This window comes from Microbulbifer sp. MLAF003, from assembly GCF_030012965.1.
GTDB lineage: Bacteria > Pseudomonadota > Gammaproteobacteria > Pseudomonadales > Cellvibrionaceae > Microbulbifer > Microbulbifer variabilis.
The window spans coordinates 2468259-2525929 of sequence record NZ_CP120232.1 but is presented as its reverse complement, the minus strand read 5'-3'; the positions used below and the strand labels follow the sequence as shown (position 1 = coordinate 2525929).

The 57671-nt window shown below is 45.1% G+C and carries 52 protein-coding genes and 2 pseudogenes (1 of these 54 only partly in view); 36 read left to right on the top strand and 18 right to left on the bottom strand.

What is annotated here, in order from left to right:
- The first annotated feature begins 461 nt into the window (after positions 1 to 461).
- The 5 genes from P3339_RS12140 to P3339_RS12120 all read left to right on the top strand — a co-directional run bounded on the left by P3339_RS12140 (position 462) and on the right by P3339_RS12120 (position 4000).
- Positions 462 to 1328, top strand: coding sequence for a S1 family peptidase (locus P3339_RS12140; protein ID WP_282950628.1), 867 nt, complete (start codon positions 462 to 464; stop codon positions 1326 to 1328).
- 64 nt (positions 1329 to 1392) lie between these two features.
- Positions 1393 to 1695 (top strand): DUF1330 domain-containing protein, encoded by a 303-nt coding sequence (locus P3339_RS12135; protein ID WP_282950627.1) that lies wholly within the window; start codon positions 1393 to 1395, stop codon positions 1693 to 1695.
- A 239-nt stretch (positions 1696 to 1934) separates the two neighbouring features.
- Complete coding sequence (locus tag P3339_RS12130; RefSeq protein WP_282950626.1) at positions 1935 to 2360, top strand: MAPEG family protein; 426 nt, start codon at positions 1935 to 1937, stop codon at positions 2358 to 2360.
- A gap of 224 nt (positions 2361 to 2584) precedes the next feature.
- Positions 2585 to 2902, top strand: coding sequence for a GFA family protein (locus P3339_RS12125; protein WP_282950625.1), 318 nt, complete (start codon positions 2585 to 2587; stop codon positions 2900 to 2902).
- A 243-nt stretch (positions 2903 to 3145) separates the two neighbouring features.
- On the top strand, positions 3146 to 4000 hold the full coding sequence (locus P3339_RS12120) for an amidohydrolase family protein (RefSeq protein ID WP_282950624.1): 855 nt from the start codon (positions 3146 to 3148) through the stop codon (positions 3998 to 4000).
- Between the two features lie 93 nt (positions 4001 to 4093).
- Here P3339_RS12120 and hmpA read toward each other — a convergent pair whose 3' ends face one another.
- Positions 4094 to 5278 (bottom strand): NO-inducible flavohemoprotein, encoded by a 1185-nt coding sequence (hmpA, locus tag P3339_RS12115; RefSeq protein WP_282950623.1) that lies wholly within the window; start codon positions 5276 to 5278, stop codon positions 4094 to 4096.
- A 550-nt stretch (positions 5279 to 5828) separates the two neighbouring features.
- On the opposite strand from hmpA, the gene P3339_RS12110 reads away from it, so the two are divergent.
- The 7 genes and pseudogenes from P3339_RS12110 to P3339_RS12085 all read left to right on the top strand — a co-directional run bounded on the left by P3339_RS12110 (position 5829) and on the right by P3339_RS12085 (position 12738).
- Entirely contained in the window at positions 5829 to 6038 is a 210-nt protein-coding gene (locus P3339_RS12110) for a hypothetical protein (RefSeq protein ID WP_282950622.1), read from the top strand.
- On the top strand, positions 5990 to 7399 hold the full coding sequence (gene norR / locus P3339_RS12105; RefSeq protein ID WP_282953586.1) for a nitric oxide reductase transcriptional regulator NorR: 1410 nt from the start codon (positions 5990 to 5992) through the stop codon (positions 7397 to 7399). The genes P3339_RS12110 and norR overlap by 49 nt, the downstream gene beginning before the upstream one ends.
- A gap of 51 nt (positions 7400 to 7450) precedes the next feature.
- Complete coding sequence (locus P3339_RS12100) at positions 7451 to 7717, top strand: hypothetical protein (RefSeq protein ID WP_282950621.1); 267 nt, start codon at positions 7451 to 7453, stop codon at positions 7715 to 7717.
- Positions 7718 to 8382: 665 nt separating this feature from the next.
- Positions 8383 to 8490 (top strand): annotated as a pseudogene (locus P3339_RS23470) (IS66 family transposase); the annotation flags it as partial.
- 477 nt (positions 8491 to 8967) lie between these two features.
- Positions 8968 to 10251, top strand: a complete 1284-nt coding sequence (locus tag P3339_RS12095; RefSeq protein WP_282950620.1) for a hypothetical protein — start codon at positions 8968 to 8970, stop codon at positions 10249 to 10251.
- The gene (locus tag P3339_RS12090) at positions 10248 to 11033 is read left to right on the top strand and encodes a transglutaminase-like domain-containing protein (protein WP_282950619.1); all 786 of its coding nucleotides are present in this window, start codon (positions 10248 to 10250) and stop codon (positions 11031 to 11033) included. The genes P3339_RS12095 and P3339_RS12090 overlap by 4 nt, the downstream gene beginning before the upstream one ends.
- 880 nt (positions 11034 to 11913) lie before the next feature.
- Positions 11914 to 12738: a hypothetical protein gene (locus P3339_RS12085; RefSeq protein WP_282950618.1), complete on the top strand. Its 825-nt coding sequence runs from the start codon at positions 11914 to 11916 to the stop codon at positions 12736 to 12738.
- A 104-nt stretch (positions 12739 to 12842) separates the two neighbouring features.
- On the opposite strand, the gene P3339_RS12080 is transcribed toward P3339_RS12085, so the two are convergent.
- Positions 12843 to 15020, bottom strand: a complete 2178-nt coding sequence (locus P3339_RS12080; protein ID WP_282950617.1) for a heavy metal translocating P-type ATPase — start codon at positions 15018 to 15020, stop codon at positions 12843 to 12845.
- A gap of 219 nt (positions 15021 to 15239) precedes the next feature.
- On the opposite strand from P3339_RS12080, the gene P3339_RS23465 reads away from it, so the two are divergent.
- A complete protein-coding gene (locus tag P3339_RS23465) occupies positions 15240 to 15368 on the top strand; it encodes a MerR family transcriptional regulator (RefSeq protein WP_353056927.1) in 129 nt (42 codons plus the stop codon).
- Positions 15369 to 15921: 553 nt separating this feature from the next.
- On the opposite strand, the gene P3339_RS12075 is transcribed toward P3339_RS23465, so the two are convergent.
- Complete coding sequence (locus P3339_RS12075) at positions 15922 to 16503, bottom strand: TetR/AcrR family transcriptional regulator (protein ID WP_020415389.1); 582 nt, start codon at positions 16501 to 16503, stop codon at positions 15922 to 15924.
- 113 nt (positions 16504 to 16616) lie between these two features.
- Here P3339_RS12075 and P3339_RS12070 point away from each other — a divergent pair, with 113 nt between their 5' ends.
- The 5 genes from P3339_RS12070 (at position 16617) to P3339_RS12055 (ending at position 19940) form a co-directional block, all read left to right on the top strand.
- Entirely contained in the window at positions 16617 to 17759 is a 1143-nt protein-coding gene (locus tag P3339_RS12070) for an aromatic ring-hydroxylating oxygenase subunit alpha (RefSeq protein ID WP_020415390.1), read from the top strand.
- Positions 17760 to 17933: 174 nt separating this feature from the next.
- On the top strand, positions 17934 to 18080 hold the full coding sequence (locus P3339_RS23460) for a TetR family transcriptional regulator (protein ID WP_083922857.1): 147 nt from the start codon (positions 17934 to 17936) through the stop codon (positions 18078 to 18080).
- Positions 18081 to 18143: 63 nt separating this feature from the next.
- On the top strand, positions 18144 to 18395 hold the full coding sequence (locus tag P3339_RS12065) for a hypothetical protein (protein ID WP_020415391.1): 252 nt from the start codon (positions 18144 to 18146) through the stop codon (positions 18393 to 18395).
- 173 nt (positions 18396 to 18568) lie between these two features.
- A complete protein-coding gene (locus P3339_RS12060; RefSeq protein ID WP_282950616.1) occupies positions 18569 to 19405 on the top strand; it encodes a metallophosphoesterase in 837 nt (278 codons plus the stop codon).
- A gap of 115 nt (positions 19406 to 19520) precedes the next feature.
- A complete protein-coding gene (locus P3339_RS12055) occupies positions 19521 to 19940 on the top strand; it encodes an acyl-CoA thioesterase (RefSeq protein ID WP_040629508.1) in 420 nt (139 codons plus the stop codon).
- Between the two features lie 44 nt (positions 19941 to 19984).
- On the opposite strand, the gene P3339_RS12050 is transcribed toward P3339_RS12055, so the two are convergent.
- Positions 19985 to 20875, bottom strand: a complete 891-nt coding sequence (locus P3339_RS12050) for a LysR family transcriptional regulator (RefSeq protein WP_169337149.1) — start codon at positions 20873 to 20875, stop codon at positions 19985 to 19987.
- Positions 20876 to 20990: 115 nt separating this feature from the next.
- Between P3339_RS12050 and P3339_RS12045 the strand changes: the two genes are divergently transcribed.
- Positions 20991 to 21728: an SDR family oxidoreductase gene (locus P3339_RS12045; RefSeq protein WP_020415395.1), complete on the top strand. Its 738-nt coding sequence runs from the start codon at positions 20991 to 20993 to the stop codon at positions 21726 to 21728.
- Positions 21729 to 21820: 92 nt separating this feature from the next.
- On the opposite strand, the gene P3339_RS12040 is transcribed toward P3339_RS12045, so the two are convergent.
- The 3 genes and pseudogenes from P3339_RS12040 to P3339_RS12030 all read right to left on the bottom strand — a co-directional run bounded on the left by P3339_RS12040 (position 21821) and on the right by P3339_RS12030 (position 25437).
- On the bottom strand, positions 21821 to 23143 hold the full coding sequence (locus P3339_RS12040) for a phenylacetate--CoA ligase family protein (RefSeq protein ID WP_282950615.1): 1323 nt from the start codon (positions 23141 to 23143) through the stop codon (positions 21821 to 21823).
- 19 nt (positions 23144 to 23162) lie between these two features.
- Positions 23163 to 23956 (bottom strand): annotated as a pseudogene (locus tag P3339_RS12035) (TauD/TfdA dioxygenase family protein).
- A 59-nt stretch (positions 23957 to 24015) separates the two neighbouring features.
- On the bottom strand, positions 24016 to 25437 hold the full coding sequence (locus tag P3339_RS12030) for an aromatic amino acid ammonia-lyase (RefSeq protein ID WP_169337150.1): 1422 nt from the start codon (positions 25435 to 25437) through the stop codon (positions 24016 to 24018).
- A 177-nt stretch (positions 25438 to 25614) separates the two neighbouring features.
- On the opposite strand from P3339_RS12030, the gene P3339_RS12025 reads away from it, so the two are divergent.
- Complete coding sequence (locus tag P3339_RS12025) at positions 25615 to 26487, top strand: LysR family transcriptional regulator (protein ID WP_282950614.1); 873 nt, start codon at positions 25615 to 25617, stop codon at positions 26485 to 26487.
- Positions 26488 to 26620: 133 nt separating this feature from the next.
- On the opposite strand, the gene P3339_RS12020 is transcribed toward P3339_RS12025, so the two are convergent.
- The 3 genes from P3339_RS12020 to P3339_RS12010 all read right to left on the bottom strand — a co-directional run bounded on the left by P3339_RS12020 (position 26621) and on the right by P3339_RS12010 (position 29460).
- Entirely contained in the window at positions 26621 to 27757 is a 1137-nt protein-coding gene (locus P3339_RS12020) for a DUF294 nucleotidyltransferase-like domain-containing protein (protein ID WP_282950613.1), read from the bottom strand.
- Between the two features lie 297 nt (positions 27758 to 28054).
- Positions 28055 to 28213 (bottom strand): cupin domain-containing protein, encoded by a 159-nt coding sequence (locus P3339_RS12015; protein WP_282950612.1) that lies wholly within the window; start codon positions 28211 to 28213, stop codon positions 28055 to 28057.
- 71 nt (positions 28214 to 28284) lie between these two features.
- Entirely contained in the window at positions 28285 to 29460 is a 1176-nt protein-coding gene (locus P3339_RS12010; RefSeq protein ID WP_282950611.1) for a thiolase family protein, read from the bottom strand.
- 1232 nt (positions 29461 to 30692) lie between these two features.
- Here P3339_RS12010 and P3339_RS12005 point away from each other — a divergent pair.
- From P3339_RS12005 to P3339_RS11985, 5 genes are all read left to right on the top strand, one after another.
- Positions 30693 to 33179 (top strand): SpvB/TcaC N-terminal domain-containing protein, encoded by a 2487-nt coding sequence (locus P3339_RS12005; RefSeq protein ID WP_282950610.1) that lies wholly within the window; start codon positions 30693 to 30695, stop codon positions 33177 to 33179.
- Entirely contained in the window at positions 33119 to 37252 is a 4134-nt protein-coding gene (locus tag P3339_RS12000; RefSeq protein ID WP_282950609.1) for an RHS repeat domain-containing protein, read from the top strand. The genes P3339_RS12005 and P3339_RS12000 overlap by 61 nt, the downstream gene beginning before the upstream one ends.
- Positions 37252 to 37791: a hypothetical protein gene (locus P3339_RS11995; RefSeq protein ID WP_282950608.1), complete on the top strand. Its 540-nt coding sequence runs from the start codon at positions 37252 to 37254 to the stop codon at positions 37789 to 37791. Before P3339_RS12000 ends, P3339_RS11995 begins: the two co-directional genes overlap by 1 nt.
- An 86-nt stretch (positions 37792 to 37877) precedes the next feature.
- Positions 37878 to 38192, top strand: coding sequence for a hypothetical protein (locus tag P3339_RS11990; protein WP_282950607.1), 315 nt, complete (start codon positions 37878 to 37880; stop codon positions 38190 to 38192).
- Complete coding sequence (locus P3339_RS11985; RefSeq protein ID WP_020415405.1) at positions 38185 to 38511, top strand: hypothetical protein; 327 nt, start codon at positions 38185 to 38187, stop codon at positions 38509 to 38511. Before P3339_RS11990 ends, P3339_RS11985 begins: the two co-directional genes overlap by 8 nt.
- A gap of 367 nt (positions 38512 to 38878) precedes the next feature.
- Here P3339_RS11985 and P3339_RS11980 read toward each other — a convergent pair whose 3' ends face one another.
- Complete coding sequence (locus P3339_RS11980) at positions 38879 to 39292, bottom strand: hypothetical protein (RefSeq protein WP_282950606.1); 414 nt, start codon at positions 39290 to 39292, stop codon at positions 38879 to 38881.
- A 25-nt stretch (positions 39293 to 39317) separates the two neighbouring features.
- Here P3339_RS11980 and P3339_RS11975 point away from each other — a divergent pair, with 25 nt between their 5' ends.
- The 5 genes from P3339_RS11975 to P3339_RS11955 all read left to right on the top strand — a co-directional run bounded on the left by P3339_RS11975 (position 39318) and on the right by P3339_RS11955 (position 42146).
- The gene (locus P3339_RS11975; RefSeq protein ID WP_282950605.1) at positions 39318 to 39608 is read left to right on the top strand and encodes a hypothetical protein; all 291 of its coding nucleotides are present in this window, start codon (positions 39318 to 39320) and stop codon (positions 39606 to 39608) included.
- Positions 39527 to 39826, top strand: a complete 300-nt coding sequence (locus P3339_RS11970; RefSeq protein ID WP_282950604.1) for a hypothetical protein — start codon at positions 39527 to 39529, stop codon at positions 39824 to 39826. The genes P3339_RS11975 and P3339_RS11970 overlap by 82 nt, the downstream gene beginning before the upstream one ends.
- A 565-nt stretch (positions 39827 to 40391) precedes the next feature.
- Positions 40392 to 40598, top strand: a complete 207-nt coding sequence (locus P3339_RS11965) for a hypothetical protein (RefSeq protein ID WP_282950603.1) — start codon at positions 40392 to 40394, stop codon at positions 40596 to 40598.
- Positions 40599 to 41177: 579 nt separating this feature from the next.
- Positions 41178 to 41576 carry a hypothetical protein gene (locus P3339_RS11960; RefSeq protein WP_282950602.1) on the top strand — a complete coding sequence of 133 codons (399 nt, stop codon included), beginning with the start codon at positions 41178 to 41180 and terminating at the stop codon, positions 41574 to 41576.
- A gap of 375 nt (positions 41577 to 41951) precedes the next feature.
- Complete coding sequence (locus P3339_RS11955; RefSeq protein WP_282950601.1) at positions 41952 to 42146, top strand: hypothetical protein; 195 nt, start codon at positions 41952 to 41954, stop codon at positions 42144 to 42146.
- A 601-nt stretch (positions 42147 to 42747) separates the two neighbouring features.
- Here P3339_RS11955 and P3339_RS11950 read toward each other — a convergent pair.
- Together P3339_RS11950 and csrA are read right to left on the bottom strand one after the other, a co-directional pair.
- A complete protein-coding gene (locus P3339_RS11950; RefSeq protein WP_282950600.1) occupies positions 42748 to 43041 on the bottom strand; it encodes a hypothetical protein in 294 nt (97 codons plus the stop codon).
- A 2-nt stretch (positions 43042 to 43043) separates the two neighbouring features.
- The gene (csrA, locus tag P3339_RS11945) at positions 43044 to 43223 is read right to left on the bottom strand and encodes a carbon storage regulator CsrA (RefSeq protein WP_282950599.1); all 180 of its coding nucleotides are present in this window, start codon (positions 43221 to 43223) and stop codon (positions 43044 to 43046) included.
- A gap of 1052 nt (positions 43224 to 44275) precedes the next feature.
- Here csrA and P3339_RS11940 point away from each other — a divergent pair.
- The 3 genes from P3339_RS11940 to P3339_RS11930 all read left to right on the top strand — a co-directional run bounded on the left by P3339_RS11940 (position 44276) and on the right by P3339_RS11930 (position 49223).
- Complete coding sequence (locus tag P3339_RS11940; protein ID WP_282950598.1) at positions 44276 to 45985, top strand: alkaline phosphatase D family protein; 1710 nt, start codon at positions 44276 to 44278, stop codon at positions 45983 to 45985.
- 248 nt (positions 45986 to 46233) lie between these two features.
- Positions 46234 to 47661, top strand: a complete 1428-nt coding sequence (locus P3339_RS11935) for an aldehyde dehydrogenase family protein (RefSeq protein ID WP_282950597.1) — start codon at positions 46234 to 46236, stop codon at positions 47659 to 47661.
- Positions 47662 to 47993: 332 nt separating this feature from the next.
- Positions 47994 to 49223, top strand: coding sequence for a serine hydrolase domain-containing protein (locus P3339_RS11930; RefSeq protein ID WP_282950596.1), 1230 nt, complete (start codon positions 47994 to 47996; stop codon positions 49221 to 49223).
- A 401-nt stretch (positions 49224 to 49624) separates the two neighbouring features.
- Here the strand turns inward: P3339_RS11930 and P3339_RS11925 are convergent, their stop codons facing one another.
- Complete coding sequence (locus P3339_RS11925; RefSeq protein WP_282950595.1) at positions 49625 to 50632, bottom strand: aldo/keto reductase; 1008 nt, start codon at positions 50630 to 50632, stop codon at positions 49625 to 49627.
- A gap of 237 nt (positions 50633 to 50869) precedes the next feature.
- Here P3339_RS11925 and P3339_RS11920 point away from each other — a divergent pair, with 237 nt between their 5' ends.
- Entirely contained in the window at positions 50870 to 51775 is a 906-nt protein-coding gene (locus P3339_RS11920; RefSeq protein ID WP_282950594.1) for a LysR family transcriptional regulator, read from the top strand.
- A gap of 205 nt (positions 51776 to 51980) precedes the next feature.
- Here P3339_RS11920 and P3339_RS11915 read toward each other — a convergent pair whose 3' ends face one another.
- Positions 51981 to 52283, bottom strand: a complete 303-nt coding sequence (locus P3339_RS11915) for a hypothetical protein (protein ID WP_282950593.1) — start codon at positions 52281 to 52283, stop codon at positions 51981 to 51983.
- Between the two features lie 106 nt (positions 52284 to 52389).
- Between P3339_RS11915 and P3339_RS11910 the strand changes: the two genes are divergently transcribed.
- Both P3339_RS11910 and P3339_RS11905 read left to right on the top strand, forming a co-directional pair.
- Positions 52390 to 52920, top strand: coding sequence for a LysR family transcriptional regulator (locus P3339_RS11910; RefSeq protein ID WP_282950592.1), 531 nt, complete (start codon positions 52390 to 52392; stop codon positions 52918 to 52920).
- Positions 52899 to 53294: a LysR substrate-binding domain-containing protein gene (locus P3339_RS11905; protein WP_282950591.1), complete on the top strand. Its 396-nt coding sequence runs from the start codon at positions 52899 to 52901 to the stop codon at positions 53292 to 53294. Before P3339_RS11910 ends, P3339_RS11905 begins: the two co-directional genes overlap by 22 nt.
- A gap of 54 nt (positions 53295 to 53348) precedes the next feature.
- Here the strand turns inward: P3339_RS11905 and P3339_RS11900 are convergent, their stop codons facing one another.
- The 3 genes from P3339_RS11900 to P3339_RS11890 form a co-directional block, all read right to left on the bottom strand.
- The gene (locus P3339_RS11900) at positions 53349 to 54560 is read right to left on the bottom strand and encodes a DUF3179 domain-containing (seleno)protein (RefSeq protein WP_282950590.1); all 1212 of its coding nucleotides are present in this window, start codon (positions 54558 to 54560) and stop codon (positions 53349 to 53351) included.
- Positions 54561 to 54955: 395 nt separating this feature from the next.
- Positions 54956 to 56344 carry an ATP-dependent RNA helicase DbpA gene (gene dbpA, locus P3339_RS11895; RefSeq protein WP_282950589.1) on the bottom strand — a complete coding sequence of 463 codons (1389 nt, stop codon included), beginning with the start codon at positions 56342 to 56344 and terminating at the stop codon, positions 54956 to 54958.
- A gap of 252 nt (positions 56345 to 56596) precedes the next feature.
- Positions 56597 to 57671: the final stretch of an efflux RND transporter permease subunit gene (locus tag P3339_RS11890; protein ID WP_282950588.1), read on the bottom strand. The gene runs 2066 nt beyond the window's last position; 1075 of the gene's 3141 nt are visible here — the last part of the coding sequence; its start codon lies off the right edge, out of view; it ends in the stop codon at positions 56597 to 56599.

Here is a 57671-nt window from a genome sequence, read left to right as displayed (position 1 = left end):
TACGAGATGCGTAAACAATGATGTCAAGGAGCTTAGTCTGTTCGCGCATTGTTCACCTGCAGCAACTCCTTCCTAAGAAGCGTTTAAGCTTAGAGGGTTTAACTATAACCTGACCTGGATGGTACTTGTGCACCGTATGAAAATTCAATCTGGAGTCAGCCAGGCAATATGTATCGATAAATAAATATTTAATTTTTAACTTAGAAGCCAATATTATTCGTGGGTAGGTTATTCATCTGTAGAAGAAAATATTCTTCGAGTATAAAAATTCGAAGTTCCCAAGGCTATGAATAGCTTAGAAGATACTAAATAGATAGTTATTTTTATATATCAACTTGTGAACAATTTGTACTAAGTATGGTGGGTTCCCAGTCAAGTGGAGTTGGTTATAAAAATTTAGGGAAAAGAGTGAGTCTTCGAGTAAGCTTAATAGCCGCCTTGATAGAGACGAAGTAGAAAATATGGATGTGAAAAAAATGAAGTACGTACAGGAATACATTTTCTTAGTTTTGTTTTCCCTGTCATCCACTGTCAGTGCCATTGTTATCCGTGATGATATTGAAGATGAGAATTACCAAGTACCCACCTCAATACTGCCAGCATTGGCCGACTTTCCAGGAGAAGGGCACGGGGTCCTGATTTTTCCTCAGTGGGTTGTTACCGCGGCACATGTGACCTGTTCGAAACACCCTAAGGAGATCAATATTAATAGCCGGCCGCGTAAAATTGCGTCCGTATTCGTTCATTCTGGGCACAAAATGCTACCCGAAGCCCTTATCAAAGAGGCATTAGCTACAGGTGAAGGCATTAAGTTACAGGAATTCCTCGCAATGTCAGATGATATTGCGTTAATCAAGTTGGAAGAGCCAATCAATGATGTGGAGCCAATCCCTCTCTATCGTGGCAATGACGAACTTGGTAAGACTATCCAGTTAATCGGCAAGGGAAGCACGGGTAATGGTAAAGAGGGGCCAAAACCCAATAGCCCACATCGAACTTCTTTGCGTAGAGCCTTCAATGTTATCTCCAGTGTTGATATGCGCTGGATTTCCTACACATTTGATTCGCCAGCATCTGCTGTTTCACTTGAGGGTATGGCTGGCAATGGCGATAGTGGCAGCCCGGTTCTTATCGAGGAAGAACAAGGATGGCAGCTTGCTGGTCTTGTTGCTTGGGTTTCCAGCAACAGGGATTTGCGCGCATATCACGGTGAGCGTTATGGCGATAGAGGAAATAACGTTCGCATCTCTCACTATATAGACTGGATCGATAGTACTATATCTGCCGATGAACAGGAGCGGAGTTTAGAGTCGACCGAAGATAAATGATTGGTTCCTATGATAATGGGAAAAGGCCTGACGGTGATCTGAGGTTAGATTTGGAGTAAGTATAATGTATGAGATGTTAGTAGGCCTGGAAGTAAGTAATGATGATATTTACCAAGCGTATCGCGATGCGATGACGCCTATATTAGAAGCGTATGCTGGCTCATTTGGATATGATTTCAGGGTGTCAGAGGTGTTGAAATCTGAAAGTAGTTTGGAGATTAATCGCGTATTTACGATCAGGTTTCCAACTGAAGAGATGATGAGAAAATTCTTCTCCGACCCTGAATACCGAACTATAAAGGAAAAGTACTTTGAGTTATCAGTGCAGAGCACTACGATTATAGCCGGTTATGAGAAGCATATTTAAAAGAGTAAAATAATTAATTTTACCTCGCAACCCTTGGTATAGCTCAGTATATTAATGATTAAAGGATTAACAATATAAGAGAGTTGGTCTTCAATGGATAAATAGACCAGCAAGCTGGAGATGCTGATAACTAGTAATTGTTCTGGTTGGAATAGTGCCATACAATTTTGGTGTTTGTTTAGTAATGTTGTTATTAAGTAAATGATAAATTTGTGAATTAGAGGATGGCCGGAGAGATCATGGAAGCAAATATTCAGTTAATTCAGCCGATAATAGCGCTAGTGATTTGGTCCCTGGTAATGTGGCTATGGATGTACGCTACGAGATTGCCAGCTATTGCCGCTATGAAAATGAAGTTAGACCCCGAGGCACCAGTTGGCACTCAAATGTCGAAACTTCCGCCAAGAGTTCGCTGGAAAGCGGATAATTACAATCATCTACTGGAGCAGCCTACTGTCTTCTATGCCATTGTGCTTTCTCTAACTTTCCTTGATGGAGCTACAGAGGTGAATGTTATTGCTTCTTGGCTGTATGTTGGATTGCGGATACTTCATAGTCTTGTCCAGGTCTTGTGGAATAAGATTGAAATTCGTTTTGTTATTTTCTTTTTATCCAATATTCCATTATTCATTTTAGCTTTTAGCGCGGCAAAAATAGCATTCTAAAGGGAAAAGAAAAATAGGTGATTTGAATAAGCTTATTACTAAATCCGGTTGCTACTTCTGTTAGGTTATTATTCTTTCTGGCTGTATATAGAGCGGTCTATTTGGGTTGTGTTTACACTTTGGATAAACCATTTTAACCAATGAAGTGGTAAATAGTATCAAGAAATATATTTAATTGAATTTTCCCGATTAACTGTGGTGCTACATATATACAGGTAAATTATATGATTGATGAAAATGCAATTTCAGTCGGTGGTTGTTTATGTGGAGCTGTACGATACGAGGTGAAAGGGCCGCTGCGAAACGTAGTAAACTGTCATTGTGATATGTGTCAAAAGCTACATGGAAACTTTGGTCCCCACACAAAAGCTCGCAAAGTTAATATTAAGATAACAAAAGATGACGGGTTAGCTTGGTATAAAACATCAGACATTGCTCGTAGGGGTTTTGCCGGGAGTGTGGCTCAGGGCTTTTTTGGGAGCCGTATGAGCTTGATGCAACTGGAATTATTGCTGGATCATTGGATGGCCCAACCGGGTTGAAAACCATGGGGCATATATTTGTCAGCGAAAAGTCTGATTTTTACGATATTGAGGATAAACATCCTCAGTTTCAACAGTCATCAAATGGCCAATTAGTTAACGACTATAAGTAGGCAGATATTGTAACTATGAATGATGTGGTTTAGTACTTTTACCGCACTACAAACTTTGTAGGATTATGCAAGGAAGCATTGGACTCCATAGAATACTTAATAGCAAACCTAATATAAGGGAGCTGCTACTATGACGACAGTAATTGATGTATGGGCTCAGCATCCAACAAAGCGTTTTCTTTCTGAGCCCTTTTTAGATACATTGAAGAGGTGGACACGACAAGACTTTGAAGAGTTGCCTCTGGAGTGGACATTGCTGGCGATGGAATCAGCGAATGTCTCCAAGGCGCTTATCTCTGCTTGGTATGGTCCTAGCGGAGCATTGATTAGTAATGAAGAAGTTCTTGCAATAACCTCGACTCACCCAGACAAATTTTCTGGGCTTGCCTCAGTTGATTTGAGAAATCCCATAGAGGCAGTTCAAGAGTTACGTAAATATGTCTGTGAGCATGACTTTAAGGGCTTGCGCATCGTGCAGTGGCTGTGGGAGCTTCCATGTACGCATCCCCTTTATTATCCACTGTATGCCGCTTGCGTTGAGCTGGATGTACCTGTTTGTTTGCAAGTTGGGCTCACAGGCCCCTTACGCAGTTCTGAATCCGGTCGGCCTATTCATATCGAAAGAGTAGCGCTTGACTTCCCAGATTTGAAGATAGTTTGTGGTCATATAGGTTATCCTTGGCATAACGAGATGATCGCTTTCGCCACCAAGTTTCCAAATGTGTATATAGATACTTCTGCATATAAACCTAAGCGATACCCCAAAGAGTTGGTTTCATTTATGAAGGCCCATGGCAAGAATAAAGTGATGTTTGGCACTAACTACCCGATGCTGACACCGGAAGCCTGCATGAAAGAGATGCATCTGTTGGAGCTGGATGAAGAGGTATCGGAGTTTTTTTGTATAAGAATGCTGAGAGAGTTTTTAAGCTTTAGTCTGTCCGCTCTAATGACGTCGGCTTTTCAAGACTTCACCTGGCGGTAGCCTGCCTGGTTAGCGAGTTCCAACAGATGAAGCCATTGTAAGCAATCGTATAGTTTAGAATGCAAAAGTGATTTTATGCTTTACTTTTATTTTCTATATATCACTATGCGGACCAAACACTTCATAAAATATCCTACCGGAATCAACTCCTAGCTCCATAAGTTGTTCCTTAATATTCTTCATGAAACCTGTTGGGCCGCATAAATAAAAATCGCCCTGGGTAATGGGCAGCTGTTCCCGGATAAAATCCAGATGCATAAGTCCGGAAAAGCTGTTTCCTTTAGCGCCTGAAGCATACCAGTAGTAGTGTTTTATGTTTGAATTGACTGAAGATAGTTCCGCAAGTCGTTCCTTGAACGAGTGTTGCTCTTCTTTCTCGCAGGCATGCAAGAACGTAATTTTCCTGTCTGGCTCTTTTTCATGTATGGATTCCAGCATGGAGAGCAAAGGAGTTAGGCCGACACCTGCAGAAATCAATACAATTGGCTTTATTGAGTCTTTTAGAAAAAATGCGCCGCTTGGTGGGTAGGCCTCCAGGATATCCCCAACCTCCACAGTTTCATGTAAGTAAGAGGAGACAATACCATCTCTAGGCTGGCTTTCTCTTTTTACGCTGATTCTATAGGTTGCACTATTGGGTTTATCGGAGAGTGAATATTGACGGATCTCAAGGTATTCATGTTTTGGAGGTTTTACCCGAATTCCCAGGTATTGGCCAGGCTGATAATCAATTACACCATTTCCATCCTCTGGTCTTAAGAGAAAGCTGGTAACCAGCTCAGACTCTACGGTTTTATCCTCTACAATAAACTGCCTGGGGCCATGCCAGCCTCCGAGGGTATTTCTTGAGAAGTCATAGAGTTCATATTCTCGTTCTATTAGTAACTTCGCAAATAGGTTATAAGCTCTTTGCCAAGCATCAATAACTTCTGAGGTGAATGTATCCGGCATAACCTCCACGAGAGTGGCAAGCAGATGGTCTCCTACGATTTCGTATTGCTCAGGCTGAATAAAATAGCTGGTATGCTTTTGAGCAACCCTCTCAATTAACGGATCCAGGGCTGGAAGGTTGTCAATATTCTTTGAGAAAGTTGATATGGCACTGAAGAGGGCAAATGGCTGTTTACCACTTTCCTGATTACTCATATTGAATATATTTTTTAACTCAGGATTGCAGGAGAACATTCTATTGTAGAAATACTTTGTGATATCTACACCTGCACTATCGAGTACTGGACTTGTGGCTTTAACAATTTTGATTTCTCTAGATGTCAACATAATTTGCTCCTATATACATCTAACGGAAAATTTATCGTGGACAATCCGAAACAGAGGCATTAGTCCAATGCCTGTAAAAATTGCTGATAGTTGCGTTCAGCCAATAAGTGAGAAAGCGGCTACTTATTTCACCTCTAAAGAGAGGCTATATTGTGCGACGCAGCGGCTTATGTATCCGATTTTTATTAGTGTCGCGCTGATCACCATAAAGATATGGCCAGCGACTTGTGCCGGAAGGGAGAAATAGTGGGACATGGGGTAGCAGATAACGACAGTTACTATCAAAAAAGGAACTGACAGTAGAAGGGTCAGATTGCCAGCTTTGAGCAGAAGTTCGAAGCGTCTGCGCAGGACAGGGTTTTCAGTGTCGAGCATTTTTAACCTCTATGGCAATTTTGGTTTCGCTATATAACTAGCAAGCCCCATGCCAAAAATAAAAATGCTTATAAATCAATAAGTTGAAGGTTTTTTTCGGTTTTAACATGTCATTATGACTTGATAACTTTATGTGTCATAATGACCTCAATAGATCATATGGACCTATGCATGTATGACAGATATCAACGCCAATCTCCTGTTGGAAGTAGCATTGGATCTGGCTAATAGCCTGAACAACAGCGATCGCTTTGAACGCCTGCTCTCTACTATCCGCAAAGCCATCAAGTGTGATGCCGTGGCCCTATTGGGGTTAAATGAGAATGTACTTACCCCCTGGCGGTACAAGGGCTTGCCAGAAGAACGCTTGGCCGCCGTTTTGTAGTCAATGAACATCCGCGCCTTGCCCAGATTTGTGCCTCAGAAAATCCAGTTCGCTTCCCATCAGATTGTGATTTGCCAGACCCTTTTGATGGCTTACTACTGGATAGGGAAGGGGACTTGCCGGTGCACTCTTGCATGGGTTTGCCCCTGTATTCTGATAACCACTTGGTGGGCTTGCTAACTCTCGATAGCATGGCTTCAGATGCTTATGGCCAAATTAGTGACAGAACCCTTGAGTTGATAGCAGCCCTTTCTGCAGCAACACTAAAAACAGCTTTGGAGTTAAAAGAGCTTTCTCTTTCTGCAGAACATGCAGAACAGTTGGTAAAAGAACTGACACAGGAGGCTTTTCTACGAGATGGTGGGGAGCTCATTGGAGAGAGTCAAGTCATGAAAGCCCTGCGCAGTGATATTGAGCTGGTAGCAGGTTCTGACTACAACGTCCTGATCCTTGGAGAGACAGGTGTCGGCAAGGAGTTAGTGGCTCGCACTGTACATAGGCTCTCTTCTCGCAGGGAAAAACCACTTGTTTACCTCAATTGCGCATCCTTAACGGAGACTCTGGCTGAGGCAGAGCTTTTTGGACATGCAAAGGGCGCTTTCACGGGGGCGGATCGCGAGCGGCCAGGTAAATTCCTTCTGGCGAACGGTGGAACTATTTTCCTTGATGAGGTGGGCGAGCTACCTTTAGCTGTACAGAGTAAATTGCTGAGGGTGCTGCAAAGCGGTGAAATCCAGCCGGTTGGTAAAGATACAGTCCAGCATGTCGATGTCAGGATAGTTGCCGCAACAAACCGGGAGCTGTTGAAGGAAATAGAAGACGGAGGTTTCAGGGCCGACTTGTATCACCGTCTTTCTGTATATCCACTGGAAGTTCCACCCTTATCACAAAGAGAGAATGATGTTCTGTTACTGGCGGATTACTTCCTGGAAAAGTCCCGTAGAAAGCTGGGCTTTCGTCAACTCAGATTGTCGGCAGAGGCCTCACGTAAATTAAAGCGTTATGGTTGGCCGGGGAATGTAAGGGAGTTGGAGCATATCATTAGTCGTGCAGCCTTGAAGGCCAGAAAGGGCTCCTCTCCGTCAGAGATTGTATCGTTAACCGCTGCGCATATAGAGATTCCTGACGATATCATGGCACAGCCAGAGTTTGAGAAACCGGCTCAACCACCGCTGGAAGTTGTGAATCTCAGGTCTGCGACCGAGGATTATCAGCGCGATCTTATAAAGCATACGCTGACTAACTGTGATGGGAATTGGAGTCGAGCTGCAAAATTGCTTTCTATGGATAGAGGAAATTTGGTTCGTCTTGCAAAACGATTAGGCGTCTATATTAAGAAAGAGGTTGTGGGCGGAAAGTGATGTTATGATTGCGTAATATAAATCTCACTTTTTTACAGTTAAGAGAAAGGCATGAATAAGGATATTACGTTTCCAATGGCTATTGGATTGCTAGCTTTATTAGTTGGCGTGGTGACCTTCATGTATAACTGGCTTATTGTCGGTGGTGGTTGGGAGTATTTTGGAGTCTTCCTATTTCCAGGGAATCTAATCTTATCTCTGTTCACAGAAGAAATAGATTTTTGGCCAAAGTTTGCTTTACAAATGAGTGGCCAGTTTTCAGTAATTTTTTCTGTTGCTTACTTGGCGAGGCGGGCTTTGAAGGAGGTCGTCAGCTAATAGAGTGCTCATAAGCTTTTTTAAAGTTGAGTTGTTAGTGCTGCTAATTAAATAACGGTTTGAATTTTAACAGAATCTTTATTGTCTAATAGGGTTGGGTGAGAGCAAGTAAGTTACTCACTTTTTGCGAGTAATTATAAATCAATCCTATTCGGCGACATACAATATATCAAATAAGTGCCAGCTAAATCAAAAGATGGAAAGGGGTTGGTCTCTACATCTTTTATTAAGCTAGATGGTATTGTTGGCTTTCAAAAAGCGGGTATTTCTTGAGGAAAGCGTATCTGGGCATGACAAATTAAATATTTTGTGAATTCTTTTAAAGATATACTCCTATACGCTCAAGTTAAAAAGACAATTACATTTTTAATGAGGATGAATGGCTGCAATGCTGTAGAGCTTTTGCTCCGCGAAGAGACGATTAACCCAAGTCATTGTAGTGCACACACTAGACGCAAATTTGCACCAATTTCCAAGTCTACACAGAACAGGTGGACTGGCCAAGCAGGTTATGTACTTTTATAGGAAACTACATCCGATAGATTCAAAAGCCGGAGGTGATAGCTAACTGCAAAGCAGTGATGTGATTTACGGCAGGAGGAGTCCAGGCCGATTGCGGCTATCCGTAAAACAGGCTAGATGAAAAGTAATCAAAGCTACTACCCAAGTCTCCACTCAGTAAAGCCATAGAATACGGCCTAAAGCACTGGAAAGGACTTTATGAGCTTTTGAAGGGTGGCCGCATCGAAATCGAAACCAATTTGACTGAATAAAAAATCAAACCCTTCGTAAGGTATCGAAAAAACTACCTGTAAGCATCTTCACTCGAAGGGGTTGATTCACTGTACTTACACTTTAGCTATTTTGCAAATAGCCAAGATCTACGGTATTGCTACATATAAGTATTATGTGGAAGTACTTGGAAAGTTCCACGCAATCAGTCTGTAGAGAGCTATGAAACATTACTACCCTGGAATTCTAGCCTAACAAAGTTGGGCTGGGAGAGTCGGATTGATATTTTCTGCTAGCTATATAAACTATTGGCGACCCCCTTTCTTGCTAGGCATCCTTTGAATGTACCCTCAATCTTGTAATTCCTGAACTTCAAATACAATCTTATCCTGCGAGATGGTAAGATTGCTTGCAATACATTGTATAGCCGCACTCAAGTTTGTACGAATTTCACTCATAAGTGATTTCTACTACTTGAGTAACAACTAGTTAAATACAACTAAAATAGAGAACTAAGTATGAACATCAAACTAATGCCAGCTATTACTGCTGCTATTTTGCTGGCTGGCTGCTCTGCTACACAAAATACAGAGGATTCAAAGCCTAATGGGAATGATAAAACGGGTAGTTCATGGGGAATTTTAAGTTTAGATAATCTTCCATCTTGGATTCAAGATGAGATGCTGAAAGATAAAATTGTTGATAATAAGTCTTCACTTGAAGTTGAAAGTCTTAATTTCAAAAGAGAAATTTTAGGTAAGGTTGCGGCTTCAAAAAATAGCGATGGAACCTGGTATTACCTAATTGATATTGATACCTCTGTCCCAATTGAGTGTTATATTTTTAATGAATATGATGGCCCAGCAAATTCTCTTTATGGGTTGATTGATAGCAGTTTGGCTCAGGCTGAAGAGCTTAATAATAAATCACTTTCAGCCCGTTTTAACTATGCTGTTGATGTCGGCATTACCGAGAATACACCTTATCTATCACTAGATACCCTTTATTTTCTTGGCGAAAAAAGTGAAGCTGTAGCAGGGTTAATGAAGGGCTTGTCAGCGGAAGTTGATGGGAACCTACAGGTCTGTCTGCATAATCAAATGGGATACCACCAGGCTTTTGTTGATGTTTTTGAATCATTTATAGGCGTATCCACAGGAAACAATCAAAGTGCGGAGTTCTTTGAGTCTGTTCATCAGATGAAGCTTAATGATATATCTGTTGGATATAGCTATGAAAAATATACTACAGATGATGAAGGTGATATCAATATTCAAAGCAGAGCCGCCTTTATTTTCCCAGTTGATGCCAGCTCTATATCCGCTTCAGACTTTGTATCTTCTTCCTGGAGTAGGCCGGATGGTTATTTAATTAATGCTTCAGAATATTCAATTGATAATGGTGAGCTGACTTCACATTATTCAATTAAGAACCAAAATGATAAGTGGCTGGTAGGAGGTGAATTCCAGGGAAAAAAGATCAATTCTGAACTGGATTATACCGGTATGTTATTGTCAAACTTTGGTAGTTATCTTCAAACAGCCCACTTAAACGTGTCAGATCAGGATTCTGCTGAATTTTATATGTGGCTATCTGATGCGGACCCTACATCAGCACAAAAAGTCCTGGTAAGCAAGCTGGCTGATAACCCCAGTGCAAACTTTAAAATGGATATAGGCCCGATTGTTATGAAATTTACCGCTGAAGACAGTGGGATTTTCAAGCAGGGAACTATGAAGCAAGGGCCGCTTGTGCTGGATATGGAATTATTGCATGTAAAAGGTGAGCCTAAACTGCCATGAAGCAGTTTTTTCCGCTCTTATTAACTTTGTTGGCACTTAATGTAAATGCACAGAGTGTTCCATTCTTTGCTGAATTGAGCACAGAGCTTGCAACTGATCAGCCTCTGCCTCTTGCTGATACTATTCACTTTGAGCTAGTTTCACCAGAGGCACAAAGGATTGCTACAGCTTTGTTGGATTGGAAGGGCATCACTGTTGAGCACATTAAAGGTGAGTCCTTGTTTATTACCATGAGAACTAAGCCGAATTTTTTTGGTGAAGTTCATGCAAAACATAGAGAGAATAGTTTTGTAATTGACCTGGATGAGGAGAGTACAAAGGAATTTACTTACGGCTTTACAAGTGGAGTCAGTGAAAATTGGACATTAACAGAGCTAGAATCATATGTAGATGATTATATTGAATATCCTACATATATCCATGGCTTTAATATAGCTTCAGTGGTGGCTACCCAACGTAGCGGCGACTGTACGGAGTATGCGGTGCTTACTACTGCACTTGCTCGATCATTAAATCTTCCTGCAAGAGTTGTTTTAGGCACCGTAATACTTGAAGATAAAGAACAGGTAACGTCTTTTGGCCATGCCTGGGCGGAAGTATGGCATAAAGGCCAATGGCATATTCTTGATTCAGCCTTATACCGCTCTAATGCAGTTCGGCATTTTTATTTGCCGGCAAGTGAGCTGGATAAAGAAGGGCCAGGGTTTTCTTTATCATTGATGAGATCAATTCAATTGTTTCCACAGAGAATAGAGAATATTAAGGCAGTTAAAATTAATTAAATGTTATCTGTTAGATTATCTATAAGATTTATCTCATGGTAAAATGGCCTGATCAGTGAGCTTTGCTGATCAGGCTTTTTTATATGTACTCCAGGTTTTTCTGTCACTGCGAGAGAATACCCAGTATAGCTTTTGGACTAGTGCGAAGTTACCATTCGCGGTCCAAATTTATAGGTTCCATTAGCGTCCCGCCTGCTGATACAACGGATGCTCTGAGCGGCAGGCTGATAGCCGTATAGTTCTGATTTGTTGATATTCAGCTCCATAGCAAGGTTGTAAGTCGGTTACTTCGAGATTGCCATGGGTAATGGTACTGGCCGTACACTTCAACACAGAAGATGATCTTGCCGAGATCGACGGCGTGCTTAATCTTATTACAAATTGCTGGCGTTAGGCTACTAACAACGAATACCGGTTTAGCTAAATAAGAACTTTGGGCTTGCTTTATTTAATTGTCGAATGCCGAGCTATCTCTAGACAGCCAGTATCGATATCCTCCAAAAATTTTATTGTCTGTTATAGTGATTTTAATGGCACGATAATTTCAACGGGCGATATTTAATACATTAGTAAAACCACTGGGAATAAAAATTGATAAGGGGGCAGTTGTTAAGTAATCAAGATGCTTATACTAAGCTTCAGTGATTTGAATCCTTGGTAAAAAGATACACGATTATATTTTGGTTATCCTGAGCGGCGATCCAAATTTTACTATCTTGAAGTCAAAGCTGTCTTGTTTTGAGTGCTCCCTAATTCTTAGAGGCATAAGCGCTGTATTTTTTGATGTAAATAAAAATTTTTGAGTCCATTATTGAAATGCGGCCTTACTTCTCTATATTCATACTGTCAACTATATGCCTACTGTTCTGGAGAATATTCGATGAGTAAGAAATATAGAGGTGGCGCTAATATATTTATTTTATTGTTTGTCTTATTGCTATCCTTTGATGTCTTATCAGGCGAAGCTAAATCGTTTTATTCAAAGTTTGATTTTGGTCAAAGTTCTGAGGGTATCCTGGCTTCATATAAATTGGGGCATTCAGTATCTGGTCAAGAAATTATATATATTGATTATATTTGTGTTCCCGGTGATGAAAGTAAGCCTTGTATACTGGACCTGAATGGTAACTTTCCAACTGTCGAGTATGTAATTGAAGAGGGAGCTTATTTGCATGAAGTTCGCCTCTCTGGGCAAACAACAGTTGTGACCATGGGAGGAGGCCAGATTACCAGCTCTATTCAGGTATTTAACAATTCAGAATTATTTCTGCTGGGTGGAGAGATAGTATCGGTCAATGCTAGGAATACCAGTCGCGTAGTATTAGATGGCGGACAGGCATCAATTGCTCATGCACATGATAGCTCAACGATTTATAGCACTAGTAACTCACCCACAAGATCTCTATTGTCCTACCAGAATGCGTCAATCTATATCTTTGGAGCAGACTACGCGGAGGGTGAGCAGGTTCAACTGTTCTCTTTTGATAATTCAAATTTAAACCTATATGGCGAGAGATTTATCTATATATTAAGCACTAACGGTTGTGAATGGTCTGATAATAATCCTCCGGAAGGTGACCCGGGCATTTATACCAATATCTCTGGACAATGTCTTTCTGTAGGAAGGATAAGTGGAAGCCAGGTATTTATTACATCCACAGCAACAGAGAATGGGGAGGTAAGGTTTATTGACGTTGAGTCATAAACTAACTCCTGAAGGGTAAACTTCATCCGTCCCTAAGCTTTTGGGATGGATGAAGTTTAAAGCATATTACTAAGCCGAGTTTGTATATCGGATTCTACAGCAGGTCACTTCCGCATCAATCGCAATCCATTGAATACCACCAGCAGACTGGTACCCATATCCGCAAACACTGCCATCCACATGGTAGCTTCTCCAGCAAAGGCGAGGATAAGAAATATCGCTTTGATGCCGAGAGCAAGGACAATATTTTGCCAAAGTATATGGGCCGTGGTGCGTGACAAGCGGATAAAACCAGCAATTTTGCCAAGATTGTCATCCATTAAGGCAACATCGGCGGTTTCTATAGCGGTATCTGTACCTGTAGCTCCCATTGCAAAGCCGATATCGGCTCGCGCCAGTGCTGGTGCATCATTGATTCCGTCCCCAACCATACCAACTCTGCCATGACCGGCCAGGGACTCCACCTGCTGCAGTTTATCCTCTGGAAGAAGGTTGCCTTCGGCTCGATCGATGCCTACTTCGCGGGCGATGGCGTCGGCAGTATGTTGATTATCACCGGTTAACATTAGGGTTTTCACCCCTAATTCGTGGAGTTCTTCAATGGCTTTCCGACTGGACTCTTTGACGGTGTCCGCAACTGCGAACAAAGCCATTACTCCGGATTCTCCCACCAGCATAACGACTGTTTTGCCCTGGGATTCAAGTTTGCTAAGCAGCTGTTCAAGATCCGGACTACAGGCCCCAAGCTCTTCTACCAAGCGGTGATTCCCCAGATAGTACCCCATATTAGCTATTTCGCCGCGAACACCCCGGCCGGCCAGGGCTTCAAAAGCCTCAACTTCATGTAGCTCTGCGTTTTCTGCGCTGAGATATTCTGCGACGGCTTTTGAGACAGGATGATCAGAACGTGAGGCCAGGCTGGCAGCTATAGTTCTGATTTCGTCAGGTTCAGCACCTGACCAGGGTTCGAAGTCGGTTACTTCGGGCTTGCCATGGGTAATGGTGCCGGTCTTATCTAGTGCAATCCAGCGCAGGCGACGACCCTGCTCGAGATAGGCACCGCCCTTAATCAGGGTGCCGTGACGGGTTGCTGCCGCTAGGCCGCTGACAATGGTGACCGGTGTCGCAATTACCAGAGCACAGGGGCAGGCGATTACCAGCAATACCAGAGACCTGTATATCCACTCCATCCAGGCGCCGCCGAAAAAGAGTGGGGGTATTAACGCTGTGGCTAAGGCTACGGCAAACACGAGGGGTGTGTACCAGCGGGCAAATTGGTCGACAAAGCGCTGCGTCGGCGCGCGGCTTCCTTGGGCCTCCTCTACCGCATGAATAATCCGGGCCAGGACAGCATCATTAGCGACAGCGGTTACTTTGTATTCGAGCGCGCCAGATTCATTAATGGTCCCCGCAAAAAGTTCATTGCCGGCCGTCTTGTCTACAGGCAAGCTTTCCCCGGTAATTGGGGCCTGGTTAACTGCAGAGTTGCCTTTTACAACCTCCCCATCAAGGGCGATACGCTCGCCAGGTCTTACCCTGACAATGGCTCCTAAAGGTACCTCTTTTGCGCCGATCTCACGCCAACTTCCATCATCCTGCCGTACAGTGGCTGTTTCCGGGGTTAGGCTCAGTAGCTCCCGGATGGCATTTCGAGCGCGGTCCAAAGATTTTGCTTCAATCAGTTCTGCCAGGGTAAATAACACCATTACCATGGCCGCTTCTGGCCAGTGTCCAATTAATATGGCGCCAGTGACCGCAATTGACATGAGCGCATTCATGTTCAGATTGAGGTTCTTAAGCGCTATCCATCCTTTTTTGTAGGTGGAGAGGCCACCGCCAGCAATGGCAGCCAGAGCCAATACAAATACTAACCAGGTATTACCGCCTTGCAGCCAATACGCCAATTCTGATGCCAGAGCTGCAACGGCTGCGGCACCAAGCAACCACCAATTGGCCTTAGCGGCTGGAGGGGCACCCTCGGTATCTTCCTCGGTAGCCAGCCTGGCATCCAGGTCGAGTGGCGTTAATACATCCAGGATCGTCTGCTCCATGCCAGGTGCATGGCCGACCGTCAGGATTCGCTGTACCAGATTGAAGTCGAGGCTGTAGATCCCCTGAATACTGGAAAGCTTGGCGCGTATCAGGCTTTCCTCGGTTGGGCAGTCCATCTTGCCAATGGAGAACAGGGAAGATTCTCCTTCTTTATTGACTGTACTATTGCCGGGTCTTTCGAGTGGCTCTGTGGGCTTTTCACAACCGCAGCCAGTATCGCGCTTTTCCATAGTCAACTCTCGGATAGCTCAAAAGGTGAGCCATTATTACTATCCCTCTAGTAACTATAGAGTCAAGGGGACGCCTGCATGCCCGATATGATTGGCGAAGCCAGCTGTGAAGTGGAGGCAGTGCGTTACTACGATCAGGTGGACTCGTTACCGGAACCTGTGCGGACCAGGGATAATTTATAACTTTATTCTGGAGCTCATTTAAAGTAATTTCACTGCATTCGCCACTGCCGTTCATTGGGCATGCCATTGGAAGATACTCGAAATCTGCTCGAACTCAAAGTGCAGCCAATTGAGAATTGCCTGGAAATCAATGAGCTGGTTGATAAAACCTATCCGCCATATTGAGGATCAAATGGATCTGTAGGTACAACTTCGGCAAAGTTTGTAGTAACTACGAGATCAATGTATCGACCTGGAAGCTGCAGGCACCTGTAAAGTCATGCGTATGCTTAGCGATCTCGAATTCTATGCTAAAACAGATTCCCAAGTTTGAAGGGTTTAATTTCGGAAAACTAAGCTACAGAGGTTCATGACTAAGATCTCTTAATTAAAATTCCCTAAGGTGCTCCAAGTGCTCCTGATTTTTTTAGGGAGGCCAGTGATATTAACCAGGTTATAAGATGGGGCTAAGGGCAATGAGACCGTTCCAGTTAATCACAAATTTACCCAGCGAATAGATGGGCTTTTCTTCGATAATATCGATGCCTACAGGTTTAGAAGGTGCATGATTCTGCATACGTCTAGATGATGGAAAAACCGTTAAAGCCCTTATTAATCAGATGCTGATAGCGCTTCAGAATGGTATCGCAATGAGGAAAGCTCAGCGTTACCGCCTAGCCTAGTCTGCTGCTTCTCTTGCCTTTACCCTACATAGAGGCAGTATAGCCTTTTGTCGTGATTAGTAAGCGCTCGTGATCAATCTTTCCAGTTCGAGCAGGTGCTGTTTTTTTAGTGTCTTGAAGGTTTTTGCAGAGTAGAGCTTTTTCAAGGTGGGTTCAGATATCAAAAAATATTGAACGGCCCCAAGTAATTGGTAGATAAAGGCAAGCGGCTTTATCTCTTGAAAGTGTCCCTGTTTCTGGCTCGCTTTCACCAGTCCTTCTAGATGATCGAGAACGGGCTTTAGAAACCACTGATGGGCGTGTTCGGAGCGCTCTTTATTATCTAACAGCTCTCGCATCAGAAGAAGAATAACGCGGTGGGTTCTTTTGTCGGGTGCTGCCAGTACGTTTAATAAGTTCAACAGCTGTTCTCTGGGAGCTAGCTCATGCTCAATGTTGGGTTTCAGGTTCTCAACCAGATGGGTAACAGCGGACTCAAGTACCGCAGCATAGAGTTTTTCTTTGCTGGGGAAGTGGTGCAGCAGCCCTTGTTTGCTGATAGTCAGTTCGGCGGCGACATCATTGATGCTGGTTCCGTAAAAACCTCTCTCAGAAAAGAGAATTTCGGCCTTGAGAAGTAACTTTTCTCGTGTCTTCATTGAGCTTCAATATGGTCTGGCTAGACAGCTTGACACCTTACCGATTGGTAGGTAGCCTGTCAATAAACTTACCGGTTGGTAGGTTCTGATTGCCATAACGCAAGGGATGGAGTATGGACAGACAAACAGAGCTCGATCTTATCCAGCGATGCTGGGGACTGGTACAAGATAAAACCACAACCCTGGCGGATGAGACGGCCAACGCTGATACACGACGATACCGCAGCAAAGAGGTGTTCGAGCTTGAGATGGAGCATATTCATCGTCGTTGGCCATGGCCTCTGGTACATACTTCTGAACTGATTGAAGCGAATAGCCTCAAAGCGGTCGAGACGCCACTCGGCTCTTTGATTGTCAGTCGCGATGCTTCAGGCCAATGGCATGCCTTTCACAACAGCTGTCGTCATCGCGGTGCCACACTACTAGGGGAGGGAGAATGCCGGCAGTCAAAACGCATTCACTGCCCCTATCATGCCTGGTCATATACTACAGATGGCGCGTTGGCCTCGGTTCCTGGTAAGCAACAGTGCTTTCCTGATCTTGATAAGTCAGACAATGGCCTACTCGAACTGCCTGTTAAAGAAAAGCATGGATTCATTTGGCTTTGCCCTGATGGGGCTTCGGCTCCAGACCTGGATGAAGCTCTGGAGGGTATGTCGCAGTCGCTAGCGGCCCTGCAGCTCGATCAGCTCTCTGTTTTTGCGCAACATCGCAAGGTTTGGAACACGAACTGGAAAATCGTGGCAGAGGGCGGTATTGAAACCTACCACTTTTCCTATGCCCACAGCGAGAGTATTGGCCCTTATTTTTATAACAACACCGCGGTCATCGATGCCCTGGGACCCCATCTACGGGTAGTAATGCCGACCAAGGCTTTAGCTACGGTGGTGGAGAAACCCGTCGAGCAACAATCCCTGCGAGAATGCAGTCATACATTGTATTCATTGTTTCCTACCTCGGCCTTGCTGATTCAGCATCAGCATATTGACTGGGTGCAGTTCAGGCCCCTGGCCCTCGATAAAACGGCCATCGCTGTTACCACACTGGTTCCGACTGAGTTGCGGGATACCATGCGGGATCATTGGCAGCGTAACCATGATATTACTGTAGCGGTGTTGAATGAGGACTTTGAGCTAGGGGAGGGTGTTCAGCGCTCCATGAATAACGGTGCGCTGGATCGTATCAATTACGGGAGGAACGAATGGGCCCTAAAGCGGATGAATGGTTTTATTGACGACCTGTTAACGGAGAAATAGTAGGGTTATATAGCGTTTTAGAGAGTGTATTGCCTGGTTTTACAGTCATGTGTAAAACTCGGGAAAACTATAATAATTAGGCGCTCTCAGGTGCTGTAATTCTCAGGTGTTGTTGATTTGACCAATAAATGAGGCCCTTTCTCGTCCATTCGTCAGTAGAAGCGTCGACAAAGGATTTTATCCGTTGCTAGCGCTGCACTGGAAAGCCATGACCCTTCAGAGCTGATCATGGAGAAGATCGTCAAGGTCAGTCAAGTTTCTAGCAAAACCCTGTATAACTATTTTAATAACCGGGATCTGTTATTGTTGAAGCGGCTGTGAATGGTTGCTGGATATCGAGAGTAGTGAGCAGTTGCAGCAAGCTGAACCTGGGCTGGTTAGCCTTTGACCTATAGACTTAGTGCGATTGAGCAGTTTAATCTCAAGCCCGATCGAATTTGTCTTTTCTTTTCCATTTTGATTCAGTATGACAAGGGTAATGATGGAGCGAATCAGCTGAGTACAACTCTATTTAGGGAAAGCAATATCCATCTTGCTGAGAATGGTATGGCGCTGCGTGAAGGCACCATTATAGATGCCACTACTATCTCCGCTCCAACTTCGACAAGTCCGCTAAATGCGGATCTAGGGCAGTAAAAATGGAGATAACTGTATATAGAAAGCACGATTTCGAGTAAAAAGTAGCTATTTTTAGTTATGTGAAGCGTGATGTAACGCTAAAGGCTGGTTTTTCAGAGTATCCCTAAATAGTAGATACCGTACTGTAGCCTGAAGTGTTGTAGGTTTGGGTCATTGAGTGAGTATATTTCTTGAGCAAATGTCGTAACATTTCCGCAATACTTTTTATCATTGGTCTAACCATCTCTATTTGGGCTTTCTTTGCAGAGCCAAATAGTTTCAGAATCCGAGAGCAGACGATAACGATTGATTCCTGGCCAGAAGCCTGTAATAACAAGAAGGTGGCCATCCTTGCTGATTTACATGTGGGCTCTCCGTATAAAGGGGTTGATAGCCTTCGGTGGTTAGTTGATGAAGTAAATGCGAGTTTGCCTGATTTGATTTTGTTACCAGGTGATTTTGTTATCCAGGGCGTTGCAGGTGGCTCTTTTGTTTCTCCCGAAGAGGTTGCCGAGATACTGGAGGAATTGAAAGCGCCCATGGGCGTTTTCGCAGTGTTGGGAAATCACGACTGGTGGCTTGATGCCAAGCGGATAGAGAAGGCATTCGCTGATCGAGGGATTACGGTACTTGAAGACCGATCAGCAAAGCTGAATAGTGGCGCTTGTAAGTTACGCCTGGTGGGTCTCAGTGATTTTTGGGAGGGGCCACATGATATCGCACAAGCGATGGATGGCATTGATACCGCTGAGAGCATTTTGGCTTTCACGCACAATCCCGATATATTTCCAGAATTACCGAAGCAAATCTCACTGACTATTGCTGGGCACACCCACGGAGGACAGGTTTACCTGCCATTTATTGGGCGCCCGATAGTTCCCTCTCGTTACGGGCAACGTTATGCGATAGGTCATATCGAGGAAGGTGGAAAAAACCTGTATGTAAGCCCTGGAGTAGGGACCAGTATTTTACCTGTGCGATTCCTAGTTCCGCCGGAAGTAACGCTCTTGTCTATCTCTAGTAACTAAGCGTAAGCAAGTGGGGCGTGCAGGATGATGGATTTGGTAATTCTGTTTGATCGGAATAGAGCAGGTACCTTGCCATACAATAGCAAAGCTGCTTTGGACTTTCAGGATTGGCCAGATGATAACCGTTAAACGCAAGGTATTGTTCGGTGATTGTGACCCTGCGGGTATTGTATATACCCCAAGATTTTCCGACTTTGCCCTGGAGGCAACTCACGAAGCGATGTCTGTCCTGTTTGACGGCCCAGCCATTAGAAGGATGAAGCAGCTGGGCTTTATAACTCCGGTAAGAGCATTCAACTTGGAATTCCTGACCCCTGTGACTTGGGATCAGGAGTTAAAAATTCAGGTTTCTATCTCAGATATTGGCAACCACTCTTTTAGCTTCCAGCTTGAGGCTTATCTGGAGAGTGGGGCACCGGCTTTTACGGCGAACATTACCTATGTCACTTTATCTGCCTCCGACAGGGTCAAAATCCCTCTGCCAGGTCACCTTAGGGATACTTTGGCTCAAGCGAACCAAGCAAATGCACCATAAAGTAAATGAACTATAAAGGTGGTAGGTGGCGATGAAATCTGCAACTACACACTCCACTCGAAGAGGCCCTTCTCCTCGTTAAGGAAATCGAGCAAGGCCGCGAGTTTCTTCGGTTTGTTCAATCCAGTTCGGTATACGGCATGAATGTTCATTGGTGGTACATGCCATTCTGGAAGCACTTTTACCAACTGCCCGCCAGCCAATTCCTCAACAATATTGTTAATTGGCAATTGGGCGATGCCGAGCCCATTCAACGTTGCATTTTTTAATGCCTGGATGTTAGCGCAAAAGAAATTTCCGCTTACGGATAAGTTGATGGTTGAGTTAGCAGATGTCAGTGTCCATTCCGATTCCCCCGGATTGAATTGAAATCGAAGGCAGTTGTGACCCGCCAGCTCTTCAGGAAGTTGGGGAGCCCCATGCACTGCCAGATATTCTGGATTGGCCACAAGAACCCTGGTGGAGTAGCCGAGCTTGCGGCTTATTAGGCGGTCGTCCTGAATTTCTCCTACTCGGAAAGCCAAGTCGATACCCTGGGCAAATAGATCCTCGAAGTCATAGGTAAGGTTGAGAGAAACCGTAATTTTGGGCCAGCGTTTCAAAAATGGGGGCAAGACCTTTTGTGAGAGAAACTCGCCAAGAGCGGGTGGGGCAGAAACTTTAAGGAGCCCTTGTACCTGTTGCTCCATAACCAGCACATCGTGCTGAAGGGCTTTAAAATCTTCCACCAATTGAAGTGCTCGCTCATAAGCAATAGCACCGACTTCAGTTAACTCAACCCGACGGGTTGAGCGGTCCAGTAACTTTGCTTTCAGATGGGACTCCAACCGGGATATTTCCTTGCTGACTGTGGATTTTGGCAGGCCCAACTGCTCAGCCACAAGTGTGAGATTCAGAGTTTTACTGACCTGGACAAATACCGATAGGGTTCTCAAGCTTACTGTTTCTAAATCGCGAACATTCATTTTCAAATTGGGTAATTGTTCATTTATGAGTGGATAATAGAATGGCTTCGTCTTCGAAACAACATGATTCACAGGAGATTCAACCATGTCGAATGAACGAATTGCACTAGTTACTGGCTCTAATCGCGGTATTGGTCTCGAAGTTGCCAAGCAGCTCTCTGACCAGGGGGTCAAGGTAATTCTGTCTGGCCGCAACCAGGAGAAGCTTCAAGAGGTGAAAGCGGCCTGGGCAGGCAAGGTGGCCCCACTGGACACCATAGAATTGGATATCACCAAGGCAAACGACAGGGCGCAAGCAGCTCAAAAAATTGCTGAGCAGTATGGCCGACTGGATATTCTAGTAAACAATGCCGGTGTGATTGTGGAAGGAGAATGGGCGCAGAATAACAGTGAGACTGTTTCCCAAGCTGATCTGCAAACCACCTTCGATATCAACTTGTTTGCTCAAATTGGCCTTACGCAGGAACTACTGCCACTACTCAAGAAGAGTAAGGCTGGACGTATTGTAAACGTTAGTAGCATCTTGGGTTCCCTGGCAGTAAATGCCGATGTTGAATCCGGCTGGAGTGCGGTAAAACCGTTTGCCTACAACGCATCTAAAGCTGCATTAAATATGTTTACAGTTTCCCTGAGCCAGAGCCTTGCAGAGACCAATATCAAGGTCAATAGTGCGCACCCCGGTTGGGTTAAAACCGACCTGGGCACCAGCGCGGCGCCAATGGAAGTTACCGACGGAGCTTCAACGGTTGTAGACCTGGCCCTGATCGATAGCGATGGCCCCAACGGACAATTTGTCCACCTCGGTGAAGAGCAACCTTGGTAAGCACCTTTCGCAATATCAATAGCCTATTTGCTAGCTACCCCTTCACATAGTGAAGGGGTAGCTAGGTGTATGCTCCAGTTCAGTGGGGAAGGCTATCTGCGATCAATGATTTTTTTAACCTTGCCAGCTTTTTTACTGATTTCCCCAGGTTGTAAAATTTCTATATTGATTCTTGAGGCCGTTTCGAGCCCCAGGAAAATCATACGAAGGGTTACATCTGAACTGGTGAGGTTGCTATAAAATAGTCGTGCTAAACGCTCTTTCTCCTGCTGATTGACAGCTTCTCTTGCTTCAATTTCGAAGGTCAAATGATCATGCCCATCGACTTTTTCGATAATGCAGTGATAAAAGGAGCTGAGACCAGCGATAGCAGTGATGGCGTTTTCCAGCGTAATCGGATAGATATTGCCGCCATTGATTGTGAACATATTATCGAGACGCCCCTTGATGGGCCCCAAATAGGTTCCGGGATGGCCACACTCGCAAGGGCCTCTGTGCATCTCCACCAGATCATGTGTGTTATAGCGAATCAGCGGAAGGGCTTCACGCTGCAGAGCGGTTATCACTAATTCCCCAGTGACACCATCTTTACATGGTTCTCCTGTATCGGGGTCAATAACTTCTGCATGAAAGAAATCTTCCCACACATGTAAGTTATGATGCTGGCATTCACTTGCTATTAGCCCAAGCTCAGTATTCGCATACATATTAATCAGCTTGGAGTTGAACAACTGCTCATAGCGAGCCCGAAAGTCTTCAGAGAACAGTTCACCCACCATAAATATATTGCGTATGTTTAAGGATGCCGGTGATATATCTTTCTCCAGGCAGTGGCGTTCCAGCCGAGGTAATAAAGAGGGAAGGCAGACCATATAATCCAGCTGATCCCTTTGCAGGCTCTGAAGCTGATGGTCAATCCCCAGAAATGAATCTGCGGGAATGGTGAGGCCAAATACTTCAGCGGCAGCATGACAAATCATACCACTGGGCCAGGGGCCATAGGTCATTGCACACAAACATTTATCGAATGGTTCAACACCTGCAAATAAGTAGCTGCGCGCTTGAGAGATTACCGCGTTCTCAATATCTTTGCGGGTATAGGGCACTCGCTTGGGAGTGCCGGTGCTGCCTGAGGTGTGGCAATAGCGAACAATATCGTTAAAAGCCATACTCACTGTCGGCATAGGCTTTAAAAACACTTCAGAGCTTATAATCGGCAGTTGGTGTAAATCTGTACAGGTTTGTATTGCCTCTATATCAACATTGTTTTGCGCAAGTAATTCACGATAGTAGTTGGACTTTGCAACAGCCTCACTGAGCAGCTTCTTGATTTGATTATCTTTAAATGCCTGCTGTTCATTTCTAGACCGGCTATTAATGTGCAGAAAATCTGTCAGTAGTTCGTTATAGTTCATAAATACACTAACTATCTATTTATAGATATTTAACTGGTCGTTCTGCAGAGAAATGCACACGGTGTAATTCCCGCCGTTGATTGTAGTCATTTACCGCATAGTGTAAGACCTGGTGATTGTTCCAAAGCACCAGGGTGCCAGGGCGCCATTGCACTCGGCAATTAAATTCCGGTTTTTCGACGTGCTGAAACAGATAATTTAGCAGGCCCAAGCTTTCATCAGCTGTCATACCCTCAAACTGCGAGGTAGTAGTTCGGTTCAGGTAGAGAAAAGGCTTACCAGTTACAGGGTTTTTACAAACTGCTGGGTGTATTGCAGATTTCAACGGCATTAATTTTAGCGCCCGCTCTATACCGGACCCATCCTCATCCGAACTTTCCATTAATTTTGTTAATGGTTGCTTTTTGAGCATTAGTTCTGTGGTGTGTATCACATTGAGAGAGTTAACTACTTGCTGCATTGCAGTTGAAAGACTCTCATAAGCAAGTGTTGAGCTAGTAAAGAGGGTATCACCCCCCTGGGGGGAATATCTATACCATACAAAGCGATACCTTTTACCGGATTCGAATAATAGCCCTGGTCATGATGCCAGATTCCCCCAGTATTTTTCTTTTCACCGGCCTCTTTAATGATTCTAGCAACTTGTGGATACTCCTCTGAGTGACCCTGAAAAAAGAAATAATTTTTTTGAAGTTCCCCAAATAAACTGCAGAAGTTGACAAATGCTTGAGTATCCAGGTCCATATCCCTGATAACCAATAGCTCGTGCTCATGCCATAAGTTTTGCAGTGTTAGCCCTGTGCTTTGGTCCATATCGGCTAGTTCATTCGCTGGAATCTCAATGCCGAAATTGCCTGTTAAATAGTTAAAATTCATAAAATGCTCTCTACCTGGGCTGTTGTAAATTGTGACCAGTTCGCCAATTTTAATGCTTCGGGTAAACCACCTGTTGAGCGCATCATTGCGGCTCTAGCTGAGCAAAAAGTTGCTGCGCGGACAATTTCTCTTAACGTATCCAGCTGGTCGTTGACATTGTTAAGTGCGGCCATTCCACAGGGTACGAGGTCCTGATTGTTACCTTCACAAGAGAAACTCATCTGACGCACGGGTGTTGACCTGGCTTTTATTTCCTGGAACAGAGCTGACGTCAGCTGGTGAATTCCTTTACAGTGGTTGAACGATTCAACACTCAAATTGTCCGGCAGTCCTCCATTTAAGCGATGGTCCATTAAAATCAATATTTGTCGATCAAGCATTTCGGCCAGGCGATGAATAATTTCCTGCATAAATTCAGCAGAAGCCGCCAGCCCAATCGCATAAAAGAGTCCGCCATGCCAGGGGCCAGACTCAAGAATTAGGGGATTGTCGGCAACGGCAAGCGCTTCGGAACGAATTTTGGCTTCGGAGTAATCCAATAAGTCAAGACAGTGCCCCAGTATCTGGGGAGCGCAGCGAACTGAATAACGAGCTTGTAATAGACTTTTCTCACCTTCGACAATATTCGGCGATTGTAAATAGTCATGTCGGAGTTGTGTTAGCAAGTTGCCTGCTCGAGCGTAGCTGGTATGTACCTCTCCATAGTGTAAACCTTCCGAGAAATGTTCATCTCCAGCACCTATGGCCAAGGACATCAGCGCTACAGATTTAAAACAGTCCCTTAATAACTTCCTTAATTGATAATCATGCTCAATAGCCCATGAAGCCATCATGGCATTGGTATTTACCAGGCCAATTACGTCGCGGGGGCCTTTTGGCCCATGCTCAAATAGTGGAGATATGGCATGGGCCATAGAAATTAAGTCACCACTGGCACCCAGGCTGCCTTTTCGGGGGACTCTGGGAAGAGTTTCACTGTTTGCCAGCTTAAGAAGTGCTTGGTAAGTGGAAGGGTGGATACCTGACAGGCCGTGAGCTGTTTTTCGAGCTTGTAGTTTTAACGCGCGCCTGACGACCGATTTGGGTAGCGGAGCACCGATACCAACTTGTAAATATTCCAAGAGGTTGACTTGGGTATTTTTCCATTGGTCTGGGTCTAGGCGATTTCGCTCATTCTCACCATAGCTGGTGTGTAGTCCATAGATAGGGTTGTTAGTATCGCCGATCTGATCTTGTAGTAATGCATAGGAGTGTTTAACTCTGGAAATGTCTTTATCACTCGCGATGATTGGGTTGTGTAGGTATCCCCATTCATACCAAGTCTGCAAAGGAAAAGTTAAAGCCATACTGAAATTAGTTTCAGAGGATACTGCATTACTATTCGCTGCTGAGGGATAGCTGAGAGATGATGTAGACACTCTGGCTCCGGAAATTTTTTGAATAAATAGGAAGCAAAGAAATTAACATGAGTGTAAAAACATGAAAAATAGAAGTCGGCGCTGGTTGCCATAGCCAATATCTATGGCAACCAAGAGTATGTCGATGTAGACTCGACAACTGTTTTTTAAGTTAAGTAGCTAAATAAGTTGCGCTCTATGTTCCCACACGCTGATGAACTTAATTATTTTATTGAGGTTGCAAAAACAAAAAATATATCCAGGGCAGCAGAAAGATTGGGGATTCGGCAGCCTAGTTTGAGTGCTGCTATCAAAAGGCTGGAAAGACAGCTGGGTACTGAAGTAATAATACGGGAAAAAACCGGCGTTCAACTTTCACGTGCGGGTCTCAGGCTATTAAAAAGCGCTCAGCAGCTACTAGATGATTGGGATGAGGTTAAATACTCTGCGCTGCGAGAAAATAAAGAGGCCGTTGGCCACTTCACTATCGGTTGTCACAGCTCCATTTCACTACATATGCTGCCTGATGGTCTGCCTGCTTTTATCGCACAAAACCCAGGTATTGAATTAAGCTTTCAGCATGCACTTTCTCGTGAGATTGTAGAAGCAGTGATCAGTTGGAAAATTGATATCGGTATTGTCGTAAACCCTGTATCTCATCCTGATCTGGTGATCAAGCATCTTTGTCATGATGTGGTGAGTTTTTGGCATAATCCTGAGAAAATTCAATCTAGAGACGTACTGATATATGATCCAGCACTGATGCAGACGGATTGGCTACTGAAAACCATTGCTGGAAGAAATAAATATAAACAATATATAAGGTCTTCTAGTCACGAGCTGATCACAAAAATGACATTAGAAGGAGCTGGCGTTGGTATTATTCCTGGTCGTGTTGCGCAGACACTCGGAAGAAACCAGCTTGAATGGGTGAGTGAAGACCAACCAGGTTTTAAAGATGAAATATGCCTGGTGTATCGACGTGAGATAACACATAGCCTGGGTGCTGAAAAGTTAATTGAAGAATTTAAACTTTCTAATTATAAAAAAACTTCTATTAGGTGTAATTAAAATGAATACACTCAATTCGTAATTTTATTGGTAATATTTTGATGTGTAAGCAGCTGATGATCAATATCCATGAAGTTTGAGTGGTTTTAAATTGCATGTGATCTTGAATTGAAAAAAACATCGAGAATTCTAATTATTTAATTAAGAACGGCTCCGAAAAGGGATTGTAGCGAATGCCATGCGCTCGCCCTTGTGAGGTGGTAAATTCATCAGCCCAGCCAATGATTAGCCTGACGCTATTCGCGGCATCCTCCAGAAGCTCTGACTGTTCCGGGTTCAGCCTTAGCCAGGCACTTTGATCTCTATTGGGTGTTACGTAGGCTGAGAGAACTTTGTCAAACTCCGCACCAGTAACAATATGTGAGGCAACCCTGACCCTCAGTGCTTCTGACATTGCTTTGCGGAAATGGACAGCTCTGGTTGGGTGCAGCTTTCCCATTTCTTCCAGTTTGGAAAGTTGAGCTAGGGAACTGACTTCATCTATATCATAGAACCATGCGAGGCCTTTCAATATGAACTGAGGAGCTCGATAAAACTCTCTTTTAACTCGCTTAATGTCAGAATAGGGGGCTGGCGGTTGGAAATTTTTATCATTAATCGCAACTTCCATAGCTTGCAGCCCCTGCTTTCTCTTCCTTGTTAGAAGCGAATTAGAGCCAAACTCAATAGCTTGCTTACCTAAAACAAATTTAACTTCATCCACTAGTTCTCTATGCAGCTTCGGGTTGCCAAAAGCGTGAGCACATTCTTGAAGTCCGCTAACAATATGTTTCCGGAGGTAACGTTTAGGATCACTTGGGTATTGGTAGTACTCTTCAAGAAGCCCCGTTAGAGCAGCTGCGGTATTGGTTAGGTCAAAAATAACTCGATCTTTTTTAATTAGGCCATCTTTGTTATTCCTTTCCATCCATTTCTTTGTCACCATTCCCAGTGGATTTAACCCGCCAGTACAGAAAACAAAACCTTTTCCCGGGCGCAGTGTTTTTATACGACTGTCATTGATATTATCTAGTCGCTTTTGAACGGCGAGATTAATCTTCCTCCATGTTTCCCTTTGATTTTGGGTAATCTTGGGTATTACGATAAAAGCATCTAAGTCTGATTGAGGGCAAGCCTCGCCTCTCGCACCGGAGCCAGTTATGCAGAAAGAAAAATCGGAAGGGCGGCTATGAATTGTAAATTGATCCTTATATAGCCTTTCGATAAAGCCAACTAATTTCTTTGTCCATGATGACATCATTTGCCATGCTGTTTTTTCGTTGTCAAGCATATCTTTGATGTCAGATCTTTGCCCGTCTAAAAAATCTGCAAGACAAAGTGTGCATGTATTTATTAAAGGGCCACTTAGGGATGGGCCTGGGCATAGCTGGCTACTGTATTTGCAAGACATAGATAACCCTAAGTAAAAGAAAAGACTTTATGAGTAAAATTTGTAAAGATTGGTTTTTAAAGAACCATATTCTTACAAGAACATACTCCCATGGATGAGAACAAACTCTCAACTAGGCGAAATTTGAGAGAGGGATGTACTAAGCCTGATTGAGAACTTACTTTATCGTGGTGTTTTTTAGTTTTTCTCCTGGCCATTCTTAATAACCGTAGTGGGAACTCCCTTTACCCCTGAGTAGAAGATAATAAGGTTAGCAGGCCCATTGCCTTCATTGCGCCCATAGTGCCACTTGTCAGTTACCTCGGCATAAGCCTTAGCCTCACCCAGGGGTTTCAATCTAAAAGGGTAATCTCATTGAAGGCGGGGGTGGTAGTCTGAGTAATCAGTGGAGATTTCTATTAACTTCACTAGCGCTCCAGGTAGGCCGCAGTTGCCATACCTCCTGCAGTACAGACACCAATAACTGCTTTATGCTTATCCCTTCTTCCTAACTCCAATAGTGTGGAACCCAGATAACGGATTCCCGACATTCCATAGGGGTGGCCGAGGGCAATGGCTCCTCCGTTGACATTGGTTATTTCCCACGGAGTATCCAGTTCAGCCTGGTTATAGAGTGTAGTTACGGCAAAGGCTTCATGGAGCTCCCATAAGTCGATATCTGCCATAGCCAGGCTGTGATGCTTCATTAGCTTTTTGATAGCGGGTGCCACAGCAATACTCATTTCCTTTGGTGCAACTGCAGATAGTTGCATGCCGCGGAATAGACCAAGGATTGGTAGATTTCTCTGTGCGGCTAATTCTGCATCCATCATTACCACAGCCGCTGCGCCATCGGAGAGCTGGGAAGCGTTGCCTGCTGTAATTGTGCCGCCTGTGTTCACGGGCTCTAATGCCGTTAGGCCTTCCAGGGTGGTGTCAGGGCGAGGGCCTTCATCTTCACTCAAGGTAACGTGTTTATTACTTGTTTCACCGGTTTCCTTGCTTTTTACCGACATTACCGTCTTGAAAGGAACAATTTCTTCGGCAAATTTCCCTTCCTTGAGTGCCGTAGCCACTCGCTTTTGAGAGTCCACAACGTAGCGGTCCTGGGTCTCACGGCTAATTGAAAACTTATCGGCAACAAAGTCCGCTGTTTGAATCATGGTCCACCAGACAGCGGGAATTTTCTTCTGTAGGGGTTCGTAAACGAAATGATCAAGGTTTAGGTGAAACTGAACCAGACTAATGCTTTCTACGCCACCAGCAATACCAATTTGCATCTCTCCAGCAGCTATTCGGTTTGCTACAACCGAGGCGGCATTCAGCCCGGAACCACAATAGCGGTTGATCGTAATCCCCGGTGCCTGGGTCCCGCAGCCGGCAAATAGTGCGGCATTGCGTGCGATATTGTGCCCGGTGGCCCCCTCAGGTAAACCGCATCCCAGCACTACATCTTCAATCTCGTGAGGATCTAACTGTGCTCTATCAATGGCTTCCCTTATTACATGGGCCGCCATCGGAATACCGTGAGTCTGATTGAGTGCACCACGTCTTGCTTTGGCGATAGCAGTTCTGCAATAGGCGACGACGGCGACATCTTTCATAAGAAGCCTCGGGGTAGTGGGATGAGTTGTATTTAAAGTAGATTAGACAATGAAAAGAGGGCAGTTTTGTTATTTATGCTTGCGGGAATCCCACGAGTGATCATTCCGTCTATGTGTGATTACGCGACTATGGGTCGTCATATGGATTTTAGTCCTACCCTTTCTCAATCGATTTGGTGGAATTTTGCTCATCCTGTTTGATTGAGATCAGTATTGCGAGCTTTATCACGAGCACTGACAGGAGGCTACTCCACTAGTTGCGATATTGTGTGAATCTAGGGCCAACTTCCAGAGTTAACTTTTCCATCAATTAGTGGAAATCCAGCTTAATTGAATATGAGTGCTTTTCAATGAGGCGCATAGCGGAGAGAATCTGGGCCCAAATCTAACCAAGCCCGTCTAAATGTCTGGTATTAGCTGGTAGAGTTTAAGTTTCTTTTAAATTGACTGATATGCAGTTTAAGTAGAATTATATTTAAAGCTTGATTGAGATATTAAATATTCAAAGGGGAATTCATGAATTAAATTTTCACTTTAATCTGTTTGCTGGTTGTCGGTTCAAATGCTACCTCAGAGTCGATATGGTATCGTGGCGAAACTAATAGGATATGGACGTATGGCCAAGGAGATTTTATCGTCACCTTTGTCGGAAACACAGGGCTTAGTGATTGCAGGTATAATTACGCTTATTTTACTTCGGTGGACCTTCAGCCTGAAATGCTTAAAAGTTCTCTATCGGTGGCGCTGTCAGCATATCATACAGGTGAGACGGTCGGTATTGTCATTGATAAGGACCTAAATGATGATGCTTATCATGCGGCAGGCATTGGCCTTAGAAAATATATAATAGATGTAGTAGTCAAGTCTGCATCACAGCATGTTGCAACCAAGCCTAACCGGATACAGAGGTAAGCAGATTTCTCAAATCCAATCTTATTATTGTATGTATCCAACGTGAACTTAATAAATGACATGGGCTCTCACGTCTCTTGCAATACCTCTCCGTAATAAGTAGGGGGTTTCTCGTTAACCTCCTACTTTTTAGGATACAAAAAACTCAGACAGTGTATTTCCCCAACTGAAAGATAGTCACACTTGATAGGTTGCATCGATCTCTTTTGTTTTACTTCTAGTTGCCCTTTATTCGATTTCCTTTAAACTCTCGCATGATTTTCTATTCGACTTGATGTGAATAGAGCTACTTTTAATGTTGCTACTTGGTAGGTAAACGGATGCGCTTCGGGGTTGCTTTATATTTCTTCCTAATATTTCTTGTGAGTGTATCTGGCTATGCATCGGATGCAGCCGCCAATATCTCGGGCCCTACAACTAGCGCTACTGGTAGATACACATTAACTCACACAACCAAAGCCGAATACCTGAAAACTGGAATATTTTTTGCTGGCGGAGGGTCTAGTTACGGGTCTATTCCAGTTGGAAATGGCTCGACGGATATCTATACCAATGATAGTGGGATGTATACCTACAGCGCCCAAGCTGATGGGCCTTGTCTCTTGTATAACCCAACGACCCGTCGCTGTGAAGAGTATGGTGAACCACTTGTATATGGCAGCCATACTGTATATGTCACCATAACCCCAAATAAGCCTGCAAGTATCGGCTTTCAGTCTGATCTTTCCGGGCCAACGGGTTTCATTGATACTGATGGTAAATATACTTTGGTCTGGGGCACATCCAAACAAGACTCCCAAGACCCCTATGTAAGTGGTTATCAGTGGTGTCAAGAGAAAGATGGTGTGTGGCAGGCAGAAAGTTCTTGCCTTACTGTCGAGAATAATCAGCTCTCAATAGATTTTCCAACCACTACGGGTGCAATGCCATCTGGCAACTATAGATACAAAGTCCGAGCATTTGTAAGTGTTGGCCCTTATTATCAATATAGTGATTGGATAGTTTCCGATTCACTTGAGGTTAAACATTACCCTGAGGAACCTTATTGGCAAGAGCCTGGCGGTAATACTCTTCCCAGTACTAACTTTGCTTTAGGCTGGGGTATGGAAGACCCAGACTCCATTGATCACTATGAATTACGGTGGAGTGGGGACGGTATCAATTATTGGGAGATTCCTCTCAATAATGGATTGAATAGCGGAAACCCGGCTAAATTAACCTCCACGGAAGTTGATCTTGCCAATCTTATAAATCCAACAGTGCCTGAGACCCCTGATACTTTAGTACCCATCCTTGTGGATGATATTACAGTTTTTGTTCCAAAAAGTAGGGATGTAGAATACTTGGATTCCTACTGGTTCCAGGTAAGGGGTTGCAATACTTTAGGTTGCGGAAATTGGTCAACAAAGCAGTTGTCTGCGCCTGCAGCACCAGAACCCAAATTCTCATCAGATCTTCCCGACGAATTTTTCAAGACTGATCAAACCATTACCTGGGAGGACGTTGGGGCTAAAAGCTATCGGCTCAGACGTATGAAGAAGGGATGTGTTGAGAGTGAGCCCGGAAATAGCTGCTGGGAAATTGTATATTACACAACTTCCGTTTTTGAGTATTTCGTCGGAGGAGGAACACCGGGCACCTATCTTTATGAGCTAGAGGCTTGTAATGAGTTTGGAAAGTGTAGTTCTGTATCTAGTACCTGGATTAAGGTCCATAACCTCGCAAATGTAGATGGGGATCCGGCGGTGACCACTGAAGTTGTGGATACTCCGGGAAGCTTGGCCTACAGTGCAGATGTCAGTGCAACGGGTAATGCGATAGTTAAGGTTCCCCTGCAAGCCGCCCCCGGTGTTAATGGATTAAAGCCAAACCTCTCTCTACATTACACCAGTGCCCGCTTCCAGAAGCGGATGACTGAAGCTCTACCGGAGGATTTTCTCGGCTATGGCTGGCGCCTGGGTGGTTTAAGTAAAATTCGTCGTTGTACAGTGAATAGGCCAAAGTACACCAAGATTCTTCTTGATGATACGGACTCACTGTGCCTGGATGGGGAGCCTCTGGTACTTGTCAGCGGTAATCACTGGCAAGAGGGAGCACAGTATCGCACATTACGCGATGGCTTCCGCTTAATTGAATTGCAAAAGACTGATAATGGGAAAGTCTGGTTTACGGTCAAGAGTCCTAATGGCTCCACTAGCGAGTACGGAGCTACACAAGACAGTCGCCTCAGAGGTGAGGAAACGACACATTTTGGCTGGACTTTAAACAAGATTACTGATGCGTTCGGCAATACGATGGAGTACAAATACCATCGCGATATTATTGAAGGCATTAACTACCCATTAGAAATTACCTACGGTAACCAGGGCGATGCAAAAATAGAGTTCCAGTACGGAACCCGAACAGATGCACCACCAGTTCCATTACAGGAGATTCCTCAAAAACAGCTGGTGCTGTTACACCATATCCGTGTGCATCTGGATGGTGTACTGCAGCGGGAATACAAGCTGATTTCAGAAGAAGAGCTTGCTGGAGAGCATTTCCGCCGCTTAAAGCAAGTGCAGTTATGCGCTTATAGTGAAGATGGTGATCGTCAGTGTTTAAAACCACTGGATTTCAAATGGGCCTTTGATGACTTGGCCCACTATGAAGACTTTGAAACTGGTATTGAACGCATTACTAACGGCCTTGATGCTCAAACTGAGTTTACCCTAAAAGAATTTCCTCTAGTGCAGGGGAAAGAACAGTGGCTCCTTTTAACGAAGGTTCAGCCCTATTTGGCCCTGACGGCTCTATTCCTGATGTAAGTCCAGTTACACCTAATGAGGATGAAAACTACCGTACCGTCGTTACCGAGGTAAAGCGCTCTAATGGTCATAACGGGGGTTGGCATACTACTGAGTATGCTTACCAAGGCTACGGTCTGAGTAGTGACAAAGGTTGGGGTTTTCTTGGTTATAGGGCTCAACGAATTTACGACACTGCGGCTGATATTGTTACTTACCGTCAGTACCGACAGGACTTCCCTTTCTTTGGAAAAATTGCACGCCAAATCCAGTATAAGACGGACTATCAGTTTGGTGAGATGCTGACCAATCAGCGCTTTAGTTACGATGCACTGGAGTTGAATTCTGGGGGTAATACTACTTACTTCCCTTATATCGCACAGAGAATCGATACCCTGCTGGAAGGTGATCAGCCACCGCTTGGATATGTGGTGAGTGACAGCGTTCCACAAGCCATGTCTTATGGTAATGCTGGCGACTTGTTGAGCGGAGCTGTAAATACGACTCGGGTGATCGAAACTACCCAAATCAATGATAGCCAGAGTATTTGGGGAGAGGCTCTGCCGATTTCGCAATACGGCAATGTCCGCCGCAGTGTAGAGAGCACTACCGTACTGGATAACCGTGTTAACGGAAGTTGGTTGATAGGTTTCCCCAGTGCCAAAGAGCAACGTTATTTTAGTGGGGATACCTCTGGTACTCCCGACCAGCAATCCAGCAGCAGTATGACACCCTATGGTAATACCAATAGGGTGAAAACGGCAGTCCAATACCCCGGCGATGCTAAATATCAGATGGAGGTGACTTATACCTACGATACTTACGGCAATGTGGCCAGTGAAAGCGCCAAAGGTAATGTAGATGCATCTACTAACAATGTGGGCACACAAACCCGCAGTACTTCAGTAGTTGGCGACTTCCTTGATGGTCGCTATGCCACCAAACTGACCAATGCACTGCAGCACACGATTGAATTGAAGTATGACCCACGTTTTGGCAGCGTAAGCAAGATAACAGACCACAATGACCAGTCTACAAGGATTCAGTACGACCCCTTTGGTCGTGAGTCTTCGCGCACCAATACTGATAGGCTGAATACAGACAAGGTTAAGTTCGACAGCAAATACGACTTTTGCCATGGCAACTGTCCCGTAGTGAGCGAAGTGCAAGCGTCTTACTACGTGGAGACAACTTCGGACATTACCCCTGTAACAAAATATTACTATGATCAACTGGGCCGCTTGATACAGCAGGATACCAAGGCCTTTTCCGGTGACTTCGTATCTCGCCGTGCAATTACGTATGACCCCCTAGGGCGTATGGATACTGAAACAGCCCCTTTCTTGGCTCCAGCTGAGGGAGGCTTTAGTGGAAGTAAGCCGATCACTCGTTACGAGTACGACCTGCGTAATCGCCTCGATTATATACACAAGGCCGGTGGCGGCAGCGTAGATATAAACTACAGCGTCGTTAATGGCAGCAGTGGCAAAGAGGTTAAAGTTGAAGTCACTGAATCAGTGGTTGGAAACAGCGGTACAAATACACAGGTGCAAGAGAGCTATTATGACCTCACCGGCGATCTGGCCCGTACTGTAGACGATGCCACCGGCACTGCCGTAACCACCGACTACACCTACTATGGCAGCGGTCTACCAAAAACTGTGCTGGTTAGCGGAGATACCCACGATATCGAGTCTAGCTTTGTATTTGACTATGCTGGCTTCCGTACCAGTCTCACCGATCCCAACATGGGCACAGTAACCAGTCGATATAATGCCTTTGGTGAGCTTGACCAGCAATCAGACAATAAGAATCAGAGCATTACCTATTTGTACGATAAGCTCGGTCGCTTGCTGGAACAGCGAGATGATGACGGCTTGGCTAAGTGGGATTACGATGCTACTAATTCGGTAGGTAGCTTGGCGAGCCGCAGTTATACCGAAAATGGCTCTCAGGTGTTTTTTGAGTCCTACACCTACAGGTATTCAGATGGCGAGCTGGATACTATCAATACTCAGCTGTTGGCTGGGGGAGTAAGCCGCAGCTACCAGCATCAATACGGCTACGATAGTTATGGCCGTATGAATAAAATGGTTTACCCCGGCGGGGTTGAAGCCCATTACCATTATAATGATCGCGGCTATGTACAGAGCCTCAGTAGAGATGCTGCCGGCAACAACCCCCTGCAAGCCTTTGACAGCATCAACGCCTGGGGACAGGTAGAGCGGGAGAGCTACGGCAACGGTCTGGTTACTAACCGCACTTACAATCCTAATACTGGGCGCTTGGAAACCATTAAAACCGGTGGCGGACAGGTTCAAAACAACGAGTACCGCTGGCGCACCAATGGCACCCTGGAAAGTCGCCTCAGTTACAGTGCCTCCCAGGCACTGCAGAAGCAGGAAGACTTTAGCTACGACGGCCTCAATCGCCTGCGCTACGCTACGATGCAAGTCGGTGGCGATCGCCAGCTCAGTACCCAGTACGATAAGCTGGGCAATATTCTGTCCAAGACCTCCAGTGTCAGTAACGACACCCAGGTAAGCGGCTACCAATACGGCGAGTTCGGCAATGCCGGCCCCAATGCGGTCAGTAGTGTCACCATTAATGACGTCTCCCACAGCCTGCACTACGATGCCAACGGCGCTATTGAACGCTATGATGCCGCCAGCGGCGACGACAAATGGATTAGCTGGAACGCACGGCAACTGCCCACGGAAATTGTGCTGGGCAGCAGCCAAAGTGATAGCACACCCACCGCCAGAGACCGCTTCCGCTATGGACCGGATGGCCAGCGCTTCTATCGCGAAAGCAGCTGGATGGAAGATGGCCAGCTCAAAACCGAGAAGGCCTTTATTGTGGGCAGCTATGAGGAGCAAATCCCCGCAGATGCCAGCATTCTCGCCATTGAAAAAACCACACTGGCTGGCAGTGTTCAACATATCGCCATTACGGATCTCACCGGCACCAGTGGAGAATATCAATACCTGCACCGGGACCACCTGGGCTCCATTGAGAAAATCACCGATGAAGCCGGTCTGGAGATCTTAAATCTCGCCTTTAACCCGGACGGCAGCCGCCGCCAGGGAGACTGGAGTGGGGACCTGAATCAGCAGCAACTCCAGGAGCTGCTGGCAATACAGGGCCTCACCACCAAGCGCGGCTATACCGGCCACGAGCATCTGGACAGAACCGGCCTGATCCATATGAATGGGCGTATCTACGACCCCACACTGGGCCGCTTTCTCAGCCCTGACCCACTTGTGCAGGCACCGACCTATAGCCAGAGCTGGAACCGCTATAGTTATGTGTTTAATAATCCATTGAGTTTTACCGATCCCAGTGGCTATGCGGCAAGCGAGCAGGATGAGAGGCCTAAAGTAGTTGATGAGCCAAATGATTCTTCAGGGCAGGGGTCGCAACCACCTGCACCTATACCTGAGGTTACAACATATGGTGATCCCTCAAGTAGCCCTACGGATCTTATTATTCCGTATGTGTTTGATAGTAATGGAAGATTAGTATTGGCTAATCCGTTTAATAGATTAGGTGGCCTGCCATCATCATTTCTGGAAGATGATGTTGAGGAAGAGCAAGAGGAAAGGGAGCAGGATGATTCTGAATGTACTCAAAATGGCGGTTGTGTTTCTGTTACGGTTGATAAAAATGGCCATAATGCACAAAAGGGAGATGGGTTCTTTAAAGGGCTATGGAAAAAGGCAACCGGTTGGCATTTTGAAGGGCGTGATACTCGCAACGGCAATTTACCCTCTTATGGACAAGCTACAGGCCAAGGCTCCGAGTGGACGTTACTTTCTCCAGAGCAATCTATTTTTCACGATAACAGTGTGGGTAAGCCGGAATTGAAGTTTATTCATCCAGATGGCCGTGAAGCTGTTTTTAACGGTGATACGTTAAATTTGGTGACTGATCCAAAATATGTTGGCACGTATAATTATGTAAATCCTGCTCCCGTCCCTGATAAGTGGTATGACGTAGGTGGGTGGAGTGTATATGCTGGCAAAGGTTTGGGGCACCTTGTTTTAGATGTTGCTCCATATGCTGCGGGTGGCAACGTAAGGGGAGAAAATTAGTGTATATCAGTGCAAAAATAGTGTTTGGAGTCGTTCTGTTGGCACTGGCCATTTTTGGATTGTCAGCTTGTAAGACAGCAAAAATTATTAAGTACGAACATGAACAGTCAGTAGAATTTTATAAGAACTTTGACTTTGGAGCTGGCGCCCTAAATGATTTCAAAGTTGATGATATTTTGCTTGTCGTTGATATAAATAAGGCGACCCACAGCAGCTATGTGGTCTGGCTAGGTTTATATTCGGACAAGGCTGGAAAATCTATAAATATTGAGCGCGCTGTGATTGTTGGTGATGGTTGGGAAAAGAGCCAAAAATTTAACCGAGAATTGGTTTTAGAGACCCATGTTCCAGATCACGAACTGTTTGAGTTTGATAAAGGCTTGAAGCTTTTTGAAGTGGGCGAGAGTGACTTGAAGTCGGTTGTAAATACTGGCGGAGAGCTGTCTTTAACTGTTTTCTATGATGCTGGTAGTGGTACTGAAAGTACAACTTTTATTATCAAGAAAAAAGTTGAAAAGCAGGCAGTCTTTTCAACTTAGGTGCACAAAAGGGGAATAAGGATGACTCTGACCTGAAATTTACTAATGGGCTGCAAGCCGGAGCAAAGGTTGGCCTTACGAAATTGTTGGGGGCCAAGATTGATCTTGATGTTGCCTCAAAAGAAATTAGTGTAATTACAGGTAAAGAGTATGCAAATCAGAGTTTTGCTATCTCAGTAGATATTGCTGGATTTTCACTGGGGCTCGATGCGTCTAGAAATCAAGAGTTTTCAACGTTCGTTTACGGAAATGACAGTGTGATGAGCATTTTGTCAGGTAAACCTTTTGAGTTTAAACCGGTGTTCTCTACGCCTTGGAATGTGTCTTCAAAAGAGTTTTGGAAGTTAGAGTTTGGGGCTTCAGCAGTGCTTGGACTTGAAGGAACTTTAGACTTTGAATAGTGATAATTCTGGATTTGTAATGAAAAAGAATTTTGCAATTGTTTCATTGGCGTTGTTTGTTTTTACGCTATTAAGATTTTCCTTTTCTGGGTATGTGTCTTTTCAGTTCTCTAATTTGATGTTGTTTGATCAACTTCTATTGGTTGCTGGGATTTTAGGTGCGTTTTCTTTTTGGTTTTTAATTCTTGCTGACTTTTTTGACAATACAGAGATAAAGCATAAATTTGTTTGGGGTTTTTGTTTGATATTCTTCTCCTGGGTGGCTTCGCTTATTTATTTCTTCAAGTATTTTTTGCCCAAAAATAACCGTAATGCCTAGTTTGACCAATATTTTATTTGCTGGTTGTGATTACATTTTGTGCAGCTCCATTGCTCGCTGACCTTTTTAGGTCCCTGATAGAGTGAGAGGGTGATTCTTTTTGATAAGTTTTTCCCTGTAGGATCACTAATTCTAGAGAGCGCTAATCGGCCCCTGCAGAGGGGGCATCTTCTTTTTTGTACTCTCTGATTAAGCGGACGGCGGGAATGTAGCTAGCTAAGGCTAGAATTAAGATAAAGAGAGCTTGTTTCATTCTGCTGTCTCTTGATGCTCACGAGTGAAGAAGGTTGCGGCGGTTCATGATTGTGGTCAGAGCCAATCTTAATCACCTATGCGGTAAGAAAAGTAGAGCGCTAACTATCAGTAGTTAGCGCTCTAATGGCCGCATGGCATGTTCCACCTGACGCTGAGCGATAATCGCATCGATCACCCGAATCACCGTGTCCTTGTCTTGATCATCAAAAGTCTCCAGCAGCTTGAAGCGCTTAAATAGCACTTCGTTGCGGATGGGGCTTTCCTCCATCGGCTGGCCCATTACCAGATAGTCCAGCGACACCTCAAAAATGTCCGCCAGCTGGATCAGCTTCTCCAAAGGCCGCGGCAAGCCGCGAAAACGCTTTACCTTGAGACCGTGCCAACCCCAACCCCCGTGTCTGCTGTGTGTCTCCTCAGCATAACCCCGTGCTCGCCCCCTCAAGGCCAAGCCGCTGTGCGGTGCTCCGCAAACAACGCTACGCAGCCTTGACCGGCCTGCGCGCAGGGTTCTGCACGTTCGCCACACAACATCCACTCAAGGAGGCATGGCCATGCCATCGCAAAAAGAGATCCAAGAACAAATAAACCAACTGTCGTATCCACTCGACAAAATCCTCAACACCGCCAACAACCTGCTCAAAACCGGCACCACCGGTGCCAGCACCAGCGAACAGATCGCCGCTGCGTTCGTACTGGAGCGCATGGAATACCTACCGCAAGGCTGGAGCGTTATCGAAGCCTGGGAGCGGCTTGATACCGAATGGCAGTACTACGTGAAGCTGCTGCAACAGGAATGCCGGCACCTGATCGAAGCCATCGAAGAAGCCGCACCACCGTTCTAGCCAAGCACCAAGAGGGGCAAACACCCCTCGGCTTTAGCCGCCTGTCGGCGGTCAGGCGCTGCCGCGCCTGCGCGGCTAACCAGAAGGGGCCGTTGCCTCTGGAAAAACATCCAGCTAAGGTAAAACCCGCGTCGGGGCAAAAAAATGGTGAGGAGCCAGTGGCGCCGGCAAAAATGGTTTTTAACTCGTTGATTGCGCTGGGAAAAATGGAAAGTTAAGGTACGACTGGCCTCGGGGTGATGTCTTTGCACGAAAGAATGGGGTTTCTAGAGAGTGGGCGAAAAAAGAGCTGGCTTTAATACATTCATGGCTAGAAAGGAATTATGGAAAATTTCCTAATACGAGAAATATCCTTGTAAGAATTAACTCATCAGCTGATATGGCGTTACCACCAAATATCATTATTCTTGAGTTGAATCTCACCGAGAAGATATTCCAGGATTTAGCATTTCATGAGAAGCTTCATGTTTACATCTTTGAAGAAATGGGGGCGAGTACCTATTTACTATCATCAAATGTAGATCAAATCCATAGTTGGATCACTAATACCGCAGCGCAGTTAGGAATGCATTATCGTGGAACGACTGTTAGAGGAGCGACCATGCCAGATCTAAACTCCTATCCAAAGCCTGAATTTAGTTATTTCCCCGAGGATTAGTAAATGCTGATCGGCATAAAAAAATTTCCATATGCATATTTTTTATCGTTATTTTTATATCGCTCTTGTTTTTCTATTTTTCTGATCCAGTTGATGAGGTGGTTGAGGCTAGTGTAAGAAATGATTTGAAGAGACTCAAGGAAGCAACGTTTCAATTCAAAAAAGACAAGGGGTCATTTCCTCAAAATTTAGAGCAGTTGAAGCCCTATTTTAATATTATGCCCAGTGACCCCTGGGGAGATACATATATATATGCAGTTGGTGATGGCTGGGTAGAAATAGAATGCTGCAAAACACAGAAAATACTGGTGGAAAGATTTGAGTCAAAGTAAAAATCATGATGTGATTTTCTACTACTCTTTCGCTATGACAACATAGATTGCTCTCAACAGTCTGATTTTACTGTTGTACAAAAGGGGCGAGCTCTAGGAAGTTATTTACCAGGAACCGAAGCGGGTGATAGAGCTGCGAGGTATTGGGCCGACCGCTTAGTTGCTGCTGGGGGAGGGTTTAGAGACGATCCAATTGCATCTGCGGGGCTATTTTTATCGGTACTTTGGACCGGTGAGACTGCAACAAATACAGCCATTACACTAGGTGCGGAGGGTTTTGGCGCAGTTTCATATTTTGCTAGATTAGGCTATTTTCGGTACGTTGGCCCTAATTCTAATCCGGCAAGTAAATGGCTTTTAGTGAGTACTAGTAGCAAACCTCCCTATGCTAGCATGAGTGCTGCAAAGCAAGCTTTACAATTACCTTCTATGCCTACTGCGTATCAAACTGTAAAAGTACCCTTTTGGAAACCAGTTGTTGGGCCTAGATCTGTTTGGCGAAATCCTCAATGGGGTACTGGTGGCGGAAAAGAGTGGTATCAGGGATGGCGCTTTCCGGACTAAGTAAGGAATTTAAGTGTGAAATATAATGCTGGGGCCTCTTATCTAAAAGAAATCGAATGGGATTCTATTTCGATTTATTTAGAGCCTTTTATTAATGATTTAATAGGGGTGTCTAAAGAGCAATCTCTTAAGTTTGAGCATGGAAAAAGGTGGCCCTATTTAGAGATGTCAAGAGAAAGAAGGGGTGTGGTAGAGTCTTTTAAATTTTCTTTGAATAGTAATTACCTTGAGGATAAGAAAATTTTCTTTGAATTTTTTTATAATAAATTTTCCAAAAAAATATTTGGCGAAGTTTCTGTTGAAAAAACAGAAATTTTAGATGTCTATAGCTTGCAAGAAATGAATGATTATAAGTCTGTATTAAATGATATCAAAAATAATTTGGGTAAAGTTTTGCTGGGAGCATCAAAATAAGAATGATCTAAGTACTGTAAATTCAAAGCCCCAATAGATAGATCTGTGGAGGCTTTTTTTAACAACATACTTACTCTGCGGTTATCCCCTCCATCACCTGATCGAAGCCATCGAAGAAGCGGCGCCACTATTCTAGCCAGCCACCAAAAGGGGCAAACGCCCCTCGGCTCTAGCCGCCTGTCGGCGGTCAGGCGCTGGTGCGCCTAAACAGAAGGGGCCGTTGCCTCAGGAAAAACATCCGGCTAAGGTAAAACCCGCGTCAGGGCAAAAAAATGTTGAAGAGCTAATGGCGCCGGGAAAAATGGTTGTTAACTCGTTGATTGCGCTAGGGAAAATGGAAAGTTAAGGTACGACTGGCCTCGGGGTGATGTCAATGTGGGTATCAGTGGCGATATTCCTGGAGTAGGGAAAGCTTCTGCTGATGCAGCTATTGGAGCTGTTGCGTTTATGGGTAGTCCTCCAGGGTGGATTGACGGTGCTAGTTATTTTATTTTTGATACAATAGTCGGTATTGAGTCTTTAAGTAAGCCTCTAACTGATGCAATGTGCTCAACCTCCGGTAACTGTTAGGTTTCCATGATTTTTTTAAAGAAAATATACATCGATTTATTTTTGGCGTGCTATATATCAATCGCTAAAAAGAGTCCACACGATGAGCATAATAAAGTAAACGCTATTTGCTTTATGTCATTTTTATTGAGTCTAAATATTTCGTGTATACCAGCGCTCATGTCTATGTTATTTGAAATAAACGTAGCTAGTATATATTCGATTTGGACTGCTCCTGCAATAGTGATAGCGTTTACTGTAATGCTGTTTAACTTTGTGTGTATACGTTTTTTGAGAAATGATATCCAAGAGAGCTTAAGGGCGGCCTCTGTTGAGTTAGGTGATAAAAACAAGGTTTTTGTAAAGTATGTGGCTTTTTCGGTACTATTGCCTACTGCCTTGGCGATTTATTTTTTTCTAGCTCAACAAGACTGGTAAATTCAGGACACCCATAAATTGAGGGGAAGGTGCTATCTGAGACGATGGTGCCACCTTGGAGGCTGCTTCTTCTTGGATTGATACTAAGACGTAGTGCAAGGGGCAAGAAGCAGGTTTTGGAATTGAAAATTGGGGTTTTAGATAAAAACCAAGAGGAATGCAGGTAGCTAGGAAGGGGGCAGAATCAGCAGGGCGTGGCAGAAAGGAAACGCTGGCAATCGCCGATGCCGTGTACCCAGCATTTATTAAGCCGGGTACAGGCTTGTAGTACTGCTTCCACTGATCTCACCAAGCCTTTAAAGCGGCTTTCAAAATTTCGGCTGAGATAGAGCCAGTGTTTGGGTGAAATACCCAGCCGCTCAAGGATAGGAGGTGTGTTTTCGGCAATACACCCTCGCTTCCTGGGGTCAAAGTGTCGACCGCTCCAATCCACTAACGCCAGATAGTGACCCAGCTGAAAGGGCAACCCTTTGGGCATATTCAGTTATCCGCCTCCTGCGCCTTTTTAATGCGCCGATAAATCTCTTCACGGTGAACAGGTAGGGATTTAGGGGCGTTTATTCCTATCTTTACTTGATTCCCCTTAACTTCCAATACTGTGACCGAGACATTTGCTCCAATCCTTAAATTTTCTCCAGTGCGGCGCTTTAAAATCAACATGCTCATTTCCTATTGATACTTAAACAAGGGGTGGTCTTTCTGCGGTGGGAAAGATTGGGAAGTAACGTCTGAAGGAAATGAGAGGAGGTGCACGAGAACGGTAGGCGTAGAAGAAGAAAAGGCGGGCGCAACGCTCCCAGAGCTTGAGGACACACTCCAAGCTGCTGAATCTACTCGACTTTATTGAAGACGAGCGGGTTTCTAGCGTATTATCCATTGAGCCATTTTGATACTTGCTTATCAATTTGGTTAGCTGGCCCCAGGTGTGTCCGCACCTTGGGTCAGCGCCTTTTACTTACTCTTATGTCACGCTACCGTTCTCCTTGGAGAGATGGGTTTTTAGAAAGCTCTTGGGTTTCTTGATCTTTCGGTCGCTAGCCTATAAGGGCTTACTCAATTACGGCCAAAATATCGATAAATATCTGTCAATTCTACGCAGCTTTGACATTAAAACAATCTTAATAAAATCCAATAAGATAATTTTCGCGCCTATATTTGTTGCGCTGTCGTTTAGAATAAATTTTATTTCCCTCTAAAAATTGCGGGCTAAATTGGCTCTTTTCCCTAGCTCCCAGGCTTGAGCTCAATAAAGAAAACATCAGTAATACAGCGGCTTGAAACTGTTTCCTTATGTATATAGAAAGCGTTTGATTGGCTTTGGAGATACGGCCTTCTGAGTAATAACACGCTTAAAATTTATGAGCATACTCTTCAAGGAAGTATCTCAAATCTAATAATATTGATCGATTTTCCTGGAGTTATATAAGAAAACTATTTGTTTTCTCCACGGATTAAAGTACTTGTTTCCTTTCTGGGAATACCTGTCGTTACCGCATAGCTAATGTTAGTGACTGTTTAAGAGGTTTAGTATCTGTAAGCGATTTTCAATTGAGGCAAACAAATTGACATTACTGTCATTTTATTATTTTCATCTTCAATAATCCGTTTGCCCGGACTTTATAGGCCGTCAAATCTTCTTTGTTGGTACGTTCTTCTATAGAATCCGCCCCCTTTCACATTTTGCAACTCATAACTAACAGGAAGTGGGGTTTATGACTGTCTCTCGTCGTACGTTTGTTCAAGGTATGGGGCTTGCACTGCTGACGCCGTTTACCGTTCGCTCTTTGGCTGCCAGCAGCAGTGAAACTTATGCGCGTTTTAATCTCGGTAGTAGCCCATTCAATTCTGAAATCGACAATGACGGCCTTGTCTTTGATCTATCCGTTGCCTCTGGAGATCCTAGCCAAACTGGTGTTGTACTTTGGACTCATATCAATCCGGCAGCGTACGTATCTGGCCAAACTCTCTATATTGACGTGGCATTAGATGAAGGGTTTACCCAGCCGGTTCTAAGTGCTGAGGTCAGTGCCGATGACATCACCGCCGATCGTGATTACACGGTGAATATTGACCTGGAAGGTTACTTATCACCCAACCAGCGATATTACTACCGCTTTAAGTACGGCAACCTTTGCAGCCGTACTGGTCGTTGCCACACGTTGCCAACTGGCAGCCTGGAAAGTATCAAGATGGCAGTGGTGACCTGCCAGGATTACACCACCGGTTATTACAACGCCTACAGCCACTTGGCGGATGAGGATGTCCACTGCGTGTTGCACCTGGGTGACTTTATCTATGAGTATGCGGAGTATGAAGGCTTCGAAGATTCTATTGTTCACTCCTTAGCCTTGCCTTCCGGTGGATCAGTGGCGATGAACCTGGAAGATTACCGCCATATCTATAAGGAATACCGTAAAGACAAGAACCTGCAGCGCGCAATGGAAATGCACTCGTTCATCATCACCTGGGATGATCACGAAACTGCGGATAATGCCTACTGGGACTACGACCGCGATACCCTGGGCGTACCATCTCACCCATACCAAACCGGGAATAATAACCCGGATCAGTTGCGCCAACTTCGCCGCGATGCCCAACAGGCCTGGATTGAGTATGTGCCTGCGCGGGTAAAAGTGAATGAGGCAGCCAGCCACGCTTTTGATTACCTGCAGATTTACCGCTCTTTCCAGTTTGGTGATCTGGTCGATCTCTATATGACCGACAGCCGTACCTATCGCACCAAAGAGCCTTGCAAGGACGGCACCGCCTGGGAAAATTACTGGTGCACCGACTATGAAAATGAATCCCAAACCATGCTTGGGAAAACACAGCGCGATTGGCTTATTGATGGCATAGTGAATTCATCTGCACGCTGGAAAGTTTGGGGCAACCAGACCTTGCTGGCGCAACTTGCCGGTACTGCATTGGGTCGTCCCCTGGTGTTTGCCAATTACGATGCCTGGGATGGGTACCAGTGGGAGCGCGAGAAAATTCTCTCCAGCATCAAAGACAGCAGTATCGATAACTTTGTTGTGCTGACTGGCGATCTGCATTCCAGTATTACTTCGTATTTGAAAGTGAACTTCAATAATATCAACAACTGGAATTACGATAACCTGGTAGGTGTTGAGTTGATGACTCCCTCCATCTCCTCGCCAAACATGAACGATACGGTGGAGAAGGGCATTGATGTAGGTAGTGTGTTTACCTCCTTACTCAACGGCGGAGTGCAGCTAAACAACCCACATATCAAGGACTTCGTCAGTAACATCTATGGCTATGCGGTAATTGAGTTCAACCACAGTGAGCTGAACTGGACTGTTTATGACATTGATAAAAAGTCTGACAACCCGGCTGCCACAAAGAAAATTTACAAAGAGTTCAATTATGAGCCTGTGGGAATGTGGTTGACTGAAAAGTAACTCTTTCTCTCTAAAGCTTCTTTCCAGAATCACCACTCTTAAGAAGAGTGGTGATTCATTGATATTTACTTCTCATTAGTCCCCCTGCAATTGCCTTTCTTTTGTCGCTTCTAACCTTAACTTGCTATCTCACTGATAAGCATATCTTGGTTGATTAATGGTCGGCCGTAACCTATACACTCGGGAAGCTTATCGCCGGCACTCAGAATGCCTGCCAATCCAAAGCCACCGCTTAAAAGGAAATGATCGTGCTGCAAAAGGCATACCCTTACTATCTAGCTAATGAAGCCGTATTCGCCAATGAGGATCTAGAGGTCACCGATAAGTATTCAGGTGAGGTGGCAACCCGTGTAGCTATGGCGGATGCGAGAACTATAGACAGTGCGATCGATTGGGCGCTTCTAGCTGAGAAGCCTATGGCAAAGCTAGCTCCCTATCGCCGCCAGGAGGTACTTAATCACTGTGTTCAGCGCTTTCATGAGCGTTTCGAGGAACTGGCGGAGTCATTGTGCATTGAGGCTGGCAAGCCAATTCATGACTCCCGCGGAGAAGTTACGCGCTTGATCGACACTTTTCGGGTTGCCGCCGAAGAAACCGTACGTATCAATGGTGAGATTATCAATCTGGAGATTTCCAAGAACACCAGGGGCTACCGTGGTTTTGTCAAACGTGTACCGGTGGGCGCGTGCTCCTTTATCTCTCCTTTTAACTTCCCACTCAATCTGGCGGCCCATAAGGTGGCACCGGCCATTGCCTCGGGTTGCCCCTTTGTATTGAAACCGGCGAGCCGAACACCGATAGGCGCACTGATAATCGCAGAAATCCTGGCCGAGACCGACCTGCCCAAAGGGGCTTTTTCTGTGCTGCCCTGCCACCGGGAAGGTGCAGACCTCTTTACCGTGGATGACCGCTTCAAGCTGCTCAGTTTTACAGGTTCGCCCGCTGTGGGCTGGGACCTAAAGGCCAGGGCAGGGCGTAAGAAGGTGGTATTGGAACTGGGTGGCAATGCCGCTTGTGTTATCGATGAAAATACAGACTTAGATGACGCTTTGCAGCGTCTGATCTTTGGTGCCTTCTATCAATCTGGGCAGAGTTGTATTGGCGTACAGCGTATCTATGGGCATAAAAGCCTGTATGAAGAGCTGAAACAGCGCTTAGTGGAGAAGACGCAAAAGCTTAAGAAGGGGGATCCGAAAGACGAAGGGACTTTTATTGGTCCGATGATCTCCGAGGGGGAGGCAAAGAGACTGCACGGATGGGTTGAAGAAGCAATTAATGACGGAGCCACACTTCTGTGTGGCGGTAGCCGTGATGGCGCCATGCTCGATCCAACTCTATTGGAAGGTGTGCCTCACGAATGCTCAATAGTCCAACAGGAAGCCTTTGGCCCTGTAGCAGTACTGGAGCCCTTTGATGATTTCGATGAGGTCCTTGAACGAGTCAACGATAGTGCCTTTGGTTTGCAGGCGGGGATCTTCACCAAAGACTTATATCGAGCACAGAAGGCCTGGGATACCTTGGAAGTAGGGGGCGTTGTTATTGGTGATGTGCCCAGCTGGCGTGTGGACAACATGCCTTATGGCGGGGTAAAGGACTCAGGCCTTGGCCGTGAGGGTGTACGTTGGGCAATCGCCGATATGACAGAAGAGCGCTTGATGGTGGTGCGAACGCCTTAAGAGGGCTCAAACCTGTTAACTTTGCGATTCTGAATTTTGAAGATTGTATATAACCGGGTTTCTCCTTGTAAAAACATTCCCTGAGTGCCTTTGTGCTTCGATAAATACGTTGCTATTGAGTGTGTTTTTCTATTCATGACTAAAAGACTCTTTGATCGATTTGACTATTTCTTTGGTCTGCACCCTATACAGAACAGTTTTATTGTATTTGAAGAAACATATAGGAAATTCACAGTAATTGCAGTTCTCGAAACTGTATTTACTTAAACAAAATTGGAAATATCTCTATGCCAAAAAATCTAAAATCAAGAAGGCGCGGTGGAATATATTTTATGGCCTGGAGTGCAGCTTTGATCTTGGTAGTGGGTAATGTTTCTCCCTCATTTGCCAAATCCGAGGTAACACTCAATGATTTTTATCGTCCGTTCGATCTTTCTGAAATCAATCAGAATAATATGCAAAGTTGGCCTTACTATAGATATACGTCCATGCATTGGGATGAGTATGGTATTTTCGGTACAGTACATATCATGGAGGCAGAAAAACCCGCCAAGCTGGAGGTCGTTAAAGAGCCCTTTAATATAAGTTTGGATATTCGTAAGGGATGGCCTTTCGTTGAGTCACTAACTGCGACGCAAACCAAAGGTTTCCTGGTTATGAAGGGTAACCAAATTATTGGAGAGTTTTATGATAATGGGCTTGATCACAATCAAACTCAGCTTTTGCAGTCTTCTTCTAAAACTTACGCAGGGGTCATTATTTCAAAGCTGATTGATGAAGGTAAGATCGACCCCAATCAGTCGATTGAAAGCTATTTACCTGATTTTGTCGGTTCAAAAATTGGCAAAGCCAAAGTCCAAGAAGTACTTGATATGACCTCCGGCCTGCTGCCCGCTACGGATTATCATGTGCCCGGAGGTGAAGCCTTCTTATTTGAGATCGAACAAGGATTAAAGCCAGGCAAACCAACGGGGCATCGTAAGGCTATCAGGAATGCTAAGGTCCAGAATAAACCGGGTGAAGTATATACTTACAATGATAAAAATACCGACCTATTGGCCATACTAGCAGAGGAAGTTTCGGGGCACCCATTCAACAAGCTTCTTTCGGATCTCTTTAATGACTTTGGAGCAAATAGTTCTGGCTCCATTGCCTTAACGGTTGATGGAACCGCTAGCCCTTCCTATGGTATCAGTACCACCCTGCGCGACTATGCACTTTTTCATCAGTGGATCGCCCAGGGAAAGGCTCCAAAGAGCTTCTATGATTCTGTAAAGAATCTTGACAAAGACCTTCTTGGAAAATCAGAAAGTGGCAAGTCCCTTGCTAATGCACTGGGAACGCCTGTGGCATATGGTTCTCAAGCCTGGTATTTACCTGAATATAATGTCATCTACACTGCGGGTTCCTATGGGCAGTATGGGTTTAGTGATCTCAATAGTGGAATGTCTGTGGTCTTTATGCAGGACTGGGAAGACAATGCTGTACCCCAAAAATTAGTTGAAACAGTGGATCGTGCTAAATTCCTTATTAATAAGCTAGGAAAACAAAAAGGTTCTTAGCACAAGATTAATGTATCAACAATGCTTCACGCTTCAATTGATAATAACCTTGGGAAGAATGACAGAACTAGTTGAGAGTAAATCTAACTCTATTTTTTAAGAATAGGTCAGGTTAAAATCAGTACTTCAACTGGACTGCTTAATATTAATTTAAATATAAAGTTATCAGTGTAAATCAAACTGAGATTGTAATTGTTACATTATGTGGTGTTTGTGTTGGTTTGGTTTTAGTGCTTCAGACTTGATCTGACAGTTATCATTTTTCATGTGATGGTCCGCCAGCTCAAGTCTGAATTAATCCAACATAGTGATACGAGATGCAGTCAGGCTATAAGATGAGTCATCCTATCAGTTGCCACACGCGCCTCTTCTCGCTTAGCTATTTATGCTAATCCTTATTCTCAAGTTGGTAGAGGAGCAGATTCATCGACAAGTTTTTCTTGACGTAGTTCTTGCCATAGTGTCTCTGGAATATTGGTTTCGAGAGCCTCAACATCCTCTTTGATCCTGCTAGGTTTACTCGCACCTGGTATAACTGCAGCTATAGCCGGATTAGCCAGAACAAACTGCAATCCAATAGCCTTAGTGCTGACTCCATACCTATCACCAATTGCTTTGATTTTAGAAACTTTCTGAACTATGTGCTTTGGTGCTGGCGCGTACTCAAAATTTGGTCCCCCAACCAAGGCTCCTGAACTATAAGGACCTCCGGCCACGATACTGAGGTCGCGTTCTATCACCTGGGGTATAACTCTCTGAAGAGCTCGAGAATGATCCAACAGGCTGTAGCGGCCAGCTAGTAAGAAGCCATCGGGGCGAGGTTCCTCAAGATCAAGAAGTATCTCAATCGGCTCCACTCGGTTTACTCCCAGGCCCCAGGCTTGAAGTACGCCTTCATCACGCAGTTTATCAAGAGCCCTGAAAGCACCTTTTCTCGCGCTTTCAAATATGCCAAGCCATTCGTCACCATAGAAATCCTGGGCTACATCGTGAACCCATGCAATCTCAATATGATCGGTTTTTAAGCGCTTGAGGCTATCTTCTATCGAGCGCATTGTTGCATCGTATGAATAGTCATTAACTATCTTATTGGGGCGGCCATACTTGAAAATATCACGCTTATCTCCAAGTTCTCTGCCGCCACTATCTTCAACTTCATCCAATATCAAGCGGCCAACTTTGGTGCTGATTACATAGTCTTCGCGTGGGAATCCAGATAGCGCCTCACCCATGCGAATCTCGGCGAGTCCGGCCCCATAGAAAGGGGCATTGTCAAAGTATCTGATGCCGCAATCCCAGGCTGACTCTACAGTTGCCAAGGCCTCAGATTCTGGAATCTGGCGAAACATATTGCCAAGAGGTGCAGTACCAAAACCGAGTTTACTGGGTAAAAGATTTCTCAATTTCACTTTGAACTCCCATCAATCAAATTCATAAATTTTGAAGGTTTTGACTAATTGGCCAGCCTGTTAAGAGTCCCAGACTAACCTGCTACTCCGCTTAACCATGCAATCTGTAAAGCGCTTCTGATTACTAGCACTTGTGCGACAGCAGTCAACGGCAGTGGCTTGAGGGGCTAGTCTGCTCTAGTTGCTTTTGATGAAAAAGCCGTCTATAAGCAATAGACTATTGATTTGGAGTCAACAATGAAGATCACCCTTCAAGAATTACAGGTATTTACCACTGTGGTAGATACGGCTTCGATCACTTCGGCTGCCGATAGGCTAGAGCAGACTGTATCTGGGGTAAGCCGTGCACTCGCCCGCTTGGAGAGTAAACTGGAATCGACATTGCTTCAGCGCACTACACGGCGTTTGAAACTCACTGAAGAAGGGCAGGCTTTCCTTAAATATGCTCGGGATATTCTCATCTCAGTGGAGGAGGCTGAGGAGCAAATGGCGGCTCGTCAAAAGCAACCCTCAGGTCTTCTGCGTATAGACGCTGCCACACCATTTATGCTGCATGTAATAGCACCATTGATAAATAGCTTCCGTGCTAAATTTCCCCAGATAGAGCTGGAGCTAAACAGTAATGAGGGAATAACTGATTTGATAGAGAAGCGAACTGATGTGGCATTTCGTATTGGGAAACTTCAGGACTCAACATTACATGCCCGCTCAATAGGGACTAGCAAAGTCCGAATACTTGCTAGCCCTGGCTATTTACAACAGCATGGTACTCCAGAGAGTGCAGAAGAACTTGGCCAACACGTATTACTTGGTTTTACAAAGCCCGAATCCCTTAACAAATGGCCGCTTTATGAACGAAGCGGAGATAAACTGCAGATTAAGCCAACGATGGCTTCATCTAGTGGGGAAACTTTACGGCACTTAGCCCTCTCAGGTGCAGGGATCGTTTGCTTATCTGATTTTATGACTCAGAGGGATCGTCATGCTGGGCGATTGGTGCAGCTATTCTCAGATCAAACTGTAGAAGTCAAACAATCCATTAATGCAGTTTATTACCGTAACACCGCGCTTTCATTACGAATTACCAGTTTTATCAACCATATTGTTGAAGAACTGGGTAAGCAACCATTTGATAAGGTTTAACCGCAGACATCCTCACCTAACACTCAAATAATCCACGGATTCCCAAAATACATAGTCCACAGGGTATTATCTATAGTTGTTAACAGTAATTAGACTTCTGCTATTGGTGGTTGCTTGTTAGAGTGACATATTGCTACGTTACCGTTGGCGACTATTTTTTGTACGACAAAGATTGGTTTGAAGATTGAGCCATTGGCATGGCTCATTAAAAGCCAAAATTCAGAATTCCATTATAGTCTGCTAGGTAATTTTGATGACTATGTATGGCGTGTTGAACCAGTCCTCTATTGTCTATTTGATAAATAGCTGCACCACATTGATTACAAAAACCATATTCTTTTACTGGTCCAGACTCAAAAGAGTAAGTATTGAGCCGCTTTGATGGATCTTCAATCATTGCTGGATTTGAAGCCTCAACAAAGCTTATTCCACGACCTGTCTTTGGAGAGATTGAGCTATTGAAAAGTTTGTAATGGATGGCCCCACAGTGACAAGTTAAGTTGTTCATCGATTTATCTCCGGAGTGGATTGGTATGGGTTTAGAGTTTACTATTTGGCAGGTCTCGATAAAGATTATCAGCAGAAAGTCATAATTAGCTTTAAGGAAACAGTCGGTGCGGCGGGAATATGATAAGTACCACTTGATTAGTGTCTTTTGTGCCGTAGTGGATCATGGCTCCCTAAGTAAAGCTGCTAGCCACTTGGGATTATCAGCGCCAACTGTGAGCAAGACTTTGGTACAATTGGAGAAAGTGTTGGGCCAGGTATTGTTGAACCGAACTACCAGAGCACTTTCTCTTACAGAAGCAGGCAGGCTTGTATACCAGAGCGGCCAGAAGATACTCAGTGCATTTACTGACCTGGAAGATCAGGTCGCTGAGATTGGTAGTCTTGATCGTGGTAAGTTACGCATTACTTTCCCTGAAACCATAGGGAAAACTGTGTTTAGCAAGATCTGCAATGATTTCCAAAAAGAGTACCCTGACTTTAGTCTCGAGTTAATTTTTACTCCCTTTCTCATGGATATGATTGAGGATGATATTGATATAGCCTTTCGCGTATCTGAATCATTACCAGATAGTCAGTTTTTTCTCTACCACTGCTCAATATATATCCTGTATTCGTGGCATCACCCGAATATTTAGCGAAAAATGGGTGCCCGCATTCAATAGGCGAACTCAGTCAACATAACATGTTGCTGACGAGGCTAAATGGCCTTGAGGATGGATGGTTGATTGATGGGAAATATTACCAATTCAAAGGCAACTTAATTTCCAATGAAACTTACCATACCCGCTCTGCGGCATTGAATGGTAATGGTATCGCTATTTTACCCTCTTATTTCTGTAAGAAAGATATTCAAAGAGGCAGATTAATAGAGTTACTCCCTGAACTGGAAAGAAAAGATAAAACGGTAGGAGCCCTGTACAAAGTGAAACGTAAAGGTTCTAAGAAAATTGATATTTTTTTGAGTTTTGTGGAATCCAAACTGCAAGAGTCAGATGTAACCATGTGTTAAAAATAGTAAACCTGGTAGTATATTAGACCGATGTTGCTTCTTGTTTAACTGTTATCAGGAGCTGGCTTTCTGAGTGGGTATGCGATTTACATCTGTTTCAGGGAAGAAATTTTGCCAGACAACCCAGTAAGCTTCAGATTTCATCGTTTCAACGCGTTCTAACTTCCCCACGTTACTCTCTCCGCCGAACTGTACATTAGAGATCTGGCTACCATTGTCATTATAATATGCACCAACGCTATCGAGGTCTGAATGGTAAACGATAACAATATCCCGGCCACCGATTTCTACGTTTAATAGTCCACCATGATCCTTAATGAAATCTTTTGTATAAGCTACATAGTCTTCGCCGATATTCACACCGTAAATTTTAGTTTTATTCGGCAACCTATTATTAAATTTCTTAATGGTAGGAAACGCAGGTTCCTCTTTTTTAGCTTGATCTGAGATTGCGTGAGTGAAGATCATATGCATCAGGCGATCGAAGATGGCTAAAAATGGGTTGTCGGTAAAATTTGGTATTGGGTTTAGAAATATTTTCCCATTGGGAAACGCTTTCTCAAAAGCCCACAACGGCATCCGATAGCTGGGCCATTCGGGCATCCTCGGCCCTTTAGGGCCTGCATCTTCACGGGTGCCCCAAAACTGCTGAATTGGCTGCCCGGTCTTTTTATCCCACATCACCAAGTTATTCTCGATCTGGGTCATAACGCCTAAATCCAGGGCTTCCCCATCAATTTCGGGTGTGTAGGCAATTCCCATATTGGTCAGGCCACAATAGGTCATTACCACATTTTCACCAGCTAGCCCTTCCTTTGTACCGGCCACATGTGGCCGAAGAATGTGGTCATCAGGGTGACCTCTAGCTTCGCCGTTAGCGTCAATTACTATCAGGCTGGTACCGGGGGATAGGCTCTCTTGGGCCTCAGCTATGGAAAAATAGCGCGCATTATGTTGTTGCGCGCGCATCATAATAGAGGGGTTGATATACCCAGAGTAGAAGGCGAAAGCAGACAGGGCACTGATGATCCAGAAAATGACATCAGAGCCAGCGCCAGAAAACCATAGCGTCAGTGCTGATACCAACCATAATATCCCTGCGGCAGTAGCAATCTTGTGCCTCCGATAGAAGGTCCACATTGTCGCTTTACGAGGAGTTTGCACAATCCACTGGCTAAGATCTGCGAGGTCGCGAAACAGACGTAGGCTTAGATAAGGGCAACCCAGTAATGATAACCAGTGGATACACTGAATAAGAAAGGCCATGGATAAAGTCCCTGACTAAACCATCAGAATACCTGGCAGAACACCTCGTCGAAAAACAGGATGACTCTGCCTGACAATCCCTGAATCACTAGGGTAGTAGAGGAGCAGGCATTAAGCGCGGGGCTTTGTGGGCACTGGTGTTCTCACAGTACCCTGCGATTATGATCGCTCCAGTTGATTGAATGCAATGCCTGGTAAAAAGACCTATCGTGGAGGTGAATTGCATCTTCCTTCGTGAGATTTCCATTGCCAAAATACCTGGGACATCTCCAGCAGCACCAGCGACCGTAGTTTTAGTGCCTGCTACCATCGGTGTAGCAATGCGTTCTTCTACTTATGTTGACTAGTAACGTGCCGCCGGCCTATAAAAGCATCATTCAATTATGTTAAATGAATTATCCTCGAATACGCCGTACCCGGAATTTACGCCCCTTCAGCTTTCCGTTTTCAATTTTCTTTAGTGCTTGTGCTGCCACATTGCGTTTAATCGCAATATAAGCCGTCTGATCCAGCACGTTTATCTTGCCAACATCTTTTCCATTTATCGGACGATCGCCGCCGGTCAGCGCACCCAGGATATCGCCGGGGCGAACTTTCTGTTTCTTGCCGCCATCGATCTGCAGGGTAGCCATCGGTGCCTGGAAAGGAGGTTCACTCAATATGCTGGCTGGTGGTGGTGTATCTGGGTCGGATAGTGGGTCCTGGGTTAGTTCCATACGAACCAGTTTGTGGCCTTCCTTCTCGGCAAAAAAGGAGTAAGCGCAACCGCGCTCACCGGCACGGCCGGTTCGTCCGATGCGGTGGGTGTGCACTTCCGGATCTTTGGCGATATGAAAGTTGATAACGGCATCCAGCTTGTCGATATCCAGGCCGCGTGCCGCCACATCGGTAGCTACCAGAATAGAGGCGCTGCCATTGGCGAAACGAATCAGCGTTTCGTTACGTTGGCGCTGTTCCATATCACCATGGAGGGCAAGGACATTAAAACCTGCCTGTTTCAGGTTATCGGCCACCTCATCGGTTTCACGTTTGGTATTACAGAAAACCAGAGTATTGATCGGCCGATCATTCAGTAGAATACGGCGGGTCATCTCCAGCCGATCGTCGAAACTCTCAGTTCGGTAAAAACGTTGCTCGATTACCTCATCACTGTGCGCAGAATCAACCTTAACCATCACTGGTTTTTGCATCACACGCGCGCTGAGCCGTTCGATTTCATCGGGATAGGTGGCGCTGAATAGTAACGACTGCCGTCCAGTAGGCACCTGCGCCAGAATAGTATCGATAACTTCCTGAAATCCCATATCGAGCATCCGGTCAGCCTCGTCAAAGACCAGCGTATCGACATGCTCTAAGGAGAGTGTTCCCTTGCGCAAGTGCTCTTCGATACGCCCCGGAGTACCAACGATGATATGGGCACCATGTGTGAGGGAGCCAATCTGTGGGCCGAAAGGCATGCCGCCGCAGAGAGTGAGAATCTTAATGTTGTGAATTGCCCTCGCCAGTCGGCGCAGTTCATGGGCAACCTGGTCTGCCAGCTCACGTGTCGGACACAGGATCAGCGATTGAACCCGAAACCGGCCGACATTGAGCCGTTGCAGCACCCCCAAACCGAAAGCCGCAGTTTTTCCGGAACCGGTTTTTGCCTGGGCGATAACATCTTTGCCATCCAGCATGATCGGGAGCGTCTTGGCCTGAACCTCGGTCATGGATTTGTAGTTGAGTGACGCCAGGTTTTTCAGCAGGGCGGGGTTTAGGGGGAGGTCGGAAAAAGGTGTGGTCAAGGTAAATCCTGGAGTCGTTAAATGTCAAATAGGCGCATTACACAAGCAGCCGGTAAAGTGAATTTCACTTTCTTAGCATTTGTTGTCGCTGCAATTTTACAGTCTGGGCAATACAAATTTTGTAAGGAATTTTAACAGTTAACCCCGGGGAAACCTATGAATCACCTTTTTCCAGCCTAAGGAACTCACATCCAGATTACCTTCCTACGAGAGGAGTTTTGGGGCACCGCATAAATCCGGTCCCCCAATTTACTAGCGTCGGCTTTGCTTACCTTCGCGGGCCTTCCATTGGTAGAACACTCCGGGCATTACTAACAGCACAAATAGCAGTGTGGTTATGGTGCCGCCCACCATGGGCGCTGCAATCCGTTTCATAACGTCTGCGCCGGTGCCATCGGAAATCATCACTGGTATCAATGAAATTAACAGTGTCAGGCTGGTCATTAGCATCGGGCGAATACGTCCGGCTGCTGCTTGGGCAACAGTCGCAGTATTGCCGCGCTCAGAGTTATTTCCGGCGGCAGATAAGTAGTGCAGCATTAATAACCCCATCTCAGCGGCGAGACCAGCCATGGCAATCATGCCGACCCATACAGCAACGCTCAGTTTGTAGTCGAGCAGGTACAGCAGCCAGAAGGCGCCGATCAGTGCCATTGGCATGGCGGTGAGCACAAACAGGGTGTCGGACAGCCGGCCGCGATGCAGGTATAAAAGGAAGCATACAGCCAACAAAGTCAGGGGTACCAACCATTGCAGGCGGGACTTGGCGCGCTCCAGGTATTGGTATTGGCCGGCCCAGGCGATACGTTGGCCTGGAACCAAGTTAACCTGGTCGGCGACAACCTGCTTTGCGCGATTGACATAATCTGCGACGCCGATATCGCTTTTCAGGTCGACAAAAACCAAGCCAACTAGTTGCCCATCCTCATTGCGAATCATGGGTGGGCCGGTTCGGAAATCCAAATCAGCCAGTTGGTTCAAGGGCACCTGGGAGCCATCAGAGGCGGGGACCAGGATTTGTTCCAGCTGTTCGGGAGTATCCCGATAGTCGCGGGCATAGCGCACCAGTACATCGTAACGTTCGCGGCCTTCAATGGTTTGGGTTGCGGCCAGGCCGCCCGCTGCTGCGGCAATCACATCCTCGATATCCTGCACATTTAGGCCGTGGCGGGACGCCCGCGCGCGATCAATATCAAAGTCCAGGAAGTATCCTCCGGTTAGGCGCTCGGCGAAAACACTACGGGTTTGTTCCGCAGTGCGCTGGTCGCTGCGCAAAGCCTCTTCGATGGCCAAAGCAGTCTGCTCAATTTCCTCCAGGTTATCTCCA

Excerpts from the sequence above, each read along its gene's own strand:
- P3339_RS11975 (WP_282950605.1), top strand. The coding sequence starts at position 39,318 with ATGCCATCGCAAAAAGAGATCCAAGAACAAATAAACCAACTGTCGTAT.
- P3339_RS11920 (WP_282950594.1), top strand. The coding sequence starts at position 50,870 with ATGAAGATCACCCTTCAAGAATTACAGGTATTTACCACTGTGGTAGAT.
- P3339_RS11940 (WP_282950598.1), top strand. The coding sequence starts at position 44,276 with ATGACTGTCTCTCGTCGTACGTTTGTTCAAGGTATGGGGCTTGCACTG.
- P3339_RS12120 (WP_282950624.1), top strand. The coding sequence starts at position 3,146 with ATGACGACAGTAATTGATGTATGGGCTCAGCATCCAACAAAGCGTTTT.
- P3339_RS12100 (WP_282950621.1), top strand. The coding sequence starts at position 7,451 with ATGAATAAGGATATTACGTTTCCAATGGCTATTGGATTGCTAGCTTTA.
- P3339_RS12080 (WP_282950617.1), bottom strand. The coding sequence starts at position 15,020 with ATGGAAAAGCGCGATACTGGCTGCGGTTGTGAAAAGCCCACAGAGCCA.
- P3339_RS11970 (WP_282950604.1), top strand. The coding sequence starts at position 39,527 with ATGGCAGTACTACGTGAAGCTGCTGCAACAGGAATGCCGGCACCTGAT.
- P3339_RS11950 (WP_282950600.1), bottom strand. The coding sequence starts at position 43,041 with ATGCCCAAAGGGTTGCCCTTTCAGCTGGGTCACTATCTGGCGTTAGTG.
- hmpA (WP_282950623.1), bottom strand. The coding sequence starts at position 5,278 with ATGTTGACATCTAGAGAAATCAAAATTGTTAAAGCCACAAGTCCAGTA.
- P3339_RS12135 (WP_282950627.1), top strand. The coding sequence starts at position 1,393 with ATGTATGAGATGTTAGTAGGCCTGGAAGTAAGTAATGATGATATTTAC.
- P3339_RS12110 (WP_282950622.1), top strand. The coding sequence starts at position 5,829 with ATGACAGATATCAACGCCAATCTCCTGTTGGAAGTAGCATTGGATCTG.
- P3339_RS12045 (WP_020415395.1), top strand. The coding sequence starts at position 20,991 with ATGTCGAATGAACGAATTGCACTAGTTACTGGCTCTAATCGCGGTATT.
- P3339_RS12005 (WP_282950610.1), top strand. The coding sequence starts at position 30,693 with ATGCGCTTCGGGGTTGCTTTATATTTCTTCCTAATATTTCTTGTGAGT.
- P3339_RS12070 (WP_020415390.1), top strand. The coding sequence starts at position 16,617 with ATGGACAGACAAACAGAGCTCGATCTTATCCAGCGATGCTGGGGACTG.
- P3339_RS12020 (WP_282950613.1), bottom strand. The coding sequence starts at position 27,757 with ATGCTTGACAACGAAAAAACAGCATGGCAAATGATGTCATCATGGACA.
- P3339_RS11915 (WP_282950593.1), bottom strand. The coding sequence starts at position 52,283 with ATGAACAACTTAACTTGTCACTGTGGGGCCATCCATTACAAACTTTTC.
- P3339_RS12025 (WP_282950614.1), top strand. The coding sequence starts at position 25,615 with ATGTTCCCACACGCTGATGAACTTAATTATTTTATTGAGGTTGCAAAA.
- P3339_RS12075 (WP_020415389.1), bottom strand. The coding sequence starts at position 16,503 with ATGAAGACACGAGAAAAGTTACTTCTCAAGGCCGAAATTCTCTTTTCT.
- P3339_RS12085 (WP_282950618.1), top strand. The coding sequence starts at position 11,914 with ATGAGTAAGAAATATAGAGGTGGCGCTAATATATTTATTTTATTGTTT.
- P3339_RS12095 (WP_282950620.1), top strand. The coding sequence starts at position 8,968 with ATGAACATCAAACTAATGCCAGCTATTACTGCTGCTATTTTGCTGGCT.
- P3339_RS11900 (WP_282950590.1), bottom strand. The coding sequence starts at position 54,560 with ATGGCCTTTCTTATTCAGTGTATCCACTGGTTATCATTACTGGGTTGC.
- P3339_RS12010 (WP_282950611.1), bottom strand. The coding sequence starts at position 29,460 with ATGAAAGATGTCGCCGTCGTCGCCTATTGCAGAACTGCTATCGCCAAA.
- P3339_RS12090 (WP_282950619.1), top strand. The coding sequence starts at position 10,248 with ATGAAGCAGTTTTTTCCGCTCTTATTAACTTTGTTGGCACTTAATGTA.
- P3339_RS12055 (WP_040629508.1), top strand. The coding sequence starts at position 19,521 with ATGATAACCGTTAAACGCAAGGTATTGTTCGGTGATTGTGACCCTGCG.
- csrA (WP_282950599.1), bottom strand. The coding sequence starts at position 43,223 with ATGTTGATTTTAAAGCGCCGCACTGGAGAAAATTTAAGGATTGGAGCA.
- P3339_RS12140 (WP_282950628.1), top strand. The coding sequence starts at position 462 with ATGGATGTGAAAAAAATGAAGTACGTACAGGAATACATTTTCTTAGTT.
- P3339_RS12130 (WP_282950626.1), top strand. The coding sequence starts at position 1,935 with ATGGAAGCAAATATTCAGTTAATTCAGCCGATAATAGCGCTAGTGATT.
- P3339_RS12125 (WP_282950625.1), top strand. The coding sequence starts at position 2,585 with ATGATTGATGAAAATGCAATTTCAGTCGGTGGTTGTTTATGTGGAGCT.
- P3339_RS12040 (WP_282950615.1), bottom strand. The coding sequence starts at position 23,143 with ATGAACTATAACGAACTACTGACAGATTTTCTGCACATTAATAGCCGG.
- P3339_RS11930 (WP_282950596.1), top strand. The coding sequence starts at position 47,994 with ATGGCCTGGAGTGCAGCTTTGATCTTGGTAGTGGGTAATGTTTCTCCC.